Below are 55172 nucleotides of genomic sequence, written 5' to 3'. Positions count from 1 at the left end.
TGGAACTCGAACATCCCGGCCGGGTCGACCTTCTCGGCGACCAGCAGGGTGTTGCGGCAGCCCTCCTGCCACAGCTCGGACGAGTCCACCGCGCGCATCTGGTCGGCGCTCTTGATGAAGTAGCCGCCGCCCTCGAACCGGAACCGGTTGGGGTCGTCGATGTTGCTGCCGGTCTGCACACAGAGCAGCACGTCGTGGGCGGTGGCCTGCGCCTCGTGGGTGTAGTGGGAGTCGTTCGTGACCACCGGCGGGATGTCCAGCTTGCGGGCGATCTCGGTGAGCCCCTCGCGGACCCGGCTCTCGATGGAGAGGCCGTGATCCATGATCTCCAGGAAGTAGTTGTCCTTGCCGAAGATGTCCTGGTAGCTGGCGGCGACCTTGAGTGCCTCGTCGAACTGGCCCAGCCGCAGCCGGGTCTGCACCGCGCCGGACGGGCAGCCGGTGGTGGCCATGATCCCCTCGGCGTGCTCGGCGATCAGCTCCATGTCCATCCGGGGCCACTTGACGTAGTGCCCCTCCATGGAGGCGCGCGAGTTGAGGGTGAAGAGGTTCTTCAGGCCCTGCGCGTTCTTCGCCCACATGGTCTTGTGGGTGATCGCGCCGTTACCGGAGATGTCGTCGCTCTTCTGCTCCGGGCGACCCCACTTGACCCGCGCCTTGTGATAGCGCGACTCCGGCGCCACGTACGCCTCGACGCCCAGGATCGGGGTGATCCCGGCGGCCATCGCCTGGTTGTAGAAGTCGTTCGCGCCGTGCATGTTGCCGTGGTCGGTGATCGCCACAGCGGACATGCCCAGCCGCTTGGCCTCGGCGAACAGGTCCTTCAGTCGGGCCGCTCCGTCGAGCATCGAGTACTCGGTGTGCACGTGCAGATGCGCGAACGAATCAGCCATGCGTGGCGCCCCCCGGCGGTGTGGATCTTGTTGGTCGGAGCCGACCGGCACCTACCCTACCGAGGTGATCTCGGCGGCTCCACCGTCCGCGCCGAGGGTGGCCCTCGTCTCCTGATCGCCCCCGGGTGCGCCTAGTCTCGGAGGATGGCGAGGTACTACGACGTACACCCGGAGAACCCACAGGCCCGGGTCATCGGGCAGGTCGCCGACCTGATCCGCAGCGGTGGGCTGGTCGCCTACCCGACGGACTCCTGCTACGCGCTCGGCACCCAACTGGGCAACCAGGACGGGCTGGACCGGATCCGACAGATCCGACACCTCGATGATCGCCACCACTTCACGCTGGTCTGCCACGACTTCGCCCAGCTCGGTCAGTTCGTGCAGATCAGCAACTCGGTCTTTCGCCTGGTGAAGGCGTCCACCCCGGGCAGCTACACGTTCATCCTGCCGGCCACCCGCGAGGTGCCCCGCCGGATGCTGCACCCGAAGAAACGGACCGTCGGCGTGCGGGTGCCCCGGCACACCGTCACCCAGGCGCTGCTGGCCGAACTGGCCGAACCGTTGGTGTCCAGCACGCTGGTCCTGCCCGGCGACGAGGAGCCGATGACCCAGGGCTGGGAGATCAAGGAACGGCTCGACCACCAGCTCGACGCGGTGCTCGACGCCGGCGACTGCGGTAAGGAGCCGACGACCGTGATCGACCTGTCCGGGCCCGAGCCGGAGATCCTGCGCCGGGGCGCCGGGGACGTGTCCCGCTTCGAGTAGCGCGTCGGTCTCGGGTCGGGTGCCGGACGGTACGGGGCCGCTGCGGCGGCCCCGGTCGTACCCTCAGGGATCGGCACCGGCGAGCATTGGACAACCGGCATGCCCGAAGCGGACGACATCGACGCCCTGGCCCGGTCCGCCGCGCACGGCGACCCGGCCGCGCTGAACGCCCTGCTGGTCGCGGTGCGCCCCGAGGTGCTGCGGCTGTGCGCCCGATTCCTGCCCAGCCGGGAGGACGCCGAAGAGGCCTGCCAGGACACGTTGCTGGCGCTGGCCGGCGGCATCACCCGGTTCGAGGGGCGTTCCTCGTTCCGCACCTGGCTGCACCGGCTGACCGCCAACCGGGCCCGCTCCACGTACCGCACGCTGCGCCGCCGCTGCCGGCTCGAGGCCGGCGGGATGCCGGTGCCCGACCAGGCCGATCCCCGACGGACCAGCGTGGTCGCCGGCACCCGCCTCGACCTGCTCGACGCCTTCGACTCGGTCCACCCCGACCTCGCCGAGGTGGTCGCCCTGCGCGATGTCCTCGGACTGAGCTACCCGGAGATCGCCGCCCTGCTCGACGTACCGCTGGGCACTGTGAAGTCCCGGTTGCACCTGGCCCGGCGGCAGGTCCGGCAACGGCTCGGCGCGGAATGAGCCGCGCCTCGTTCCGCCGGTTCGTCGTCGTCCTCACGGCCACCGTGGCGGTCGCCGGCTGCGGCGGCGCCGACGCCGTCTCGCCCCTGCCCGTCCAACCGCCCGGGCCGACCCGTTCGACGCCGGCCACCACCGCGATCCCCAGAATCTCCGCGATCCCCGCGCCCACCGGGTCGCCGTTCCGACCGCCGCCGACCAGCGCGCGCCCGGCCGCGCCACCGCCCGCGCCCACCAGACCCAGGGGTACGCCCCGAACGACTCCCCCGCCGACCGACGCGACGCCGGCCTGTCAGGGCGCGGTCCGCTACGACCTGCCGCTCGCCGAGACCGAGATCGAGCTGCTGAAATCGCTCTGCTTCGCCACCGGCGCGGTGCTGCGCATCCAGGGCATCGGCCCGGGGCTCGTCACCGTGGACCGCCCGGAGTTGGTCTCCCAGCAGTACGAGGCGGGCGTGGTGGACATCCGCTTCGTCCGCGCCGGCACGGTCGCCGTGACGATCCCCAAGGACGGCCGGGAGCACACCATCACCGTTGTGGTCCGCTAGCCGGTGGATCGATGCCGGGCCCGGAGGAACTCGACGGTGGCGACCCCCAGCAGCACCAGACCGGCGGCGACGCTCACCGCCAGACCGGGCAGGTGCGGCGCCACCGGGGCGAGAGCGATCGTCACGACGACGCCGACGACGTGGGACAGCGGCAACCGCTCGTAGACCTCGTACTCGAGCAACGCGCGACCGCACAGCACCAGCCCGGCACCGCCCAGGATGAGCGCGACCATCGGGGCGTCCGGCCGCTCGCCGGGCTGCTCGATGATCCGTTCGACACCGGCGGCCGTGCCGACCACCCCGGCGATCATCAGCCAGTGGGCGTACGGGTTGGTCTGCACGAGCCGGGCCGGGTGGGGCGACGACTCGATGGCGGCGCGCAGGGTCGCGCCGGCCCCCCGGGCGTAGCTCCACCAGAGCACCGCGGCCGTGAGGAACGCGGTGCCGAAGGCGGCCACCCGATCCGCGGTGAAGGGTTGGTGGCCCAGGCTGAGGACGCTGACCAGGACCAGCTCACCCAGGGACAGAATGTAGATCTGCTGGTAGCGCTCGGCGAGGTGCTCGGGCACCACCTGGTAGCGCGGCAGCGGCGCCCGACCGGGGAGCGGAAAGCGCAGACCATACGCGGTGTAGTCGACCGTCAGCGCGGCCAGCCACAGCCCGAGCCGCCAGCCGGGATCGGCCACCAGACCGCCGACCACCCAGAGGGTCCCCGTGCCGACGTCCCAGATCAGGGCACGTACCGGGCGCTCCTGCTCCGGCCGCCCCCGCAGGAACCAGGCGAGCACCAGCCCTCGGACCAGGAAGATCGCGACCCAGGTACCGCTGAAGATCAACCCGTGGTCACCGAACGCCGTGGGCAGCGCGGCGGCCATCAGCATCAGGCCGAACATGGTGCCCAGGATCAGCAGTGGGAGCGGCTGCTTCCGGGGGCTGTAGCTGTCGGTGATCAACGTGGTGGTCACCCACACCGCGAACAGCGTCGACAGCAGGAGCAGCGCCTGGGCGATGCCGATCCAGCTCTGGTCGGCGGCCATCTTCCGCGAGGTCATCGCCAGACCGGCGACCAGGGCGAGGTCGAAGAACAGCTCCAGCAGATCCGTACGCGGTGACCCGTTCGGCGTGCGGATCTGCGCCCGACGCGTGCCGCCGCTCACCGGCTCGCGCTTCTGGGCCACGGTGACAGCTTCACACCCCGAGGGCCGCCGCCGGGCGCGTTCCGCCGCACCTACCGCAGGCGCACGCCGGCGAGCAGGGTGTCCACGAAGTCGGGTCCGCTGGCCGCGGGCGGGGCGATCTGCACGTACACCAGGGCGGGTCGGCCGGGGTGCAGGGCGGCCGACTCGATGATCTGCGGCCGGCCCTGGTCGCAGCGGTACGCCACCACGGTCCACTCGAGGCCCTCCTGCCGGGTGACGCGGGCCGGCCCGGGCGTGCAGTCGCCGTGCGTGCGCTCGGCCAGGAACCCGGCGGGCGTGGCGCGGGCCGCCGTGCTGGCGGAGAGGCCCACGAACGCGCCGGGCAGGCGAGGGTCGGCGGCCCAGCGGCGGGGTTGCGGCGACATCACCAGCGCCGGTTCGGGTTCGCCGTCGGCGCCGTACTGACCGGCCCAGGTGGCACCCGTGGCGGACCAGCCGGGCGGCAACGTCACGGTCAGCGGCCCGGTCGTGTACGTGCCGCCGACCGGCCGAGCCGACCCGGCACCACACGGCTCGGCACCCACCGCACCCACCGCGGCGAATGCCACCACCGCGGCCCCGGCCCGCCGCAACCGGTACCCGCGGCGCACCCCCGCCCGGGGTGACGGCTGTCGTCGCACGGGACCGGCCGCCGCAGCCGGCCGCCCCGCCGGAGCGCTCGCGCGGATCAACGCGGCGTGCAGGGTCGCGGCGTCGGGGTAACGGTCGGCCGGGAGGTGGGCGGTGGCCTGGGCGAGCACCGCCGCGACGGCCGCAGGCACGTCGTCCCGAAGTCGGATCTCCGGGGGGTGCCGACGCGAATCGGGCCTGGTCGGGTTCGCGCTCGACAGGTCGGCGGCCAGCAGTCGGATGCCGAGCCGCCCGAGCCCGTACACGTCGGCGCGGGTGTCGACCACAGCGCCCGGATCGTCCTGCTCGGGGGCCATGTAACCCGGGGTGCCGGCCCGGGCGGTCAGCCCGGAGGCGGCGGCGAGCGCCTTGGCGAGGCCGAGGTCGGCGATCAACACCTGTTCCGGCCCGTCGGGGCCGGCGGAGCGGAACAGGATGTTGCCCGGGGTGAGATCGCGGTGCACGACGCCGTGCCGGTGCAGCACGGCGACCCCGGCGCAGACCTCGCCGAGCAGCCACAACGCCATCGGCGCGGGAATCTCGTCAGCGGCCAACCGGTCCCGCAGGCTGCCCCCGTCCGCCCAGGCCAGGACCGCGTACGGGCGGCCGTCGGGCAGCTCACCGACGGCGTGCACCCGGATCAGCCGCTCGTGCTCCAACCGGCGCAGCAACCGGGCCTCGTCGAGGAAGCGTTCCCGCACCCGCAGGTCGTGGCTCCAATTCTCGGCCAGCACCTTGATCGCCACGTGCGCGTCGAGCGCCCGGTCGTAGCCCAGCCAGACCGTCGCGAACGAACCGACGCCGAGCAGTCGCTCGATCGCGTAGGGCCCGATCCGCAGTGGAGCCGTCACCCGCGTCACCCCCGGCCAGCACGGTCGGTCGGCGTTTCTCTGCACAGTAGACCCGGCCGGTCGGAATCCCGACGAACCGTTGGCCCTGGCGCGGTGACTAACAGGGCAGGAGACCCATCACCGAAGGAGCCACCATGAACCGTCCCGCGATCCTTCTCACCACCGCCGCGTTGGCGCTCGGCACGCTCGTCCCGGCGACCGTCGCCGGCCCGGCGGCGGCAGCACCCCTGGCCGGCGGCGCCGCGCCCGCCTCGGCGCACGGCCCGCTCGCCGCCGCCGTCGGGCACACCCACCCGCAGGTGCTCAGCGTTCGTGGCGTCGGTGTGTACCGCATCGGCGCCAGCCTGGCGTCGCTCACCACCAACGGGCACATCGACTGGACCGTGCCGACCTGCGACGGGGTGGTGCACGCCGGCGCGACCGGATCCTGGGCGGGCGTGATCCTGCTGGCCTTCCGCGACGGGCGACTGGTGGAGGTCGGTACGGCCACCGCGCCGCCGAAGTCCCCCGCCGGCGCCACGGTCGGCATGTCCTTCGACGACCTGGAGGCGATCTACGGGCGGCGGGGTTCGCTGATCCGCAACGACGCGGGGGACGCCGAGGCGTACCTGGTCCGGGCGGGGTCGCGGGTGGAGCTGTTCACCGGGCACCCGATCCGGCCGGGGGTGGGCTATTTCCAGGTCGGTCCGGCCAGCTTCGTCGAGCGGAACTTCCGGCAGGGCCCGACCTGCTGACTTTTCCCAGGTGCGGGGCGTCCGGTGTCGACCGGGCGCCCCGTACGTCGTATCGGCCCGAACGGAGGTTGGGCGGACACGATGATGTCAGCGTAGACAACACTGTGTGGCACACAGTATGGTGTGACACATGGTTAGCGAGGACGTTCTACGGACGCACCTACAGGAGTTGCGTCGAGGCACCGTCGTGGTGGCCAGCCTGGTCGCGCTACGCCGACCGAACTACGGCTACGCACTGCTGCAACGGCTCAGCGACCACGGCTTCCCGGTCGACGCCAACACCCTCTACCCGCTGCTGCGCCGCCTGGAGGACCAGGGGCTGCTGACCAGCGAGTGGAACACCGAAGAGAGCCGACCGCGCAAGTTCTACCGGACCAGCGACGAGGGCGAGTCGATGCTGAACCGGCTCCTCGACGACCTCGCCGCCGTGCAGACCTCCATCACCGGGCTGATCCAAGGAGTGGACCGATGAACACCCTGACCGACCGCTACCTCGCCGCCACCCTGCGATCGGTGCCCACCCAGCGCCGCGACGAGATCGCCACCGAGCTGCGGGCCTCCATCGAGGACATGATCGACGACCGCACCGGCGGCGCCGCGGACCCGTCCGTGGCCGAGCGGGAGGTGCTCACCGAGCTGGGCAACCCGGACGTGCTGGCCGCCCGGTACGCCGACCGCCGGTTGCAGCTCATCGGTCCGACCTACTACCTACTCTGGCTGCGACTGCTGAAGCTGCTGCTCAGCTTCATCCCAGCGCTCGTCGGCACGATCGTCGCCATCGTCAAGGTCGCCGAGGGCAGCGGTTTCGGGGCCATCGGGCCCGGCATCGTCGTCGCCCTGCACGTAGCCGTGCACATCGGGTTCTGGCTCACCCTGACCTTTGCGATCATCGAGCGCTCCCAACCGACAATGGACGTGCCAGATTGGACGGTCGACCAGCTGCCCGACGTCCCAGCCCACCGCGACGTGTCCCTCGCCGACACCATCGCATCGGTAGTCATTCTGGTGGCCACGATTGGCTACCTACCGTTCCAGCAGTACCGGTCCTGGGTACGCGGCACCGACGGCGACAACATCCCGGTCCTCGACCCGGCGCTGTGGTCCTTCTGGCTGCCGGCACTGATCGTCGTCCTGCTCGGCACCATGGTGTTCGAGATCGTCAAGTACCGGATCGGGCATTGGAATTGGGCGCTGTTCGGGACCAAAGCGCTGCTCAACCTCGCGTTCTCGGTGCCGCTGGTGTGGCTGGCGCTGTCCGACCGGCTGGTCAACCCCGCCCTGGGCGAGCGGCTGAGCTGGCTGGCGGACGCGGACAACCGCAACACCATCGGGGTCGCCATCGCGGTCGGCGCGGCAGCGATCCTGGTCTGGGACCTGATCGACACGGCCCTGAAGACCCGCCGGCAGACCGCGTGAGTAATCCCCGACCCGACGGCCCGGCGCGTACCTCGCGCCGGGCCGTCGCCCGTCGTGGTGACCACGGCGGCCCGCCCGGTCGGAGGGCCGGGCGGGCGGCGTGGCATCGTTCCTGGATGACCGTGGCATCGCGACCGGAATGGCGTCGTCCGGGTCCAACGGCGGAACAGCGCCGGTTCGACCTGTGGATCGGGCTGGCGGTGACCGGGCTGGCGGTGGTCAGCCTCACCCTGGCCCGCAGCGCCGGGGCGTTCCTGCTGGGCCCACCACCATCCGGGCCGGAGCAGTTGTTCTGGACCGTCGCGGTGACGCTGCCGCTGGTCTGGCGACGACGCTGGCCGCTGGCGACCCTGCTGATCGTCTCGGTGGTGTTCATCTGCGCCCAGGCACGATCAGCCCCGGAGACTCAGTTCTCCGCCTGGGCTCTGTTCTGCGTCATCTACACCGCCGGCGCCTGGGGGCAGGACCATCGGCTGGCCCGCCGGCTGCGGATCGGCGTGATCGCCACCATGTTCGCCTGGCTGGGCGTCTACTACGCCGTGACCATCGACCACATCCCCCCTGATGCCTTCGATGACGCGGTCGGACCGGTGCCACCAGTCCTCGCGGCGATGGTCACCGGTGTGCTGGTCAACGTGCTGACTCTCGGGTTCGCCTACTTCTTTGGTGAGACCGCCTGGGTGGCCGCGCGCCGTGAGCACGAGCTGCGCGCCCAGGCCGAGGACCTGCGTCGGTCGCAGGCCGAGGGGCGGGAACGGGCGGTGCTCGGCGAACGGGTCCGGATCGCCCGGGAGCTGCACGACGTGGTGGCCCACCACGTGTCGGTGATGGGCGTGCAGGCATCCGCCTGCCGCCGGGTGTTCGACCGCGACCCGGGTAAGGCCCGCACGGCGCTGACCGCCATCGAGCAGAGCGCCCGCACCGCCGTCGACGAGCTACGCCGGATGCTCGGCGTGCTGCGGACCTCCGCCGGCACCGACGCCGCACCGCCGGCGGCCGGCGGCGTCGAGCGGATCGACGAGTTGGTCGAGCGGGCTCGGGCCGCCGGGCTGACGGCCACCCTCGGGGTGTACGGCGACCCGGTCGCGTTGCCCGAATCGGTCTCCCAGACGGCCTACCGGGTGACGCAGGAGGCGGTGACCAACACCCTGAAGCACGCCGAGGCGGCCCTGCTGGACGTGCGGGTCCGGTACCTGGCCCGGGAGGTGGAGGTCGACGTGACCGACGACGGGCGGGGCGGCGGCCCGACCGACACCGTCGGATTGGGCCTGATCGGCATGCGCGAACGGGTCACCGCCCACGACGGCGACCTGGAGGCCGGGCCGCGGGCCGGCGGCGGCTGGCGGGTACGCGCCCGCTTCCCCCTCGCGACGTCAACGGACCGGCCGGTGGGCCCACAGCGGGAGCCGAACGACAGGCAGCAGGCGGCAGCCGGAGCGGAGCCGTCGGCATGAGCACGGCAGCCCAGCACACACCCGACACCGGGCCGACGGTCCGGGTGCTGCTCGCCGACGACCAGCACCTCGTCCGTACCGGCTTCCGGGTCATCCTGGAGGTGGAGGACGACATCGAGGTGGTCGGTGAGGCCGCCGACGGCGAACGGGCCGTCACCATGACCCGAGCCACCCGCCCCGACGTCGTACTCATGGATGTGGAGATGCCCGGGATGGACGGCCTGGAGGCCACCCGGCAGATCGTCGCCGACGGCCCCGGGGCGCCCGCGGTGCTGATCCTCACCACCTTCGACCGCGACGACTACCTGTTCGCCGCGCTGCGGGCCGGGGCCAGCGGCTTCCTGCTCAAGAACGGCACCCCGGAGGAGCTGATCGAGGCGATCCGGGTGCTGGCCAGGGGCGACGGTCTGCTCGCCCCGGAGATCACCCGGCGGGTGATCTCCACCTTCGCCCGACCCGGCGACCCGGCGGGCACCGCCCACCGGGGCCCGGACGCCGAGGCCACGCTGGCCGAGCTGACCCCGCGCGAACGGGAGGTGCTGATGCTGCTCGCCGCCGGATCGAGCAACGCGGAGATCGCCACGGCCATCCACCTGGGCGAGGCGACGGTGAAGACGCACGTGAGTCGCGTACTGGCCAAGCTCGGCCTGCGCGACCGGGTGCAGGCCGTGGTGTTCGCGTACGAGAACGGGGTGGTCCGGCCCGGCGGGTGACGGCGTCCGCCGCGAGGTGGACCCGCCCGCTCACCCGCCGGGCGGACGGCGCAGCGGCGTGATCGATCTAGCGTGAGTGCGTGACCAGAACGCTTCGCCTCGACGGCGTCGACCGCAGCTTCGGCGACCGTCAGGTGCTCAGGAACGTGTCCTTCGAGGTGTCCGCCGGCCGGATGACCGGTTTCGTGGGCGCCAACGGCGCCGGCAAGACCACCACCATGCGGATCATCCTGGGTGTCCTCGCCCCCGACGCCGGCGAGGTGACCTGGGGCGGCACCGCGCTGACCCGGCAGGACCGTCGGCGCTTCGGCTACATGCCGGAGGAGCGGGGCCTCTACCCCAAGATGACCACCCGCGAGCAGGTGACCTACCTGGGCCGGCTGCACGGGCTGGACGCCGCCGCGGCACGACGTTCCACCGACGCGCTGCTCGACCGGGTCGGGCTCGGTGAACGCGGCGACGACCTGCTGGAGACGCTGTCGCTGGGCAACCAGCAGCGCGCCCAGATCGCCGCCGCGCTGGTGCACGACCCCGAGGTGCTGGTGCTCGACGAGCCGTTCTCCGGCCTCGACCCGCTGGCCGTGGAGACCGTCGTGGCCGTGCTGCGGGAACGGGCCTCGGCCGGCGCGCCGGTGCTCTTCTCCAGTCACCAGCTCGACGTCGTGGAGCGCCTCTGCGACGACCTGGTGATCATTGGGGACGGGGTGATCCGGGCCGCCGGCAGCCGGCAGCAGCTGCGCGACTCGTACACCGTGCCCCGCTTCGAGCTGGTCGTGGAGCACGACGCCGGCTGGGTACGCGACCACCCCGGCGTGACAGTGGTCGAGTTGGACGGCGCGCGGGTGGTCTTCGACCTGCCGGCCGGCACCGACGAACAGCCCGTGCTGCGGGCGGCCCTGGCCCGCGGCCCGGTCCGCGCCTTCCGCCCGGTCAGCCCCTCGCTCACCGAGATCTTCCGAGAGGTCACCCAGTGAACGTCACCCAGGCCACCCGCCTGATCGCCGAACGCGAGATCCGGGTCAAGCTGCGCGACCGCACCTTCCTGTTCGGCACGCTGTTCTTCCTGTTGATCGCCGCGGCCGGCACCATCCTGCCGCCGCTGTTCTCCGGCGGGCCGTCCACAGTGGCCGTGACCGAGAGCTTGGCCGCGCCGCTGCGCGCCGCCGGGCTGGAGGTCCGGGTCGTCCCCGACGACCGGGCCGCCGAGCAGGCCGTCCGCGACGACGACGTGGACGCGGCGGTGGTCACCGGACCGGCCGTCCTGGCCATGGACGACGCCCCGGACGACGTGGTGAAGGCCCTGAGCACCCAGCCGACCGTCCGCCTGCTCGACCCGGACGCTGTCGATCCGGTGGTGGCGTTCCTGGTGCCGTTCGTCTTCGCGTTCGTCTTCTTCATCACCTCACAGACGTTCGGTGTGCAGATCGCGCAGAGCGTCATCGAGGAGAAGCAGACCCGGATCGTGGAGATCCTGGTCGCCGCCGTGCCGGTCCGGGCCCTGCTGGCCGGGAAGGTGGTGGCCGGGGCCATCCTGGCGTTCGCGCAGATCGCCCTGATCGCGGTGGTGGCGGTGATCGGGTTGCAGATCGGCGACAGCGGAGGTCTGCTCAGCCTGCTCGCCCCGGCGATCGGCTGGTTCGTGCCGTTCTTCCTGATCGGTTTCGTGCTGCTCGCCGCCATGTGGGCGGCGGCCGGCGCCCTGGCCAACCGGCAGGAGGACATCGCCGCCGTGTCGACGCCGGTGCAGCTCGCCGTCATGCTGCCGTTCTTCGCGGTGATCTTCCTGAACGACAACGCCACCGCGATGCGGGTGCTGTCCTACCTGCCGTTCTCGTCGCCCACGGCCATGCCGCTGCGGCTGTTCACCGGCGACGCGGCCGGCTGGGAGCCGATCGTCTCGTTGGTCCTCCTGGTGCTCGCCGCCGGCGCGTTCCTCCTCGCCGGTGCCCGGGTGTACGAGGGGTCGCTCCTGCGCACCAACGGCCGGACCTCGCTGCGTACCGCCTGGCGGGAGCGGGAGACGATCGGCTGAGCCGACAGGGCCGCCCCCGCGGGCGTCGGTGTCCTGATCGGATACCGGCGCCCGCGGCCGTACGGCACCGTTCCGAGCGCTGTTCGGAGGCTGCGAACAGCGCGGGTACTCCTACGGTGAGTCCATCGCACGGCAACGGCCTGGCTGTCGCCGGTTCCGGACCGAGGGGCTCTCGATGACCGCACCGAACAGCTGTCACATCGACGGTGACGGTGCGCACTGCCAGTGGCCGAACCCGCCGGTGAGCGACCAGACGTTGCGTGCCGTCCGAATGTTCCAGTACGGGTCCAGCGCCGTGCGGGGGTCGACACCGAACCGGGACAATTCCGTGTCGGTGAACTGGAACAGCCCCCAGCGCCGCGACCCGTCCGCGACGACCACCACCCGATACGGGTCCAACTCGGAAAGGCATCGGGCCATCTCCACCGCCCCGCTCGGGTCCTCCGGGAAGGACCGCCGCAGGTACTTGCCGATCCGGTCCTCCGGCCAGGGTGCCGGCACCGTCGGCTGGCTCGCCAACGCGTCGAGCACCTGCCCGTCCGCGGTGCCGCTGACCGGCAGGCTTCCCAGGGCCTGGAAGGCGATCAACCCGCTGGTGGTGCCGGGGCCGAACCAGCCGTCCACCGGCACGTCCAGCCCACGGGCCACCAACCGCTCCTGGAGGTCCAGCACACACGGGCCGTACATGCCCTGGCGCAGGACCAGCGGGCAACCTTCGGTCGGCGAGCTGTTCGCCGCGGCGGTGAGGTTCGGCAGCAGCGTGCCGGCGCCGCCGATCGTCAGCGCGCCGAGCACCGCGAGCACCGCCAGCCGGAGGCGGCGACGGGCCGACCGGGGCGCCGCGGGTCGCGACCACTCCAGCAGGACCGGCCGGACCGACGGTGTCGATTCGTCCGAGGGACCGGGGCCGGCGGACGGCACCGCGTCGGCCGACAGGGTGGAGCCAGCAGGCAGGGCCGGGCCAGCGACCGGGTCAACGGGCGAGTGCGGCTCAGCCGACGGGATCGGGTCAACGGGCGGGACCGGCTCAGCCGGCGGGGGCTGGCTGGCGGCGGGCGCCACTGTGTTCTGCGGCGCCGGCGTCTCCCATCGGTCCCGCTCGCTGAGGCGGGCCTCGATGTCCCGCCGCATCTCCACCCACCGCTCAGTGTCGGGCACTCCGCAGGCCGCCAACATCGCCACCACGGTGCGCTCCCGGGGCAGGGTGATCCGCCCCAGCATCGTGGCGAGCGTGCTGGCCGGCAGCCAGTGCCCGGCCGCCGAGGCCCGCCGGGAGATCTCCCGGTAGGTCAGGCCAGAGCAGCGCCGCACGTCCCGCAGCAACGCGACGTACTCCCCCGCCGTGGCCGCCTGCGGCACCGCATCCCGGGCACCGTCATCCATTGATTTTCCCCGTTTCGTCGATCTGGTCGGGCCCGGACCGTTGCCGGCACGAGCCCGTCGGCCGTACCCCGGTCAACGGCGCGACCATCGAGCATCGACGCTAGATAAGCCGGCGGACGAGGACAATGCCCTGGTCGCCGGGGAGCGTTGTCCGCGCAGCTCACGGCGGCATGTCCGGATCTTGTCCGACCATCTCGGACAGTCACTGGGACCCGACTTGCCCCCGCGTCGGCGGTGTCTGGAGAATCGGGCGATGACCACGGGGGAGCTACGCCCGGACGACGCGTCCGACCCGGCCGAGTTCGTCGAGATGCTGCGCCAGCTCAAGGACCGGTCGGGGCTCACCTACCGGCAGCTGGAGCAGCGTGCCGCGTCGACGGGTGACGTGCTGGCCCGTAGCACGGCGGCCGACATCCTGCGCCGGTCCACACTGCCGCGACCCGAGGTGGTGGCGGCGTTCGTTCGGGCCTGCGGCGCCGAGGACCAGGTCGAGACGTGGCTACGGGCGCGACACCATCTCGCGGTGAACGCGTACGCGCCGAGGTCGCCCGTGTCGGACCAGCCGACCGACGGCAGCACAGCGGACCGTTCGCCTGCCGACGCGGCACCGGCCGTGGTGCAACGCCCGGCGCGGGCGTGGTGGTTCGCTCGGCGCACACCGCTGACGATCCTCGCCGTCGTGGTGCTGCTGGCGGTGATCGGCGTGGTCGCCTGGATCCAACGACCCGACGACACACAGCAGACGGGTCAGCGTGGCGGCCCGACCCCGGGGGTTTCCGACGTCCCCTCGGCGGACAGCGCCAGCCCGGACGGCGAGGCCAGCCCCGAGGCCGACGCCCGCCCGACGATCGCACCGGACGCGCGCCTGAGCCGGATCCACCCCGTCCGCAGCCCGCAGCTGTGCCTCAGCGAGGGGCACGACCGCACCGGGCAGTACAAGAGTGAGGTGTTGGTCCAGCGTCCCTGCGTGGACGCCACCCCGCCGGACACCTACCTGGAGCCGGCGGCCGACGGGCTGTACTTCATCAAGTGGAACCACCCGGTGCACGGGCCGGGCTGCCTCACAGTCCGCGCCGAGGACCCCGGTCGGAACATGCTCGAACCCTGGCAGAAATGCAGCGACACCAATTTGTCGCAGCACTTCCGCTTCGAGCCGACCGCATCCGCGCCGACCTCGTACCGCATCAGGCCCAGCGGCACGAATCTGTGCGTCGGGCTCCGCGACGACGACACCGAGGTGTCGGCCGAGGCGCTGGTCGAGCCGTGCACCAACGGCGCGGACCAGGTGTTCCTGGTCGATCCCCGACCGGAAGGCTGACGGGCCGGTTCGGGCGGCCGGGTGGAGCGCCGCCGGTCAGCGCGCGGGCGGCACCTGGTCCCAGCCGGCGGGCAGCGGGGGCACCGTCCAGGCGGGGTCGGGCTGCCAGGCGGCCCACGCCGGGTCCCACCAGCGCTCACCCCCGTCGAGCAGGGCGGCGATCCGGTCACCCTCGGCCTGGATGGCGTCCGCCATGCCCGGGTAGCGCCCCTCGACGAGGCGCTGGGCGAACATCTCCACGTCCTTCCAGACGTACCGGTCGGCGTCCGCCGCCCACCACAGGTCCAGTTCGTGGTCCAGGGTGTCCACCCCGATCGGGGTACGCCGCACCGGGTCCTGGAGGTTGAAGTACCAGCCGGCGAAGTCGCGCCCCGGCCCGGCCCAGAACACGTCGATCGAGTGCGCCTCACCGGGGCGTTGCAGCATCAGCTTGCCGTGCCCGGACCAGGAGCGGTGCCCGGCGGCCTCCCACGGGTGCCGCCCGCAGGGGAAGACGCCGGTGTCCGGGAAGCCGAACTCGGCCCCCGGTGGGAGGTAGAGCGCGAGCAGGTCGGGCGAATCCTCGACGCAGATCGTCGGGCAGCCGAACCAGACCTCACCCCGCAGCACCTCACGCCGCACCACGGTGTCCCCAAACGAGAACCGCTCCACAACCCCTCCTCGCCCGCCGCGCCAACCTGACCAACGCCGCGATCTTGCAGTTTCTGTTGACGATATGCCGTGAGTAGCCCGGTCTGTCGGGTCAGAAAGTGCAAGATCGCGGCGGGGTGAGGCGGGGGCGTAGCGGGGTCAGGCGTCGACCGCCGCCATCACGTCGTCGCTGACGTCGAAGTTGGCGTAGACGTTCTGCACGTCGTCGCAGTCTTCCAGGACGTCGATCAGCTTGAAGATCTTGCGTGCGCCCTCTTCGTCCAGCGGCACGTTGACGCTGGGGATCAGCGAGGACTCGGCCGACTCGTACTCGATGCCGGCGTCCTGCAACGCCGTGCGCACCGGGATCAGGTCGGTCGGCTCGGAGACCACCTCGTACGCCTCGCCGAGGTCGTTGACCTCTTCGGCGCCGGCGTCGAGGACGGCCAGCATCACGTCGTCCTCGCTGGTGCCCTCCTTGGGGACGATCACCACGCCCTTGCGGGAGAACATGTACGACACCGAGCCGGCGTCGGCGAGCGAGCCGCCGTTGCGGGTCAGCGCGGTCCGCACCTCGGTCGCCGCGCGGTTGCGGTTGTCGGTGAGGCACTCGATGAGCATGGCCACGCCGCTCGGGCCGTACCCCTCGTACATGATCGTCTGCCAGTCGGCGCCGCCGGCCTCCAGGCCGGAGCCGCGCTTGACGGCGCGATCGATGTTGTCGTTCGGCACCGAGCTCTTCTTCGCCTTCTGAATGGCGTCGAAGAGCGTCGGGTTACCGGTCGGGTCACCGCCGCCGATCCGCGCGGCCACCTCGACGTTCTTGATCAGCTTGGCGAACATCTTGCCGCGCTTGGCGTCGATGACGGCCTTCTTGTGCTTGGTCGTCGCCCACTTTGAGTGGCCGGACATCTTCTACCTCCGTTGCTACCCGCCGTCTGCATCGACCGCACCGCTCACGCCCCGCTCCCGCCGGCGCACGCGGAGGTGCCGGTCAGCTCTGGTGGAAGCCGTGGCGGGCAGATGGCCCTGCCGAATCTCCGCAATCCTACCGACGTCCCCCGGGTCCCTGTCATGCACCGCGCGCGGCAGGGCCGCCCGGCCCCCACCGACCAGGGCAGACGGGACAAAAAACCCGGATCTGGGCCACGACCGCAGGGAGCATCATGGACAGCCCGGCGCGGCCGCCCGCCGTTCAGCGGGCGGCGCGGACCAGGTCCACGAAGTACGCGTGCACCCGCAGGTCACCGGTGAGCTCCGGGTGGAACGAGGTGGCCACCAGGTTGCCCTGTCGGACCGCCACGATCCGGTCGGCGGCCGGGCCGTCGGACACCACCCCGATGACCTGCACGCCGGCACCGACCCGCTCGACCCACGGCGCGCGGATGAACACCGCGTGGAACGGCTCGCCCGGCACCCCGACGACGGTCACCGGCGCCTCGAACGAGTCGACCTGCCGGCCGAACGCGTTGCGCCGGACGGTCATGTCGATGCCGGAGAAACCGCGCTGATCGGGTCGGCCGTCGAGCACCTCGGTCGCCAACATGATCATTCCGGCGCAGGAGCCGTAGACCGGCATGCCGTCGGCGATCCGCTTGTCGATCGGCTCGCGCATCTCGAAGATGTCGGCGAGCTTGCTCATGGTGGTCGACTCGCCGCCGGGGATGACCAGGCCGTCGACCGCGTCCAGCTCCGCCGGACGGCGGACCGGGCGGGCGTCGGCGCCCGCCGCGGCCAGCGCCGCCACGTGCTCGCGGACGTCGCCCTGGAGCGCGAGCACACCGATCACGGGTGCCGTCATGTTCGCACCGTTCCTCTCCGCGTCACGCCGCCCCGGCGGGGCGCGTCGACCGTCCTCAGCCCTGGCGGACGCCGACCGTCACCAACCGCGCTCGGCCAGGCGGTGCGGCTGCGGGATCTCGTCGACGTTGATGCCGACCATCGCCTCGCCGAGACCCCGGGAGACCTTGGCCAGCACGTCCGGGTCGTCGTGGAAGGTGGTCGCCTTGACGATCGCGGCGGCCCGCTGCGCCGGGTTGCCCGCCTTGAAGATGCCGGAACCGACGAAGACACCCTCCGCGCCGAGCTGCATCATCATCGCCGCGTCGGCCGGAGTGGCGATCCCGCCCGCGGTGAACAACACCACCGGCAGCTTGCCGCTCTCGGCGACCTCCTTGACCAGCTCGTACGGGGCCTGCAACTCCTTGGCCGCGACGTACAGCTCGTCGGCCGGCAGCGAGGCCAGCCGGCGGATCTCGTGGCGGATCTTCCGCATGTGGGTGGTGGCGTTGGAGACGTCACCGGTACCCGCCTCGCCCTTGGAGCGGATCATCGCCGCGCCCTCGGTGATCCGGCGCAGCGCCTCGCCCAGGTTGGTCGCGCCACAGACGAAAGGCACGGTGAACGCCCACTTGTCGATGTGGTTCGCGTAGTCGGCCGGGGTCAGCACCTCGGACTCGTCGACGTAGTCCACGCCGAGCGACTGGAGGATCTGCGCCTCCACGAAGTGGCCGATGCGGGCCTTGGCCATCACCGGGATGGAGACCGCCTCGATGATCCCGTCGATCATGTCGGGGTCGCTCATCCGGGACACCCCACCCTGCGCGCGGATGTCGGCGGGCACCCGCTCCAGGGCCATCACCGCGACAGCGCCGGCGTCCTCAGCGATCTTGGCCTGCTCGGCGTTGACGACATCCATGATCACGCCGCCCTTGAGCATCTCGGCCATGCCACGCTTCACGCGGGCGGTGCCGACGACGGGGGCGGTACCGGTGTTCGAGGCGGTGTTTTCGGGCACGGGTCATCGCTCCTTGGACATGCTCTGGGGGTGGCAGCGAAAATGCTACGCGCGGTTCAACGCCGTACCGACAGCCAATCAGACCCCCGGTGGCCTGCACTGTGGCCCTGGTCACCAGCCCGCCCGCGCCCATCTGGGAGGAGGGGGTCAGGCGGCGGGGACGTCCGCCGGCACGACGAGGGTCGGGTCGTCGATGTCGAAGTAGCGCGGCCACTGCCGGCCCCGCCCCATCCGCAACAGGCGCACCAGCGGCCGGCTGCGCGCCGAGCGGGCGTCCCGGACCAGGTCGGTGTGTACCTGCCGGGACAACGCGAGCCGACGACTCGCGGCGATGACCGCCGCGCAGTCCGGGTCGCCCGGGTCCAACTGGACGCCGCGTAGCTGCCGGGTGAGGTCGTTCTCCGCCGCTTCCCGCTCGTCCGGGCTGGCGTCCAGGGCGATCCGGGCCGCCGCGTACAGCTCGACGCCGAAACGCCGCTCAGCCAGGACCGCGGCTGCCGCCGCGCGGCGCAGCAGGTGGGCGTCGAGGGCCCGGGCCGCCAGCTCCGCGCGGCCCTGTAGCCGCTCGACCCGGCCGGCGGTCCAGACGAGGTACGCCGCGACCAGCCCCACGACCACGCTCGCGGCCACCACCCACCACATGTGCGGCATCGTAGTGCTGCTCCGTTTCGTCCGATTGGGCGCGGCCGGACCGGTCCCGCCGGTCACCACCGCACCACCCGTCACACCGGCTCAGCTCAGCCCCACCCATTCCTGGTCGATGACCCGCCCGTCGGTTGCCTCGATCGCCGCTGCGTATACCTCCAGAACGCGGCGAGCAACCACCGGCCAGTCGAAATTCGCGACCACCTGATCGCCGCAGGCACTCAGGGTGGCCCGCGCGGCCGGGTCGTCCAGCAGCTCGCCCAGCACGTCACGCAGCCCCACCGGGTCGCCCGTCGGGAAGAGCCGACCGGCCCGCCCACCGTCGAGCACCCGCCGGAACGCGTCCAGGTCACTGGCGATGACCGTCGTACCCGCGGCGAGGGCCTCGGTGAGGATCATGCCGAACGACTCACCGCCGGTGTTCGGTGCGACGTAGAGGTGCACACTGCGCAGCATGCGCGCCTTGTCCGCTTCGCTGACCAGGCCGAGGAACGTGATCTGCTCGTGCAGCTCGGCCGGGAACTGGTCGTACAGGTCGTCGGGGTCACCCGGGCCGGCGACGAGCAACCGCAGACCGGGCCGGGTGGCGGCCAGCGCCACGAACGCGTCGCGCAGCACCGGGAAGCCCTTGCGTGCCTCAGTGAACCGGCCCAGGAAGCCGAGCGTGCCACCGGTGCCAGCCGCGCACTCCCCCGGCCAGCCCGGCAACGGCTCGACGTCGGTGAACTTGGCCACGGCCACCCCGTTGGGGATCTCCACCGCACCGCCGTCCATGTGCTCGACCTGCACCTTGCGGGCCAGCGCGCTCACCGCGATCCGAGCCGTGATCCGCTCCAACACGATCTGGAGCACACCCTGCGCGGCGGCGAGGACCCGCGAACGGGTCATCGCGGTGTGGAACGTGGCCACCACCGGGCCACGGGCGGAGAGCACTGCCAGCAGCGACAGACTCAGCGTGAGCGGCTCGTGCACGTGCAGCACGTCGAAGTCACCGTTGGTGATCCACCGCCGCACCCGGGCCGTCGACACCGGGCCGAACGCGATCCGGGCCACCGACCCGTTGTACGGCAGCGGAACGGCCCGGCCGGCGGACACCACGTACCCCGGCAGCGGCGAATCCTCGTCGGCCGGCGCGAGCACGCTGACCTCGTGGCCCAGCGTGATCAGCGCCTCGGCGAGGTCCATGACGTGGTTCTGCACCCCACCGGGGACGTCGAAGGAGTACGGGCACACGATGCCGATCCGCATCCGTCAGCCCACCTCCTCAGGCCTGGCCGGTGGCCGATGAGGGCAGCGTCGCGCCCTCCCCCGACCTCGCCTGGTCCAGCCACATCCGCTGCAACATGTGCCAGTCTTCCGGATGCCGGGCGATACCCGCCGCCAGACGGTCGGCGATCAGCTGGGTCAGCGACCGGACCCGCTGGTCCAGCGGCCCCACCTCGGGCCCCGGCACCGGCAACGGACCAGCCAGCGACGCGCAGGCGGCGTCCGGTTCGTACCACAGCGAGGCCACGTAGAGCGGCGCACCGGTGTGCAGCGCGAGCAACGCCGGCCCGGCGGGCATCCGGGTCTTCCCACCGAAGAAGTCCACCTCCACCCCTCGGGCGGAGAGATCACGGTCGGCCAGCAACGGCACCACCGCACCGGCCCGCAGCCGGTCCAGCAACACGTCGAACGCCGGACGCGGCCCCCCGTGGGTCGGCAGGATCTCCATCCCCAGACTCGCCCGGAAGGCCAGGAAACGCTTGTACACGCCCTCCGGCTTGAGCCGCTCCATGACCGTGGTGATCGGCCAACCGGTGGCCGCCACCCAGGCGCCCGCGGCATCCCAGTTACCGGCGTGCGGCAGGGCCACCACCGCGCCCCGACCGGCGGCCACGTCGGCGGCGAGCAGCTCGGCGCCGTCGAGCCGGAAACCGGACAGGATCTGCGACCGGCTCAGGGCGGGCAGCCGGAACGCCTCCATCCAGTACCGGGCGTACGAGCGCAACCCGCGCTTGACGAGATCGTCCAACTCGGCGTCGGGCAGCTCCGGGCCGACCACCCGGCGCAGGTTCGCGCGCAGTCGGGCCGTACCCCCGCCGCCGGCGCGGTGGGCGCGGTCCGCGCCCGCCTGGAACGCCGCCGCCACCAACGGCCGGGGTAGCGCGCGGACCACCCGCCACCCGGCGATGTAGCCCAGCTCGGTGAGGTTCACGCGACTCGGCCGCCGGTCGTCCGACGCCGGGTCGCCGGCACCCCACTCACGCTTGGCCGTCCGGCTGGAGCTGCTGGGCCTGGCGGTAGACGTGCGTCATCCGCTGCCCCACCGTGAAGATCGACACGGCGGCGAGCAGCCAGAGCGCGATCTCCAGGGCCGGATCGACACCGACACCGGTGAGGATCCCGCCGACCCCGACGATGAGCAGTCGCTCGGTGCGTTCGGCGATGCCCACGTTGCAGGTCATGCCGAGCCCTTCGGCGCGGGCCTTGACGTAGGAGACGAGGCTGCCGGCGGCCAGGCAGACCAACGCGGCGGCCACTCCGGAGTGGTCGCCCTCGGTGGCCAGCCAGTACGCGACCGCGCCGAAGACGGCGCTGTCGGCGACCCGGTCCATGCTTGAGTCGAGGAACGCGCCGAACCTGGTGGAGCCGCCGCTCATCCGGGCCATCGTCCCGTCGAGCAGGTCGGTGAGCGCGAACAGAGTGACGATCAACGCGCCCGCGACCAGATGGCCGCGGGCACCGAAGCCGAGCGCGCCGACGAGCACACCAACGGTGCCCGCGACGGTGACGGCATTGGGGGTGACGCCCGCGCGCAGCAGGGCGCGGGCAATCGGCTCGACGACGCGGGTCATCCCCGCGCGGGCCGACACTTGGAAGATCTTCGCCATGGCGGTCCCCACGATAACGGTCCGCCCAGCTCCGGCGATACGGACGGTACCGCCGACCCGCCCGGGGGAGGCTTGTGCCTACCCGGCAACGGGTGTGAGATCGAGCCGGGAGGTGAGCCAGCTCACCCGTCCGCCCGTCCCGTTCCCGCTGTGCAGCAGACCACCGGAGGATATCGCCGCGCACTCGCCCCGGGCCGCTTCCCGTCGCGCGGCGGTCGCCACCACCACCGGCTGAGGGAGGTGCGCCCCATGGCGCAGAAGAGTCAAGAGAAGGGTTCCACCGGCGGCACGCCGGTGGTGACCGAGCCCGAGCGGGTTCGCAACGTGGTGCTCGTCGGGCACTCCGGGGCAGGCAAGACCACCCTGGTCGAGGCCCTGCTCGCGGCGACCGGCACGATCGGCCGCGCCGGCAGCGTGGTCGACGGCACCACGGTCGGCGACCACGACCCCGCCGCCGTACGTCAGCAGCGCTCGGTCAGCCTGTCCTGCGCGCCGCTGCTGCACAACGGCATCAAGGTCAACCTGCTGGACACCCCCGGGTACGCCGACTTCGTCGGTGAGCTGCGCGCCGGGCTGCGAGCCGCCGACGCCGCGCTCTTCGTGGTCTCCGCCGCGGGCGGCATGGACGCGGCCACCGTCGCTCTGTGGGAGGAGTGCGCCGCGGTCGACATGCCCCGCGCGGTCGCGGTGGCCCGACTGGACCAGCCCCGCGCCGACGTCGACGAGACGGTGGCGCTCTGCCAGCGCCTCTTCGGTGACAACGTGATGCCCCTCTACCTGCCGATGCTCGGCGACGACGGGGTGTCCACCGAAGGTCTGCTCGGCCTGATCACCCGTCGGGTCTTCGACTACAGCGCCGGGCTGCCCGCCGACGTCCGCGACCCGGACCCGGAGCACCAGCGGGCCATCGACGAGTCCCGCGACGAGCTGATCGAGGGGATCATCGCCGAGAGCGAGGACGAGACCCTCATGGACCGCTACCTCGACGGCGAGGAGATCGGCGACGAGGTGCTGATCGACGACCTGGAGAAGGCCGTCGCCCGGGGCCACTTCTACCCGGTGGTGCCGGTCTGCGCCCAGACCGGTGTCGGGCTGGACGTGCTGCTGGAGGTGCTGACCGCCGCGTTTCCGTCGCCGCTGGAGCACGAGCTGCCGGCGGTGACCGGCGTGGACGGCTCGCCGCGTCCGCCGCTGAGCTGCGACCCGGCCGGGCCGCTGGTCGCCGAGGTCGTCAAGACCACCGTCGACCGCCACGTCGGGCGGGTCTCGCTGGTCCGGGTCTTCTCCGGCACGCTGCGCCCCGACCAGACCGTGCACGTCTCCGGGCACGGCATGGCCGACCGCGGGCACCCCGACCACGACGCCGACGAGCGGGTCGGGCACATCTACACCCCGCTGGGCGCCACCCTGCGGGAAGTGTCGCTCTGCGTGGCCGGCGACATCTGCGCGATCACCAAGTCGGGCAGCGCCGAGACCGGCGACACCATCTCGACCAGGGACGACCCGCTGCTGATCGCCCCCTGGGAGATGCCGGAGCCGCTGCTGCCGGTGGCGATCGCCGCCCGCAGCCGCGCCGACGAGGACGCCCTGGCCCGCAACCTCGCCCGCCTGGTCGCCGGCGATCCCACGCTGCGGCTGGAGCGCAACTCGGAGACCCACCAGCTGGTGCTCTGGTGCATGGGCGAGGCACACGCGGACGTGGTGCTCGACCGGCTACGCGCCGGCGGCGTCGAGCTGGACACCGAGCCGGTCAAGGTGTCGCTGCGCGAGACGCTGACCGTGCCCGCGAAGGGGCACGGCCGCCACGTCAAGCAGTCCGGCGGCCACGGCCAGTACGCGGTCTGCGACATCGAGGTCGAGCCGCTGCCCCGCGGCGGTGGCTTCGAGTTCGTCGACCGGGTGGTCGGCGGCGCCGTGCCGCACAACTACATCCCGTCAGTGGAGAAGGGCGTCCGCGCCCAACTGGAGCGCGGGCTGGTCGCCGGGCACCCAGTGGTGGACCTGCGGGTGACCCTGGTCGACGGCAAGTCGCACAGCGTCGACTCCTCCGACGCGGCCTTCCAGACCGCCGGCGCACTGGCGCTGCGCGACGCCGCCGAGCGTGGCCAGCCGGCCCTGCTGGAGCCGATCGACGAGGTCACCATCCGGGTTCCGGACGGCTCGGTGGGCACGGTGATGGGCGACCTGTCCGGCCGGCGCGGCCGGGTGCTCGGCACCGAACCGGACCCGGACACCGAGGGCCGCACCCTCGTCCGCGCCGAAGTGCCGGCCACCGAACTGCTTCGGTACGCCGTCGAGCTGCGCTCGATGACGGCCGGCACCGGCACCTTCCGCCGCCACTTCGTTCGCCACGACCCCATGCCCGCCCACCTGGCCGACCAGGCCCGCAAGGAACAACTCCCCTAACCCCGCCCCGCCCCCGCCCGGCCCGCCCCGGCGATCTTGCGCTTCCTGTCGTCCTTATGTCGCTGTCGCGGCATCAGTCCCCGCAGAAAGTGCAAGATCGGCGAGGGCTGGGGTGAGTCGCGGGTCGATCATGGAGTTGTGGTGGGCAGAAGATTGGTCTATGCCCGATTTGCGAGGCACCACAACTCCATGATCGACGCGGTCGGGGCGGGGCGGGCGGGGGCGGCGCGGCGCAGGGTGTGGGAGCTGGTTACGGGTGGACTGTGGGGTGGGTGGGGCGGGGCCAGTGGGGGCGGTCGGCGTCACGCAGGGCCGCGGTGCGGACGGCGGCGAGCTGACGCTCCACCTCGACGAACTGGTCCGCCGGCAGCGGGCCCCGGTGCAGCGCTGCGGCGTTCTCCTCGACCTGGGCGACCGTACGGCAGCCCGGGATCGGGATGGTGCGACCGCTGCGCGCCCAGATCCAGCCCAACGCGCCCTGGGCGAGGGTGCGTCCGTCGGCGGTGAGCGCGGCACGGACCGCGCCGACCCGGCGCAGCCACTCCGGTGCCGGCCGGCCACCCCGGAACCACTCCAACCAGCCCGGGGCCAGCCCGCGTACGTCGTCGCGGGGCAGCGTCGACCCGGCCGTGTACTTGCCGGTGAGCAGCCCCATCCCGAGTGGACCCCGGTTGACGCTGGCCAGGTCGTACTTGTCGCAGACGGCGAGCAGCTCGGGGGCGTCGCGCAGCACCGACAGGGCATGTTGCACGGCGGTAGCGCCGGCGGCGGCGTGCCCGAACGCGGCGGCCCGGTCGGGGCGGTCGGTGCTCCACCCGTACGCGCGGATCAGGCCCTCGGCCACCAGGTCCTCGCAGGTCCCGATCAGCGCCTGCGCCCTCGGCACCGACAGGTCGGCCAGGTGCAGCTGATAGAGGTCGATCCGGTCGGTGCGCAACCGGCGCAGCGAGGCGGTCACGGCACTACGCAGGTAAGCGGGCGACGCGTCCTCGCCGGTGGCCTGCCGGCCGGCCTCGTCAAAGGTGTAACCCCACTTGGTGGCGATCACGGCGTCGTCGCGGCGACCGGCGAGCGCGCGACCGAGCACCCGCTCACCGTGCCCGGCCCCGTACGTGTCGGCGGTGTCGAAGAGGGTGATGCCCAGATCGAGCGCCCGGCGTACCGCCCGGACCGACTCGTCGTCGTCGACCGCGCCCCAGCCCAGCGGCTGGGTGCCGTCCGCCCAGGGCCCGCCGATCGCCCAGCACCCCATGCCGAGGGCGCTGACCTCGATGCCGCTGCGCCCCAACAACCGTGTCGTGACTGCCATCGGCCGATCGTGCCACCTTCGGCGGGCCCTGGCGTAGCAGATCTGCGGGCGGACACGCGGGTGCACGGAGACGGTCACGGTGCGGCATGATCAACGCCATGCGACGGCTCGGGGTGGACATCGGCGGAGTGATCATCGAGCCGGCCGACGACGACGCGGACACGTCGTTCTTCGGCGCGCACTACCTGCGAACCCCGGCCGTCGTCGGGGCGTTCAACGCGCTGGCGGCGCTCGGTCCGGCGTTCGACGAGGTGCACCTGGTGTCCAAGTGCGGGGAGGCCACCGAGCGGCGTACCCGGGAGTGGCTGGCCCACCACGACTTTCCGGCGCGCACCGGCATCCCGGTCGAGCGGGTGCACTTCTGCCGCACCCGACCGGACAAGGCGCCGATCGCCAGACGCCTCGGCCTGACCCACTTCGTGGACGACAAGCTGGAGGTGCTCGGCTATCTCGACTGGGTGCCGCGCCGCTTCCTGTTCCGGCCCCGCAGGGCCGAGGTCGCCGCACACGCCGCGCTGCTGCCCCGCGTACACCGGGTGGAGAGCTGGTCGGAGCTGACCCCGCTGCTGCGCGCCGAGTAGCCGGACCGGCGAGGAGGCCGCGCGACCGGCGCGGCGCGGCCGGCGGCGGTCAGGACGGCCAGGCGCGGGCGAGCAGGTCGCGGGTGTCGCCGAGCAGCTGCGGCAGGACCTTGGTGCGGCCGATCACCGGCATGAAGTTCGCGTCGCCACCCCAACGCGGCACCACGTGCTGGTGCAGGTGCGCGGCGATGCCGGCGCCGGCCACCCCGCCCTGGTTCATGCCCAGGTTGAAGCCGTGGGCGTTGCTGACCTTGCGGATCACCCGCATGGCGGTCTGGGTGTACGACGCCAGCTCGGTGGTCTCCGGCACGTCCAGGTCGGTGTAGTCGGCGACGTGCCGGTAGGGGCAGACCAGCAGGTGCCCCGGGTTGTACGGGTAGAGGTTGAGCACCACGAAGACGTGCTCGCCCCGGGCCACCACCAGGCTCTCCTCCGGGGGCAGCTTCGGCCCTCGGCAGAAGGGGCAGCCGGTTGGCTTCTCGTAGCCCTCGGCCGGGCGGTCCTCGCCGGAGATGTAGGTCATCCGGTGCGGGGTCCAGAGCCGCTCCAGGCCGTCCGCCATGCCGTCACTGTCCGTGTGCCGTTCCGCCCCTGTCACGAGCCGATCCTACGGAGCCCCACGGGCACGCCGCGACACCCTCCGTCGGGAAACCCGGCACTGCAAGTTCTTGACGGATCAAAGTGGAAGCATGAAACTTCCATGCATCCACGTACTTCCATGCATTGATGGAGGGCTACATGTTCCGACGGCTCGGCAGGTTCCTCGCGGCACTGGCGTTGACCGCCGCCACCACAGTGGCCGGCGTCACCCTCACTGCCGGCGCGGCCCAGGCGGACGGCTGCTACACCTGGGGACGCACCCTGTCCCAGGGGGCGTCCGGCGAGGACGTCCGGCAACTCCAGATCCGGGTCGCCGGCTACCCCGGCTACGGCGCGGTGCTCACCCTCGACGGCGCGTACGGCCCGGCCACCCGATCGGCGGTGATCCGCTTCCAGCAGGCGTACGGGCTGCCCGCGGACGGCATCGCCGGCCCACAGACGTTCAACCGGCTCTACGCCCTCCAGGACAACGACTGCACCCCGGCCAACTTCAGCTACCCCGAGCTGAACAAGTGCAACAGCGACTGGTCCGGCGGCGCGGTCTCGGCGAGCACCGCCCGGTTCAACGCGCTCGTCTCGATGTGGAAGCTCCAGGCCATGCGGCACGCCCTCGGTGACGTGGCCATCGCGATCAGCAGCAGTTTCCGCAGCTACGCCTGCAACAGCGCGGTCGGCGGAGCGTCGAACAGCCGACACCTGTACGGCGACGGGGTGGACCTCGTCGGCTCCCCGTCGTTCTGCCGGCTGGCGCAGCAGGCCCGCAACCACGGCTTCGGGCAGATCCTCGGCCCCGGCTACCCCGACCACAACGACCACACCCACGTGGCGGCGGTCGGAGGCTGGTCGGCGCCGAACTGCGGCATCTGACACCCGGCACCGCCTCCTGCACCGATCTCCCGGCGCCGGTCGCTCCCGCACCGGCCTCCCGGCGAAGACCGCGCTCGAACATGGAAGTAGTGGCCTCCAGCACCGGGGAGGCCACTACTTCCTGAACGAGCACGATCACGCGGGCCTTGCGGTGGGCCCGTTACTCGGCGGCGGCGGAGGGGCCGATGTTGGTCCGGGAGCTGACCACGTCCAGCACGTGGGTCACCGCCTCGGCGACCGGCACCCCGTTGCGCTGGGAGCCGTCGCGGTAGCGGAAGGAGACCGTGCCGGCGGCCACGTCGTCGTCACCGGCGATCACCATGAACGGGATCTTCTGCTGCTGCGCCGTCCGGATCTTCTTCTGCATCCGGTCGTCACCCGCATCCACCTGGGCCCGGATGCCCTCGGCGCGCAGCGCCGCGACGAAGCCGTGCAGGTAATCGGTGTGGTCCTCGCGGATCGGGATGCCCACCACCTGCACCGGCGCCAACCAGGCCGGGAAGGCACCGGCGTAGTGCTCGGTGAGCACCCCGAAGAACCGCTCGATCGACCCGAACAGCGCACGGTGGATCATCACAGGCCGCTGCCGGCTGCCGTCGGCGGCCTGGTACTCCAGCTCGAACCGCTCCGGCTGGTTGAAGTCGACCTGGATGGTGGACATCTGCCAGGTCCGACCGATGGCGTCGCGGGCCTGCACGGAGATCTTCGGCCCGTAGAACGCCGCGCCGCCCGGGTCGGGCACCAGGTCCAGGCCGGAGGTCGCGGCGGCGGTCCGCAGCGCCTCGGTCGCCTCGGCCCAGTCCTCCTCGGCCCCGATGAACTTGGGCGAGTCGTCCCGGGTCGACAGCTCCAGGTAGAAGTCGTCCAGACCGTAGTCGCGCAGCAGGTCCAGCACGAAGCTGAGCAGCGTGGACAGCTCGCCGGCCATCTGCTCGCGGGTGCAGTAGATGTGCGAGTCGTCCTGGGTCAGGCCACGGACCCGGGTCAGGCCGTGCACGACGCCGGACTTCTCGTACCGGTAGACCGTGCCGAACTCGAACATCCGCAGCGGCAGCTCCCGGTACGACCGCCCGCGCGACCTGAAGATCAGGTTGTGCATCGGGCAGTTCATCGCCTTGAGGTAGTAGTCCGCGCCCTCCAACTGCATGGGCGGGAACATGGTGTCCGCGTAGTACGGCAGGTGACCGGAGGTCTGGAACAGCTGCGCCTTGGTGATGTGCGGGGTGTTGACGAACTCGTACCCCGCCGCCTCGTGCCGCTGGCGCGAGTAGTGCTCCATCTCGCGGCGGATGATGCCGCCCTTGGGGTGGAAGACCGCCAGGCCGGAACCGATCTCATCGGGGAAGCTGAACAGGTCGAGGTCCGCGCCGAGCTTGCGGTGGTCGCGCCGGGCGGCCTCCTCCAACAGCTTTAGGTACGCCTTGAGCTCGTCACGGGTCGGCCACGCGGTGCCGTACACCCGCTGTAGTTGGGGGTTCTTCTCCGACCCACGCCAGTACGCGGCGGCCGAGCGCATCAGCTTGAACGCGCCGATCAGGCGGGTCGTCGGCAGGTGCGGGCCCCGGCACAGGTCCGACCAGCAGACCTTGTCCTCCTTGGCGTCGAGGTTGTCGTAGATGGTCAGCTCGCCGCCGCCCACCTCCATCACCTCGTCGGTGTCCAGGCCCTCGCCCTTGACCTCGATCAACTCCAGCTTGAACGGCTCGTCGGCCAGCTCGGAGCGCGCCTCGTCCAGGCTGCCGAAGCGACGGCGACGGAACCGCTGCCCGGACTTGATGATCTCCTGCATGCGCTTCTCGAGCTTGCTGAGGTCATCGGGCTGGAACGGCTTGTCGACGTCGAAGTCGTAGTAGAAGCCGTTCTCGATGGGCGGGCCGATGCCCAGCTTGGCCTCGGGGAAGATGTCCTGCACGGCCTGGGCGAGGACGTGCGCGGTGGAGTGGCGCAGCACGTTGAGCCCGTCGGGCGAGTCCAGGCTGACCGGCTCGACGACGGTCTCCTCGGCCGGCGTCCAGTCCAGGTCGCGCAGCTGGCCCTGCGGGTCGCGGACCACGACGATCGCCTTGGGGCCGTTCGCGGGCAGTCCGGCCGCGGCCACCGCGTCGGCCGCCGTGGTCCCGGCGGCGACGACGACGGGGTCGGCCACGGCGGGGGTACGGGGTGCGGACACGGTGACTCCTCCAAGTGGTACGAAACGGTGCCGATCCTCGGCTCCTGCCGATGCTATCGGTCGCCCCGCCCCCGACCGGGAACGGCACCTCCTTACCGCCGACGTTGAACCTTTCGCGCCTCGCAGCCGAACTAAAAGGTGTGGCCGGAAACCGGTGCCGGCCGCGTCGACACGGATGGGGGCACGAGATGGCGAGCACGTACGGCGGTGGCCGTCGGCGGCGGATCGTGGCGGCGACCGCGGTGACCGCCGCTGGGCTGCTGCTCTGGCCGGGTGCGGCGTACGCGGCGGACGTGACGACCACCCCGACCGAGGCCCGGCAGGGCGACGCGGTACGGCTGGAGTTCAGCGTTCCGGAGGAGCGGGCCGGCACGAAGACCAACCAGATCGAGGTCCGGCTACCGGCCGACGCGCCGATCGCCGAGGTCTACCCCATGTCGGTGAACGGCTGGGCGCCCCGGATCAGCTCCCGCACCCTGGACAAGCCGGTGGCCGGTATCCACTCCTCCGGGGTGACCACGGTGACGACCGCGGTGACCTGGGTCCGGGTCGGTGCGAGTGACCCCGGGCCGGCTCGGCTGGCGCTCTCCATGGGGCCGATGCCGCAGGCCGAGCGGCTCACCTTCGAGGTCGTCCAGACGTACGCCGACGGCACTGTGGTCCGGTGGGCGGACGCCACCGGCCCGCACCGGGCCCCGGCGCTCACCCTGCTGCCGGCGGCGCCCGGCGCGGCGGGCCCGGCCGCACACGGCGGGCACGCCGGCCCGGCGGCCGGGGCACCGCCCGCTGCGGACAACGGTGTGGACGCCGCACCTCCGGCCCGATCGGGCGGTGCCGACGAGGGCAGTGCCGACGGGATGCTGGCCGCCGGCCTGCTGGCCGGGCTGGGCGGCGGCGCGGCGATCGGCTGGCTGGTCAGCCGGTGGCGCCGACGCGACCCGGGCGAGGCGGCCGCGCTCGCCGAGGTGACCGGCGACCCGGACGAGGCCGCGACGCTGGCCGAGATAACCGGCCGCGGAGACGACGCCGCAACGCCAGACCCGACGCCCGCCAACCCGCAGCCGGCTGTTCCCGCAGCATCGCGGTGATCCACTCGGCTTTCAGGAAACCGCGGCATCCCCACCGCCCGGACAGCCCGATTTGCAGGAAGCCGAGTTGATCGTGGGCCGGTGGTCAGGGCAGCCAGGTAGGTAGCGGCTCGCGGGCGGCCAGCCACTGCTCGGGCACCCCGCCCGGAGTGCCGACGCCGGTGTGCGCCGCCACCACCGCTCCGGCGATGGCGGCCGTGGTGTCCACGTCCCCACCGGCCCGTACGCACGTCTCGATGGCCGCCGGATAGTCGTCGAGGTGGGTGGCGGCCACCCAGAGGGTGAACCCGACGGTGTCCTGGGCGGTCACCCGGGATCCGTTGCCGAGCGCCGCGACCACCTGGGGCAGCGGCCGGCCGAGCAGCCCGGCGGCCCGGTGTACGCCCCGGTGCACCTCGGTGCCCGGGTCGAGCGCGGCGCCGATCCCGGCGAGCAGCCGTCCCGGGGCCGGCCGGTGCCCGTCGAGGCGGGCCCGGGCGGCCAGCGCGGCGGCGACGGCGACGGCGACCGCCCCGGCGATCCCCTCCGGGTGCGCGTGCGTCACCTCGGCGGACGCCCGGGCCTGCGCCGCGGCGCGCGCCGTCGAGTCGGCGAAGTACGCGCCCAGCGGGCCGACCCGCATCGCCGCGCCGTTGCCGCAGGAGCCCTGCCCGTCGAAGGCGGAGGCGGCGGCCAGCGGCCACGGGGTGCCGGTGCGGATCAGCCCCAGGATCAGCATCGCGCCCGCGCCGTAGCCTCGGCGCTCAGTGCGTCGCTCGGCGAAGGAGAGGGCCAGCCGGTCCCGGTCGATGCCGCCCGAGTCGGCCAACTGGGCGAGGACCGAGCAGGCCATCTCGGTGTCGTCGGTCCACTCCCAGGGCGCTGGCGGCAGCGCGTCGGCGGCGAGATCCACGGGCACGGGCCCCGGCAGGAAGTACTGCGCGCCGAGCGCGTCGCCGGTGGAGAGACCGGCGAGGCTGTCCCGGGCGAGCGCCAGGCGGGCATCGGCGAACAGGGTGAACGACATCGTCGTACCAGCTTGCCCGGTCGCCAGGCACGCCGCAACGCGATCAACTTGCCAGGCCAAGTACGGTCTTGTCGTGGCCTCCGTGCTCCTGGTCGAAGACGATCACGTCGTACGCGGCGCGATGCTGCGGTCCCTCACCGACCGGGGGCATGCCGTGCACGCCGTGGGTACGGCGTTGGACGCCCTGCGTCGGGTCGCCGCGGAGACACCCGACCTGGTGGTGCTCGACCTCGGCCTACCCGACCTGGACGGCTCGGATGCGCTACGGATGCTGCGCGGCATCACCGACGTTCCGATCATCATCGCCACCGCCCGCGACGACGAGCAGTCGGTGGTGAAGCTGCTACGCGCCGGCGCCGACGACTACATGGTCAAGCCGTTCACCGGCGCGCACCTCGACGCCCGGATCACCACAGTGTTGCGCCGGGCCGGCCGGGCCAGTCGGTCCGTGCAGCCCGCGGTGCACAGCGTCGGCGGGCTGCGGGTGGACGTGGGCGAACGCAGCGCCCAGCTCGACGGGGAGCCACTGGCGCTGACCCGTAAGGAATTCGACCTGTTGGCGTATCTCGCCGCACGACCGGGGCGGGTAGTGTCCCGCCGGGAACTCTTGGAGGAGGTATGGCGGCAGCCATCGGTCGGCGAGGATCAGACCATCGACGTTCACCTGTACTGGCTCCGCAGAAAGATGGGCGAGTCCGCGGCGAAGCCGCGCTACCTGCGCACCGTGCGGGGGGTCGGATTCCGGCTGGTGGCACCGGACTGAGGACGGCGCTGGCCCTACTCACGGCCGGCATGTGCAGTCTCGTGGCGCTCGCGTTCCTGATCCCGCTCGGGCTCAGCCTGCGGGAGCAGAGCCGGAACGAGGCGATCGCCGACGCGGCGCGGCGCAGCGCGCTGGTGACCGGCGCGCTGGCGGTGAGCACCGACCCGGCGGTCGTCGAGCGCGCCGTGGTGGCCAGCGCCGAGGGCGCGCCCACCCGGCCCGTGGTGCACGGGTTGGGGTTGGACGAGTCCGCTGGTCGGGCCAGCGGCAGCGACCTGGACCGGGCCCGCTCCGAGCGCCAGTCGTTGGTCGTCGACGTCGACGGGGGTGTGGCCCGGCTCGACCCGGTCGTCCTCGGTGACCGGACGGCCGTGGTCGAGGTGTTCCTTCCGGAGTCGACGCTGGGCGAGGGCGCCGGCGGCACCTGGCTGCTGCTCTTCGCGGTCGGTGCGGCGATGGCCGGCGCGGCGGTGCTGGTGGTCGACCGGGTCGCTGCCCGCGCGGTGGACTCGACCCGGGGTCTGGTCAAGGCCGCGCTCTCCGTCGGCGACGGCGACCTCGGCGTACGCGTCGAGCCGACCGGTCCGCGCGAGTTGGCCGAGGCCGGGTACGCCTTCAACCGGATGGCGGACCGGCTGGACGCCGCCCGCACCGACGAGCGGGAGTTGGTGGCCGACCTGTCGCATCGTCTGCGTACCCCGTTGACGGTGCTGCGCCTGGACGCGGAGGCGTTGGAGTCCGACGACACCAGCGTTGGTTCGTTCAGCCCGGCGGAGTTGGACCGGCTGCGCGGGATCCGGCGGATCCGGCAGGCGATCGTCACCCTGGAGGGTGAGATCGACGTGCTGATCAAGACCACCCGTAAGACGGTGGCGCTCGAGGCCGGGCCGGCGATGTGCGACGTCAGCGAGGTGGTCCGCGACCGGATGGTGTTCTGGGCGGCGTTGGCCGGCGACCAGAACCGCCCGCACCGGGTCAACGGCGCCCAGCTGCGCATCCCGGCGCCGGTGCCGCGGGCCGAACTGGCCGCCGCACTGGACGCGGTGATCGGCAACGTCTTCCGCTACACCCCGCAGGGCACCGCGTTCGAGGTGGCGGTGTCCCGACGCGACGGTTACGTGGCGATCCGGATCGACGACGCCGGCCCCGGCATCGCCAACCCGGACCGGGCACTGCGCCGGGGCACCAGTGACCAGGGCTCGACCGGGCTCGGGCTGGACATTGCCAAGCGGGTCGCGTTGCAGGCCAACGGCTCGGTGAGCATCGACCGCGCCCGGCTGGGCGGGGCCAGCGTGGTGATGCTGCTCGCCGACCCGGAGGCGACGCCCCGGCAGGTCAGCCGCTTCGGTCTGGTCGGTCGGATGGCCCGCGACGCCCGGGACACGAAGGCCACCGGACGTCGGTGGCCCCGCCAGCGCCCCACCGACGACTGACCCCCGGCCGAACCCCGGGCTGTGCGCCGGCGCAAGTCTTCCTTAGATCGCGGTTAACGACCGCGTTGGATCGGCTCCGGGCTGACAGGATCACAGCACGAACCCACCAGTTCCACCGGCCGAGCGCACCACGCACCCCCGGCCGGTGGAGCCGCGCGCGCGGCGGGAGTCACAGGTCCCCCCACACCCACGCTCCCGCCGCGCGCCCTGCTCAACCGACCGGCCCAGGCCGACCGACCAGCTCAGCCGGCGGTGGCGAGGTACGCGTCGATCTCGGCGAGGATCCGCTGCTGACCGGCAGCGTCCAGGAAGGACGCGGTCACCGCGTTGCGGGCCAGCCCGGCCAGACCCTCGGCGCCGACGCCGAGCAGGCGGGCGGCCACCGCGTACTCGTCGTTGAGGGTGGTGCCGAACATCGGCGGGTCGTCGGAGTTGATGGTGACCAGCAGCCCGGCCTCGACCAGCCGGGGCAACGGGTGCTCGTCGAGGGTGGCCACCGCCCGGGTGCGCACGTTGGAGGTCGGGCAGATCTCCATCCCGATCTGCCGCTCGGCCAGGTACGCGAGCAGCTGCGGGTCCTGCGCGGCGGAGATGCCGTGCCCGATCCGCTCGGCGCCCAACTCGTTCAGCGCGTCCCAGACGGTCTGCGGGCCGGTGGTCTCCCCGGCGTGCGGCACCGAGCGCAGCCCGGCGGCGCGGGCCTGGTCGAAGTAGGGCCGGAACTGCGGTCGAGGTACGCCGATCTCCGGGCCACCAAGACCGAAACTGACCAGCCCATCCGGGCGCTCGTCCAGCGCGATGCGCAGCGTCTCCTCGGCTGCCGGCAGGCCGGCCTCGCCGGGGATGTCGAAGCACCAGCGCAGCTCGATGCCGAAGTCGGCCAGGGCGCGCTTGCGGGCGTCCTCGATGGCCTCGCAGAACGCCGGCGCGGCAATGCCCCGTCGGACGTGCGAGTACGGGGTGATGGTCAGCTCCGCGTACCGGACCTGTTGGCGGGCCAGCTCGCGGGCCACCTCGTGGGTGAGGATCCAGACGTCCTCCGGGTCACGGATGAGATCCACGACGCTCAGGTAGACCTCGATGAAGTGCGCGAAGTCGCGGAACTCGAAGTAGCTGGCGAGCGCGTCCGGGTCGGCCGGTACGGGCGTGCGCCCCTCGTGGCGGGCGGCCAACTCGGCGACGATCCGGGGCGAGGCGGAGCCGACGTGGTGCACGTGCAGCTCCACCTTGGGCAGGCCGGCGATGAAGGTGGAAAGGTCGGTCACTGGTTCTCCTGGGCATGGCCGCCGGTGCGGGCGACGACGAAGACGCGGCGGAACGGGAAGTACACCTGACCCTGCCGCACCGGGTACGCCGCGGTGAGCCGTACTCCCAGCTCGGCCCGGAAGGCGGACCAGCTGGCGGCGTCCAGTGCGGCCCGGACCGGGCGCAGCGCGGTGCCCTCCATCCAGGCCAGCACCGGGTGCTCGGCGACGGGTCGAGCCGGCAGCAGGTGCACGTAGGTAGTCTCCCAGGCGTCCACCGCGCAGCCGGCGGCGGTCAGCAGCGCCGCGTAGTCGGCCGGGTCATCGACCGGGTCCGCGCGCAGCAGCGGGGCGACCTCGGCCCGCCAGGTCGGCCGGTTGGCGACCTCCCGCAGGGCGCGGTGCGAGTCGGCGGCGAAGTTGCCGGGGACCTGCATGGCGAGCCAGGCGCCGGCGGGCAGCTCGGCGGCCCAGCGCCGCAGCAGCTCCTGGTGGCCGGGGACCCACTGCAACGCCGCGTTGCTGACCACCACGTCCTCGTCGCCGGCCGGGTGCCAGTCGCGCAGGTCGGCGACCGCGAAGTCGACCGGCGCGCCGAGGGCCTCGGCCCGCTCGATCATGTCGGGTGAGGAGTCGAGGCCGCGCACCCGGCTGGTCGGCCAGCGCTCGGCGAGGACGGCGGTGAGCTGGCCGGGGCCGCAGCCGAGATCGGTCACCGCCCGTGGTCGCTCGGCGGGGATCCGGGCGAGAAGGTCGTGAAACGGCCGGGATCGTTCGTCGCCGAAGCGCAGGTAGGTCGTCGGGTCCCACATGGTCGCCTCCCAAACCGTACGTCCGTACTGCTAAAGATACGGCTCGCGTGGCAGGGTGGCAACCCGATCACTAGGCTCGGGGCATGGAACAGCGCAGCTTCAACCGGCTCGGCCGGACCGTTGGCGCGGTCGGCCTGGGCGCGTGGCAACTCGGCGCCGACTGGGGCACCGTCAGCGAGGACGACGCGATGGCGGTGCTCGCCGCCGCCGTGGACGCCGGGGTCACCTTCCTCGACACCGCCGACGTGTACGGCGACGGCCGCAGCGAGCAGTTGATCGGCCGCTTCCTGCGCACCCGACCCGACGCCGGGCTGACCGTCGCCACCAAGATGGGCCGCCGCGTCGAGCAGCGGCCGGAGGCGTACACCCTGGCCAACTTCCGGCAGTGGACCGACCGTTCCCGGGCCAACCTGGGCATGGACACCCTGGACCTGGTCCAGCTGCACTGCCCGCCCACCGAGGTCTTCTCCTCCGACGAGGTCTTCGACGGCCTGGACACCCTCGTCGCCGAGAAGGCCATCGCCGGGTACGGAGTCAGCGTCGAGACCTGCGACCAGGCCCTCACCGCGATCGCCCGACCGGGGGTGGCGAGCGTCCAGATCATCCTCAACGCGGTCCGCCACAAGCCCCTCGAGCGGGTGCTGCCGGCCGCGGCGGCAGCCGGTGTCGGCATCATCGCCCGCGTGCCGCTCGCCAGCGGCCTGCTCTCCGGCCGCTACGACGAGCACACCGAGTTCCCCGCCGACGACCACCGCAACTACAACCGGCACGGCGCGGCCTTCGACGTCGGCGAGACGTTCTCCGGAGTAGACTTCGACCGAGGTCTGGCCGCCGTACGCCGGCTGGCCCCGCTGGTCGACGCGGACCGCACGATGGCGCAGTTCGCCCTGCGCTGGGTGTTGGACCAGGCGGGCGTCACAGTGGTCATCCCCGGCGCCCGCGACGCTGGCCAGGCCCGACGCAACGCCGCCGCGGCGGCCCTGTCCCCGCTCACCGACGAGCAGTTGGCAGCCGTCCGCGAGACCTACGACGAGCTGATCCGCCCGCAGGTGCACGACCGGTGGTGACCCGCGCGCCCGGGGTGCTCGCGTCGCGCCGCCCGGCCGACGATGCTGGAAGGCGGTGCGCCGCCCCGGGCGGCGGAGGGGGGACGCGATGAGGGGCTGGCTTTCGCTCACCCTCGGCCTGCTGGCCGTGGTGATCGGTGCGGTGTGGACGGTCCAGGGCCTCGGCTACGTCAGCGGCAGCGTGATGACCGACGAGAAGATCTGGGCGGTGATCGGCCCGCTCGTGACGGCGGCCGGGCTGGTGGTGCTCTGGCTCGGCCTGCGCTCGCGTCGACGCTGACCGGTCACTGCACCGGGAAGCCCGAGCAGGCGAAAGCCCCGCATCCCAACCGGGATGCGGGGCTTTACCGCGACCCTTGAGCCGGATCGTCCCACTGGCCGGCGGGGGCCGGCCGTCCTACTCAGATGGGACGGACCTGCTCAGCCTGCGGGCCCTTCTGACCCTGAGCAATCTCGAACTCCACCCGCTGGTTCTCCTCCAGCGAGCGGTAGCCGCTGGTCTGGATGGCCGAGAAGTGGACGAACACGTCAGCACCCCCACCATCGACGGTGATGAAGCCGAAGCCCTTGTCAGCGTTGAACCACTTCACGGTTCCCTGAGCCATGTGTATCTCCCTCTAAAAACTGGCGGCCGTGCACGCCGTCCGGCCGATTGGCCGTTTTTGAGCAGCGGCGCCTGAGGCGGCCCCACGAAGGAGACTTCTCTCAACCCACGCCATCTCGCAACAGCGGGGACCAGCAAATCACGGAGGTAAAAAGTCTGTCACGACCTCTCCGACGAATTTCTCCGACATGTGACCTGACGGATGCCTCGGGTGCGCTGGGCGGCGTCCGATGCCATGCGAAAGCCCCCTTCCCATCAATGCGGGAAGGGGGCTGAAGTCGCTGCCTGTCAGTCCGGCCAGCTGCCGGTCATCCGGCGGACGCCGACCGCGCCGCCCCGGTCCACGGCGGCCCGGACGACCGCGAAGATGGCGCCCTGCAACGCCGCGGCGGCCAGGACCTCGCCCCAGCCGCGATCCTCGTCGGTCGCGTTGGGTGCCTCACCGTCGCCCGCGGTGACCTTCCAGACCTGCCGGAAGATCGCCCCGGCCACTGTGCCTGCGGCGATACCCAGCAACACGCCGACCGGCCGGTACGCGACCCTGCCGATGCTCTTACTCACCTACGCCTCCCCCGCACGATCATCAGCACCACCACGGTGACCACCGCACCGGCCGCGATGGCCGCCCACGGCACCGGGTTGCGGCGCACCAACTCGCCCTTGTCGTACGCCTGTGCGCGTACCATCTCGCCCTTTTCGTACGCCTGCGCCCGCGCGATCCCGGCGCCACGCGCGGCCTGCCCGCGCACCCGAGCGACGGTCTGCGCCGCCTGCTCCCGCATCCGCTCCTTGGCCTGCTCGGCGGACTCCTTGAGACGCGCCTTGACGTCGGCCTTGGCAGCCAACGCCTCCATCGTCTCGCCCAACTCGACCCGGGTGCGACGGATCTCCTCGCGGAGGGCCTCCGTGTCGCCGGTCCCGTTACCGGTCATTGCCGCCCCCTGTCCTTCACTGCGGCGGTGACGGTGTCCATGTCTGCCCGGAGGCTACGGACCGTGGCCGCCGGCACCGGCGGGACGGCACGGCTGACCTGCTTCTTGCCCACCAGGGCGAGGATGCCGGCCACCAGGAAGCAGGCCACCGCCACGATCAGCGCTGCGGCCCAGGCGGGCAACACCAGGTCGAGCAGCAGGATCGCCGTGGCGACCAGCGCACCCAGACCGAAGAACGCGAGCGCGCCACCGCCGCCGAACAGGCCGATCCCGATACCCGCGTGCTTACCCTTCTGGGTCAACTCCGCTCGGGCCAGCGTCAGTTCGTCCCGCACGAGGCGAGAGATCTGCTCGGTGGCTCGCTGCACCAACTCGGCGGTGGAGGGCTCGCTCCCGTTCTGGGATGTGCGGGCTTTCGCCACGTCAGCCATGCTGTCCTCCTTTCCTCATCACCGCGCTGTATGCCCGAAGTCGCCGCTCGTCAATCCTAAAGCGCGCCAAGCAGCTCACCGTCCCCGTTGTCCGGACGCCGCGCCGCCAATACGCGGCCAGCCGCCGCGATCACGCCAGAGACGTCCGGCAGCACATCCCCAACCCAAGCCCGACCAAACCTCCCCCCACCGCCCCCCCCCGCTGCCCGGCCCGATGCCCGGCCCCCGCAGCGGTGATCATGAGGTTGGCGGGGACAAACCGGGCGCACTGACCGGTCAAGTCCATGATCGTCGGGGTCTGCCGCGCAAGATTGCGCTCGATCCTGGTTGTAGTGGTCTGGATGAGGATGGAGGCCACTACAACCAGGAAGTTGCACGATCTTGCGGGGCGGGGCGGGGCGGGGCGCGGGCGGGGCGAGGGCGGGGCGCGGGCGGGGGCTCCTCCCTGTTAGGGGCGGGTTTCTTCGGGGCCTACGAAGGCTTCGCTGCGGGCGTCGCCGTCGTCGCTGCCGCCGAAGACCCGGGCGTCGTCGGTCGCCTCGGTGTCGGACAGGCGGCGGGCCGGCCGCCTCGGCTGCACCCACTGCCAGGACAGGTTGCTGTTGGAGTCGCCCAGCTCGGTGCGCAGCCGGGGCATCGCGGTCGGGCGGTTGTCCCGGATCCAGGCGACCAGGTGCTCCCGGACGAGGCAGCGCAGGTCCCACAGGCTGCCCGCGTCGGCGGCGCTGACCAGCGCGCGCAACCGGACCGTCCCGCCGGTGGCGTCGGTGACCTGGAGGACGCAGACCCGCCCGTCCCACAGCTCGGTGCCCTCGACGAGGCGGCGCAGCTCCTCGCGCATGGTCTGCACCGGCACCGCCCAGTCGACGTCGAATTCGGCGGTGCCGAGCACCGCCGCCTCCGTCCGGGTCCAGTTCTGGAACGGCTTGCTGGTGAAGTACGAGGTGGGCAGGATCAACCGGCGGTCGTCCCAGATCTGCACCACGACGTAGCTGAGGGTCAGCTCCTCGATGCGACCCCACTCCCCCTCGACGACGACCACGTCGTCGAGCCGGACGGCGTCGCTGAAGGCGAGTTGGACGCCGGCGAAGACGTTGCCGAGCAGGCTCTGCGCGGCGAGCGCGGCCACCACACCGACCACACCGGCCGAGGTCAGCACACCGGCGCCGATGCCCCGCACGCTGGGGAACGTCATCAGCATCACGCCGACGGTCAGGATGACGATCACCGCGATGGTCAGTCGGCGCAGCATCACCACCTGGGTCCGGACCCGTCGGGCGTGCCGGTTGTCCGGTACGTCGACCCGGAACCGGGCCAGCGCGGTGTCCTCCACGACGATCAGCAGGCAGGCGACCAGCCAGGCCAGGGTGGCGATGACGCCGAGGATGAGCAGGTGCAGCAGCAGCCGCCGCCAGCTCTCGCCGACCGCGTACCCGGTGCTGAAGCGGACGGCGAACTGCACGGCCAGGACCGTTCCGGCGACCTGGAACGGGCGGTGCGCGTGGTCGGTCAACTCGGTCAACAGCAGTGACCGGCGGCCGAACCGCCGGGTCAACCGGTGGACGACCTCGACCAGGAACAGGGCGACCGCCGCCGCGACGAGCGCGGCGACGGCCGTTTCGAGATAGTTCTGCACGGCTTCAGTGCTCCCCTTCGACCAGGCGTCGGGCACTTCGGGCAAAAGCCCAAGAGTGCCCGACATCCGTGGTATCGACCAGCTCAGACCTTGCGGTACCGGGACTGGAGGAAGCAGAAGACGCCGAAGGCGGCGATACCGAGGGCCACCAGGGTCAGCAGGAACGTGCCGTAGGACTGCTCACGCAGGGTGTGCAGCGCGGCGTCCAGACCACGGGCCTTCTCCGGGTCGTACTTCACCGCGGCCACGATGATCAGCAGACCGGCGATGCCGTACGCGACGCCCTTGGCGACGTAGCCGGCGATGCCCAGCCGCCGGGCGAGCTGGCGGGTCTTCGGGCTCATCTCGCCGGTCTTCAGGTGCTTCTCGAAGCGCTTGACGATCCCGTAGATCACCAGCCCAACACCGATCGCGGCGAGCACCAGCCCGGCCAGGCCGACCAGCCAGCGGCCACCGTTGGAGGTCATCAGCTTGCCGGTCAGCGCCTCCTGCTGGTCGGCGCTGTTCGACCCGGCGTCCTTGAAGACCTTGAAGGCGGTCCAGGCGAAGTAGAGGTAGACGATGGTCCGGCCGGCCGAGGCGAGCCGTTCGATGACCCGCTCCTTGCCGCGCTCGGCGCGGTGCCCGACCGCCGCCTCCAGCGCCTGCCAGATCGCCATCGCGAGCAGGCCGACCGCTACGGCGATGACCAGGAACTTGCCGAGGGGCTGCGCGGAGAGGGTACGCAGCGCGCCGGACTGGTCGCCGTCGTCGGACGACGTGCCGAACGCGATCTGCAACGCCAACCAGGCGAAGAGGAGGTGGACGATGCCGTAGCCGATGAAGCCGGCCCGGGCGAGGAGTTCCAGCCACCGGCTGTCCGCCGTACGGGAGGCGGTGGCTTCGGCGCTACGGGTGAGTGACATGGCGTCACAATCTCCGATTCTGAAGATTCCCAAACGTCGGCCACCGCCTCCCGCCCAGGTCAGCTGCCCGGGTTGCGCGCTACGCGAATCTTGACCTGCTGGTCGGTCACGCTGTCCAGGGTGACCGCGAAGCCCCCGGCCTCGGCGGCCTGCTGGCCGGTGGTGAGGGTGAGCTGCTCGCCGGCGACCTCGACGGTCACCTGGTCGCCTTCGGCGCCGACCAGCTTGGCCTCGACGCCCAGGATGGTGGCGCTGGCGTCGACACCCCGCTCGAAGGTGACAGTGCAGGCGTCCAGCCCGCAGTCGGTGGAGGCGCCCTGGGAGCTGCACCCGGCGAGGACGGCGAGGCCGAGCGCCAGACCGGCGAAGAGGCCGGCGGCACGGCGGACGGGGGGAATGGGCATGGTGGCGGGTCGGTTCGTCACCTCGCCAAGAGTACGAGACATCTGCGAGGTCGTCGCCGAACGGTGATCACTTGGCGGCCGGAAAGGGTACGAGGAGCACCGGCTAGGGTCCGGGACATGCCGTTCGACATCGCCCGCACCCGGGCCGCCTACCCCGCCCTGACCGAGGGCTTCGTCCACTTCGACGGTGCCGGCGGCACCCAGACCGCGGCCGGTGTGATCGACGCGGTCACCGATGCCATGCGGTCGGCGGTCGGCAACCGCAGCGCCGCCAACGTGGCGGGCCGCCGGTCGTTGGAGTTGGTGGCCGAGGCCCGCTCGGCGGTGGCCGACCTGCTCGGCGCCGACCCGGCCGGAGTGGTGCTCGGCCCGAGCGCGACCGCGCTGACGTACACCCTGGCCCGCACGCTCGGCGCGGCCTGGCGCCCGGGTGACGAGGTGGTGGTCTCCCGGCTCGACCACGACGCGAACGTACGGCCGTGGGTGCAGGCCGCCGAGGCGGCCGGCGCGACGGTGCGCTGGGCCGAGGTCGACCGGCACACAGGTGAGCTGCCCGCGGCCCAGTACGCGGACCTGGTGGGTGAGCGGACCCGGGTGGTCGCGGTGACCGCCGGCAGCAACGCCATCGGCACCATGCCGGACGTGTCGGCGATCGCCAAGACCGCGCACGCGGTCGGCGCGTTGGTCTACGTCGACGGGGTGCACTCGGTTCCGCACGGCCCGACCGACCTGGCCTCGCTCGGCGCCGACGTGCTGGTCACCAGCGCGTACAAGTGGTCTGGCCCGCACCTGGCGGCGATGGTGGCGGACCCGGCCCGGTGGGCGGCGTTGCGCCCGGCGAAGCTGGTGCCGTCCTCCGACGCGGTGCCGGACCGGTTCGAGTTCGGCACGCCGAGCTTCCCGCTGCTGGCCGGCGTGGCCGCCGCGGTGGATCACCTGGCGGGGCTGGACCCGGACGCGGTCGGGGACCGGCGGGCCCGGCTGCGGGCCGGGCTGGCCGCCGCCCAGGCGCACGAGGAGGCACTGCTGGACCGACTGCTCGCCGGGCTGGCGCAGCGGCCGGCGATCACCGTCTACGGCTCGCCGGCGCGGCGTTGCCCGACGGTCTCGTTCCGGGTCGCCGGGATGTCCCCGACCGCCACCCAGGAGGCGTTGGGCGCCGCCGGGTTCTGCCTCTCCGTCGGCGACTACTACGCCTACGAGTACTTCCAACTGATGGGTCTGCGCGACAGCGGCGGCGCGGTGCGGGCAAGCATCTACCACTACAACACGGTCGACGAGGTGGACCGGTTGCTCGGCGAACTCGACGCGCTGGCCGACCCGGCGGGGAGAATGGCCGGATGAGCACCCTGGTCGAGGACAACCCGGCGAAGCACCGCTTCGAGATCCTGGTCGACGACGCGCTGGCCGGCTTCACCGCCTACCTGCCGCGCGGTGAGGTCCTGGTCTTCACCCACACCGAGGTGGACCGGGGCTTTCAGGGCAAGGGGGTGGGCGGCGCGCTGATCCGCGGCACCCTGGACCAGCTTCGGGCACGCGGCACGACTGTGGTGCCGCAGTGCCCGTTCATGGCCGCGTTCATCGACAAGCACCCCGAGTACGCCGACCTGGTGGCCGACCTCCCGTAGCGCGGGCCGGTCAGCGGGCGCCGGTGAGCACCTCGGCGGCGGCCTGCCCGCTGGCGCGGGTGGCGCCGTGGGTGGCCAGGTGCACCGCCCCGGTGACCAGCTCGGGCACGCCCAACTCGACCACGACGGCGTCCGGCCGGGCGGCCAACGCGCGGTGCACGGCGGCGCGCATCCAGTCGTGCCGGTGCTGGTCGCGGACGACCAGGACCAGGGGGCGGCTGCCCGCCCCGGCGCCCGGGTCCGCCGGCACGTCGGGTTCGGCGTAGCGGACCGTGCTGGTGCCGGGCAGCAGCTCGGTCAGTGGTCCGCCGATGCCCCACGGGGTCTCGGCGCCGATGGCGATGTTGCGCAGCGGCTCGAACTCGACGACGTGCGCCGCGCGGGTCAGGGGCAGTGCGACAGTACTACCGGGGGCGGCGGTGACCCGGACGGCCCGGCGGGCGGCGACCAGCCCGACGTCGGCGGCGGCGCGCGCGCCGGCCGAGCCGGCGCTGCGGGCAGCCACCGTCCAGGCGGCGAGTTGACCGACGCGCTTGGCGGCCTCGGCGAGACGTTCCTCGGGCAGCTCACCGGAGACGACGGCGGCCACGATGGCGTCGCGCAGCTCGCGGGCGGCCTGCTCGTCGGCCCGTTCGCCACCGATGCAGATGGCGTCGGCCCCGGCGGCGAGGGCGCGGACCGTCGCCCCGGCGAAGCCGTACCGGTCGGCGACCGCGCGCATCTCCACCGCGTCGGTGACCACCACGCCGGAGAAGCCCAGCTCGTCGCGGAGCAACCCGCCCAGGATGCGCTGACTCAGCGTCGCCGGCAGGTGCGGGTCGAGCGCGGGCACCAGCAGGTGGCCGGTCATCACCGCCTGCACCCCGGCGGCCACGGCGGCGCGGAACGGGGCCAGTTCGCAGGCGTCCAGCCGGTCCCGGTCGGCGGTGATCCGGGGCAGGTCGTGGTGTGAGTCGACCCGGGTGTCGCCGTGCCCGGGGAAGTGTTTGGCGCAGGCCGCGACGCCGCCGGCCTGGAGCCCGCGGACCCAGGCGGCGGTGTGCCGCGCGACCAGCACCGGGTCGGCGCCGAAGGAGCGGACGCCGATCACCGGGTTCGCCGGATTGGAGTTGACGTCGGCGTCCGGGGCGTAGTTGAGGGTGACCCCCGCCTTGGCCAGCTCGGCGCCGAGGTCCCGGGCGACGGCCTCGGTCAGCTCCGGGTCGTCGACCGCGCCGAGGGCGAAGTTGCCGGGCCGGGAGCTCCCGTGCACCGACTCCAGCCGGGTGACGTCGCCGGCCTCCTCGTCGATCGCCACGATGACGTCCGGCCGTTCCGCGCGCAGGGTCGCGGTGAGCGCGGCCACCTGCTCGGTGTCGACCACGTTGCGGGCGAAGAGCACCACCGAGCCGAGACCCTCGCCGAGCCAGCGGCACACCCATGGCGGTGGGGTGGTGCCGACGAAGCCGGGTTGCAGGACGGCAGCGGCGAGCGCCGGGAGGTGCCCGTTGGTAGTGGTCACTCCGCCCCCTTGCAGTGATCGATGTCGATCACCGGCGACGGTGCGCCCCCGTCGACCCGCTGGTTGCGCTCGCTCATGCGGCCCCCGTACCCCATCTCTCGCGCGCCCTCGGCGCACCGCCACCGGCAGGCGGTCCTGCCATGGTCACACTGAGCGATTCAATAGTCAATAAACCTTACAGTTGCCTGGCGGCCCGCTTCCCGGGGAGAGTGCGGGGATGGATCCAGTCCTGCTGGCCGACGCGACGAGCCCGGCCGACATCCCCGGCGTACGCCTGCTCGGCCTGGTGGTCGGCGCCCTGCTGCTCCTCGCCGCGATCCGGGCGATGTTCGGTCGACGCTGAGCGACCCGTGCCGATCCGGGTCCGACGGGCCGGGTGTGGTCGACCGCGACCGGGGTACGGCTCTCCCCATCAGCAGGTCCGCGTGCCGAAGGGGTAAGCCATGAAGATCGGATACTTTCTGTCCAGTGAGGAGTTCACGCCAGCCGAGTTGGTGGAGCAGGCGCGCGGTGCCGAACGGGCCGGCTTCGAGGCACTGTGGATCTCCGACCACTACCACCCCTGGGTGGACGCACAGGGCCAGAGCCCGTTCGTCTGGTCCATGATCGGCGCGCTCAGCCAGGTCTGTTCGCTGCCGGTGACCACGGCGGTGACCTGCCCGACCGTGCGGATCCACCCGGCCGTGATCGCGCAGGCGGCGGCGACCAGCGCGGTGCTGCACGGCGGGCGGTTCGTGCTCGGCGTCGGCACCGGCGAGGCGCTCAACGAGCACATCTTCGGCGACGCCTGGCCGCAGGCCGACGTCCGGCTGGAGATGCTGGAGGAGGCCGTCGAGGTGCTGCGCGCGCTGTGGGGCGGCGACTTCGTCAGCCACCACGGCAAGCACTACACCGTGGAGCAGGCCCGGATCTACACGCTGCCCGACGCTCCCCCGCCGATCTACGTCTCCGGCTTCGGGCCGAAGTCCATCGACCTGGCCGCGCGGATCGGTGACGGCTACGTGAGCACCATGCCCGACGGCGAGATGGTCCGGCGCTTCCGCGAGAACGGCGGCGGCGACAAGCCGTGCCAGGCCGGCTTCAAGGCGGCGTACGCGGACAGCGAGGAGGAGGGGCTGCGCATCGCGTACGAGCGCTGGCCCAACGCGGGGGTGCCGGGTGAGCTGTCCCAGGTGCTGCCCTCGCCGCGGCACTTCGAGCAGGCCGCCGAGCTGGTCAAGCCGGAAATGCTGAAGAAGGCGTTCGTCTGCGGCAACAGCGCCGACGCGCACCTGGAGATGATCGACCAGTACGCCAAGGCCGGCTTCGACGAGGTCTACGTGGCCAACACCGGCCCGCACTACCAGGGTCTGTTCGACCTCTACCAGCGCGAGGTCCTGCCCCGGCTGCGCTGAGTCGGCGATCAACGAGCCCATGATCGTCGGAACGCGTTTCGGCGGTCATGGGCTCGGGTACCTCCGGCCCTCGATGAAACTGTCCACGCACTCGATGACGTTGCGCCGCGCGGCCCGCAGCCTTTTCGGCTGGAAGGCGTTGCGGCCCAACCAGCTGGCCGCCATGCGCGCGGTGATGAAGCGACGCGACGCGCTGGTGGTGTTGCCCACCGGTGCCGGCAAGTCGGCGATCTACCAGATCCCGGCCAGCCTGATACCCGGCCCCACCGTGGTGATCTCCCCCCTGCTGGCTCTTCAGCAGGACCAGATCGCCTCCCTCAACGAGCGGCAACGCCCGGAGCTGCGGGCGGTGCGGATCAGCTCGAACGAGTCGCCCACCCAGCAGGCCGAGGCGATCACCGAGATCCGCGAGGGCCGGGCGGAGTTCCTCTTCATCACTCCGGAGCAGCTCAGCAACCCCGAGCGGATGGCCGAGGTCGCCGCGCTGAAGCCGGCGCTGGTGGCGATCGACGAGGCGCACTGCATCTCCGCGTGGGGGCACGACTTCCGCCCCGACTACCTGGCGCTCGGGCACCTCATCGACGGCATCGGCCGACCGCCGGTGGTCGCGCTGACCGCCACCGCCTCCCCTCCGGTACGCGACGACATCATCGCCCGGCTGCGGCTGCGCGAGCCGGAGGTGGTGGTCTCCGGGCTGGACCGGCCGAACCTGTTCGTCGAGGTCGCGCACTGCCCCACGGAGGACTACCGGTGGCGGCGCCTGATCGCGATGCTGCGCGACGACGAGCGGCCCGGGATCATCTACGTACCGACCCGTCGCGCCGCCGAGGAGTTGGCCACCCGGTTGACCGACGCCGGCTACCCGGCGCAGTTCTACCACGGTGGGATGGCTGCCGGCGCACGCGCCGAACTGCACGAGGCGTTCCTCGCCGACCAGGTCCCCATCATGGTGGCGACCTCGGCGTTCGGCATGGGCATCGACAAGCCGAACATCGCCTGGGTGGCGCACATGGCACTGCCCGACTCACCGGACAGCTACTTCCAGGAGATCGGCCGGGCCGGCCGCGACGGGCAACCGGCCCGGGTGCTGCTGCTCTGGCAGGCCGAGGATGTGGGCCTGCAACGGTTCTTCAGCGGCGGCCTGCCCGACGTCGACGAGCTGCGCGACCTGGCCGCGCTGCTGCGCCGCAAGCCGGCCACCAAGACCGAGCTGCGCGAGACCAGCGGTCTCGGGCCGCGCAAGCTGGGCCAGTACCTCTCCCTGCTGGAGCAGGTCGGCGCGGCCGAGCCGCGCGCCCGGCAGCGCATCGGCGCGCCCCGCTACTCCCCCACCCCGACCGACGCCGCCGCGGCGGCGCTGGCCGAGGCGGAACGCCAGCAGACCGTGACCCGGTCGCGCACCGACATGATGCGGGCCTTCGCCGAGACCCGGGCCTGCCGGGGGCAGACCCTGCTGGCCTACTTCGGCGAGCAGATGACGCACGTCTGCGGTCACTGCGACAACTGCCACAACGGCACCAGCGTGGCCGACCAGGGCGCGGTCGGGCCGTTCCCGGTGCACAGCCAGGTGCGTCACCCGGAGTGGGGGTCCGGCCTGGTGCTCTCGTACGAGGAGGACAAGATGACAGTTCTCTTCGACGAGGTCGGGTACAAGACGTTGTCGGTGCGCGTGGTGTCCGAACAGGGCCTGCTGACCCTGGACTAGCCTGACCCGGGCGCCGGTTTCGGGCCCGGTGGATCGACCAAGCAGAGCATCGATTGACCAAGCAGAGCAGGGCGGAAGGGGCGTTGCCGTGATCGAGCAGCCGGCGTACACCGGGTTCGGTTTCTCCGACGGGGAGTGGGGGTTGCTGGTCGGCCTGCCGCAGTCGGTACTGACCGCGGCGAGCGCCGCCGAGTCCGACGGCACCCGCCGGACCATGGCGGAGAACGCGGCCGGGCTGGAGACCATCGCCGCCGGCCGGGAGTCGGCCAGCCCGCTGGTCGCCGCCGTGGCCGGCGAGATCGTCACCCGGGTCGGTGACCCGGACACCGGTGAGGAGTTGCCGGCCATCGCGCCCGCCGACCCCAGGGCGTACATCGACGACGTGCTGCTGCGGGCCGGCGAGGCCGGCGCGCTGCTGGCCGCGAGGGTCGACGAGGGTGAGGCCGGCGCGTACAAGCACTGGCTCGTGAAGATCGCCGAGCAGGTGGTGGGCGCCGCGTCCAGCGGTGGGCTGCTGGGCATCGGCGGCGAGTCGGTCAGCGACTCCGAGCGGCGTTTCCGCGACCGGCTCGCGCACGTGCTCATCGACTGACCGACGACAACGACGTGTCGGCCGGACCGGTCGGCTCGACGGCCAGCGCCGTGGAGTCGGCCGGTCGGACGCCGCGCAGTGTGACCAGCGCGGTGACCGCGCCCAGCAGCATCACCGCCATGGCGGCGTACGCGGCCAGGTGCAGCCCGTTGGTGAACGCGACAGCGGCGGCGTGCCGCACCGCGTCGGCCAGATCCGCCGGCAGCCCCTGGGCGACCGCGAGCGCACCGCCCAGGGTCTCCTGGGCCGCGGCGCCGGCGTCGGCGGGCAGCCCGGCCGGCAGGCCGTCGACGATCTCGCGGCGGTAGACCGCCGCGCCCACGCTACCCAGGATCGCCATTCCCAGCGCACCGCCCAGCTCGCTGCTGGACTCGGTGAGCGCCGACGCGACACCGGCCTGCTCGGGCGGCGCCGCGCCGAGGACCAGCTCGGTGACGAGGGACATCACCATCACCAGGCCACCCGCGTAGACACTGGCGCCGACGAGCAGCAGCCACAGCGGCGTCTCCGGCGTGACCTGGGTCAGGACCACGAAGCCGACCACGGCGATTCCGAACCCCGCACCGATCAGGTACGCCCGTTCGACGCGCTGGGCGAGGGCGGCGGCGGCCGGCACGATTCCACCCACGGCGAGGGACGGCACGAGGCTCCACAGTGCCGCCCGCAACGGGCTCAGGCCGAGCACCAGCTGCAGGTGCTGGGTGGTGAAGATGGCGAAGCCGACGATGGCGAACATCGCCAGCAGGTTGACAGCGAGCGACCCGGCGAAGCCGCGACGGCGGAACAGCGCGAGGTCGACCATCGGGTACGCCCGGGTCCGCTGCCGGTGCAGGAAGAGCGCGCCCACCAGCAGACCGCCGACGATGGCGAGGACCCGCACCAGGCTGAGTCCGTCGCGGGCCATCTCCTTGACGCCGTAGATCACCGGTAGCAGCGCGCCGAGCGACAGTGCGGCGCTGATCAGGTCGAACCGCCCGGTCGCCGGGTTGCGGAACTCGGGCACCAGGAGCGGGGCCAGCAGGAGCAGCATCAGCATCGCCGGGATGTTGATCAAAAAGATCGAGCCCCACCAGAAGTGCTCCAGCAGGATGCCGCTGAGCACCGGGCCGATCGCGATGCCGCCGGTGAGGGTGGCGGTCCAGATGGCGATGGCGGTGCCGCGCTGCTTGGCGTCGTGGAACATGTTGCGCACCAGGGCGAGCGTCGAGGGCATCAGGGTGGCCCCGCCGACGCCGAGCACGGCGCGCGCGGCGATCAGCGTCGCGGTGCTGTCGGCGTAGGCGGCCAGCAGCGACGCCGCCCCGAACGCGATGGCGCCGATCAGCAGGAGCCGGCGTCGGCCGATCCGGTCACCCAGCGCGCCCATGGTGATGAGCAGCCCGGCCAGCACGAAGCCGTAGATGTCGAAGATCCAGAGCTGCTCGGTGGCGGTGGGGCGCAACTCCGCACTGATGAACGGGACGGCGAAGTAGAGCACCGACACGTCCATCGAGACCAGGAGCAGCGGCAGCATCAGCACCGTGAGCCCGATCCACTCCCGTCGGCCCGCCCGTGGGGCCGGTGTGGTGGTGGTCATCATGATCATCTCCCTTTCTGCGTATGTCGTACGCTGTTATGCGTAGACCATACGCAGAACTAGGATGGCGAGGCAAGGAGGAAATGTGGCGGCGAAGACAGACGACAGCGGGCCGGTACTCCCACCGGCCATCGAGAGCGCCTGGGGGCTGCGGGAACGACCACCCAAGGGCCCCCGGCCGGGAATGAGCGTGCCCGCCATCGTGGACGCCGCCGTACGGGTGGCCGACGCCGACGGCCTGGCAGCCGTCTCGATGAGCCGGGTGGCCAAGGAGTTGGGCGCCGCGACCATGGCCCTCTACCGGTACGTCGGCTCGAAGGACGAGCTGCTGATGCTCATGGTGGACACCGGGTACGGCCCATCCCCCGGGCCGCCCGCGCCGGAGGACGACTGGCGCGCCGGCCTCACCCGGTGGGCCTGGGCCGAGCACGACGTGCTGCGGCAACGGTCCTGGCTGCTGCACGTGCCGATCAGCGGCCCACCGATCACCCCACAGCAGCTCGGCTGGATGGAAGACGGGCTGCGCTGCCTCGACGGCACCACCCTCGGCGAGGGCGAAAAGATGTCGGTGCTCCTGCTGATCACCGGGTACGTCCGCAACGAGGCCACCCTCACCTCGCAGATCGCCGAGGGCAGCCAGGCGGCCGGCGTCGAGCCCAGCGAGATGATGCCGGCGTACGGCCGGCTGGTGGCCCGACTCATCGACCCGGCCCGCTTCCCCGCGCTGCACCGGGTGCTGAGCGCCGGCGTGCTCTACCAGGACGACGACCCCGACGATGAGTTCGTCTTCGGTCTGGACCGGATCCTCGACGGCGTCGAGGCGCTGATCCAACGCCGAACGGGCTGAGGGAGTTCCATGCTGCCGAGAAACACCATCGACACCACCGTCCTGCCACCGGGCGAACGGTTCGGCATGTGGCTGGACCTGGTCGCACGCACCTCCGCGCCGCTGCGCATCCAGTCCGCGCACAGCGACGACTTCGCCGCCCGCGCCGACTTCGTCGACCTCGGCCCGATCCAGCTGGTGCAGTACGAATACCCGTCGCTGGACGCCACCCGGACCCGGAAGCTGGTCCGTCAGTCCGACCCGGAGTTGTACATCCTCGCCCTCACCACCGGCGGCGTCGGCACGTCCAGCCAGGACGGTCGCCGCAGCGAGATCCTGGCCGGCGAGTTCACCTTCTACGACGGGTCGCGGCCGCACGACGTCTGTCACCACGCCACCGAGCCCGAGCGGGACCAGGCCACCTCGATCATCACGCTGATCCCACACGCCGCCCTGCCCCTACCGCCGCAGCGGATGGCGGCGCTCTACGGCGGCCGGATGTCCGGTAGCGAGGGGATCGGGGCGCTGCTGGCGCAGTTCCTGCTCCAGGTGACCGGGCACCCCGAGCAGTACCATGCCGCCGACGCCAGCCGGCTCGGCGCGGTGGGGCTCGACCTGGCCACCACCATGCTCGGCCGCCACCTCGTCGCCGAGGACGCCGTGCCCACCGAGGTCCGCCGCCGGGCGCTGCTCACCCAGGTGCAGTCGTACATCCACCGCCACCTCGGCGACGCGACGCTCGGCCCGCAGGTCGTCGCCGACGCCCACCACATCTCGGTGCGGTCCCTGCACCGGTTGTTCGAGACCGAGAATGCCACTGTGGCGTCGTACATCAGGGATCTGCGGCTGGCCCGCTGCCGGCGCGACCTGACCGACCCGGCGCTGCGCACCCAGCCCGTGCAAACCGTCGCGGCCCGATGGGGGTTCCCCGACAAGGCTCACTTCAGCCGGGCATTCCGGGCTGCCTACGGCACCACCCCGCAGGAGCACCGCGACAGTGGCTCGGATTTGGCGCGGATCGTCAACCGCCGGGCGTCCACGGTCAACTCGCTGCCGGCAGACTGACACCAACGCGGCCGGCCATCGCCTGGTGGGCCGCCAACGGGGGCCGTGGCGAGGCGCCCGCCGCGCGAGCGGCGGGCGGCCGCCCGGTGGCACCCCGCGCACGCCCGAGGCTCCGGTCCCGTCGCGCTTCCCCCCAGAATCGCCGACGGGGCCGGTCAGGACTTCTCCAGCAGCTCCAGGACGACCCGCTCCGCCTCCTCGCGAGGCGCCCGTGGATCCACCGACGCCACCACCCCGTCGTGGTAGAGGTCGACCACCCGGGGGTCCACGTACGACGCACGAGCCACCGTCGGCGTGTTGCCCAGCAGCTCCGCCACCGCACGCATCACCGCGACCACCGCCCGGCGCCGGGCGGTCACCGAGCGGGCCGGGCCGGCGGTGGCCAACTCGGTGGCCGCGAGCACCGTGGCGTGCCAGGTACGGAAGTCCTTCGCGGTCATCTCCCCACCGCTGGCGTCGCGCAGGTAGCCGTTGACCTCGTCACTGCGCACGTCGCGCCAGTCCCGGCCGTCCCAGTAGCCGAACAGCCGCTCCGCCCGTCGCCGACGACGGCGCAGATTGACCAGCACCTGGCACAGCTCCGGGTCCTCGATCCGGCGGACCTGCTCGATGCCCCCCTTCGCGGGAAACACGAGCACCACGCAGCCGCGCCGGGACCGGGCATGCTCGGGGCGCAGGGTGGCCACCCCGTACGTCGGGTCGTCGCCGGCCGCGTACTGGTCGCTGCCGACCCGGAACATCCCCATGTCCAGCAGTCGGGCCACCGTGGCGAGCACCCGATCCCGGCCCAGTCCGCGCCCGTCCAGGTCCCGCCCCACCCGTTCGCGCAGCGCCGGCAGCCGCCGGGCCACCTCCAGCACGCGGTCGAACTTCGCCTCGTCCTGCTTCTCCCGCCACCGCGGGTGGTAGACGTACTGCTTGCGTCCGGCCGCGTCGATCCCGATCGCCTGAATGTGCCCGTTCGGGTGCGGCGCGATCCAGACGTCCTGCCAGGCCGGCGGGATGACCAGCTCCCGCAGCCGGGCCAGCACATCCGGATCCCGCACCGGAGCGCCGGACGGGTCGACGAAGAGCCAACCCCGTCCGCGCCGACGCCGTCCGTACCCCGGTCGACCCGGGTCGCTACGCCGCAACCGCACCGGAGACCCGCACCACCCTCTCCACCTCGGCCACGGCGGCCAGCACCTCGTCGAGGCGCAGAGCCGCCATCGTCGGGTGGCTTCCTACCCCATCCCACCTGGGCCAATCCGCCTCGCCGGCCCAGAGCACCCGGTGCCGTGGCCGGTCCGGCGGTGGCCCCCAGTGCGCCGGTGGCACCGGTCCGAAGAGGACGACCGACGGGGTGCCGTACGCGGTGGCCAGGTGGGCGATGCCGGTGTCCCCGCTGACCACCAGCCGGGCGTCGGCCACCAGCGCGGCGAGCGCGCCCAGGTCGGTCCGGCCGGCCAGCACCGCGTCCGAGCTCAGGCCCGCCGCGTCGGCCACCCGGGCCGCCAACGCCCGTTCGTCGGCCGAGCCGGTGAGCAGCACCCGGTGCCCCTGGTCGGTCAGCGCCCGGGCCAGCGCGGCGAACCGCTCGGCCGGCCACCGCTTGGCCGGGATCTTGCTTCCTGGGTGCAGCAGAGTGACACCGCTGGGCAGCCCCGTCGGCCCGGGCCGACGCAAACCGAGGTCGGCGCGGTCGGCCGGGATGTCGTACCAGGACAGCAGCCGGCACCATCGGTCCACCTCGTGCTCGTCGACGGCCCAGCGCGGGCCGTCGGCGCAGCCGGCGTCCGGGCTGGCGAAGGCGAGCAGCCGGCCGGGTCGGGTGGCCGCGAGCAGCCGGTGCGACTGCGGGCCGCGCCCGTGCAGGTTGACAGCGACCCGCGGGGCCGACCCGACCCGAAGGGGTCGCTCCAGCCCGGCGGTGTCCACCAGCCGGTCGACGCCACCGACCAGGTCGACCAGCGGCGCCAGCCAGCCGGGCGCGGCGAGCGCCAGCTCCCGCGACGGGTACGCGGCCCGCAGCGCCCGCAGCGCGGGCACCGCGGTCACCAGATCGCCGACGCCGAGGGCGCGCAGCACGAGGATCACGGGTACGAGGTCTCCTGCTCGGCGCAGACCACCATCTCGCGCACCGCGCAACCGGGCGGCTGGCTGAGCGCGAACATGATCGCGGCGGCGGTGTCGGCGGGCTCGTTGAGGATCGCGTCCGGCCCCGGCTTGTACTGCGGGTCACGTTCGTCGAAGAACGCGGTGCGCATCCCTCCCGGAATGAGCAGGGTGACGCCAACCTGACCGGCCAGCTCGGCGGCGAGGGCTCGGGTGAACCCCACCACGCCGAACTTCGCCGCGCAGTACGCGGTGGCGTCGCTGACCGCCTTGACGCCCAGGGTCGAGGCGACCGTGACGATGCGGCCCCGGGACGTCAGCAGGAACGGCAGCGCGGCCCGAATCACCGCCGCGGTGGCCAGCAGGTCGACGGCGACGATCCGGTCCCAGGTCTCCCCCGGCAGGTCGGCGAGTCGGCCCGGCACGTCCGTGCCGGCGGCGGTGACCACCGCGTCCAGGCCACCGGCTTGCTCGGCGAGGTGCTGGGTGGCCACCTCGGCGGCTCGTGTGTCGGCCAGGTCGCACTCGGTCCAGGACACCCCGTCGACCGGCGGCTGCCGGTCCAGGACGAGCGGCCGACCACCGGAGGCGGCCACCGCGGCGACCACAGCGGCGCCGAGGCCGCTGGCGCCGCCGGTGACCAGGACGGTGGGCCCGGCACCGGGCCGTGTGGCCGTCATCGGGTCCGCTCCGCAAGTGTGCGGACGATCAGGTCGGTGGTGGACCGGCCGTCCAGATAGGGCACCACCACGGTGTTCCCACCCCAGCGGCGCAGGACCTCCGCCTCCGGCAGGGTGGCGCTCGCGTCCCCACCGCCGGTGGCGTAGTCGCCGCCCTTGACCCAGACGTCGGGGCGTACCCAGGACAGCGCCGTCTCCGGGGTCGGCTCGTCGAAGATGAGGACCGCGTCGACGCAGCTCAGGGCGGCCAGCAGCCGGCTGCGGTCAACTTCGGACTGCACCGGCCGGTCCGGCCCCTTCAACCCGGCCACGCTGGCGTCGGAGTTCAGGCAGACGATCAGGCAGTCGCCGAGCTGC

At 72.3% G+C, this 55172-nt stretch carries 58 protein-coding genes (2 of these 58 running past the window's edge); 27 read left to right on the top strand and 31 right to left on the bottom strand.

Annotated features, from left to right (window positions below):
- A protein-coding gene (dnaE, locus tag ACQRWP_RS05755; RefSeq protein ID WP_430501139.1) for a DNA polymerase III subunit alpha crosses the window boundary here: on the bottom strand, positions 1–893 show its 5' portion. The gene continues 2638 nt to the left of window position 1, outside the view; only the first 893 of its 3531 coding nucleotides appear in the window; the start codon lies at positions 891–893; its stop codon lies beyond the left edge, outside the window.
- Positions 894–1037: 144 nt separating this feature from the next.
- Between dnaE and ACQRWP_RS05750 the strand changes: the two genes are divergently transcribed.
- The 3 genes from ACQRWP_RS05750 to ACQRWP_RS05740 all read left to right on the top strand — a co-directional run bounded on the left by ACQRWP_RS05750 (position 1038) and on the right by ACQRWP_RS05740 (position 2842).
- Positions 1038–1658, top strand: coding sequence for an L-threonylcarbamoyladenylate synthase (locus tag ACQRWP_RS05750; protein WP_430501138.1), 621 nt, complete (start codon positions 1038–1040; stop codon positions 1656–1658).
- 99 nt (positions 1659–1757) lie between these two features.
- Complete coding sequence (locus tag ACQRWP_RS05745) at positions 1758–2297, top strand: RNA polymerase sigma factor (RefSeq protein ID WP_430501137.1); 540 nt, start codon at positions 1758–1760, stop codon at positions 2295–2297.
- Positions 2294–2842 (top strand): hypothetical protein, encoded by a 549-nt coding sequence (locus tag ACQRWP_RS05740; RefSeq protein WP_430501136.1) that lies wholly within the window; start codon positions 2294–2296, stop codon positions 2840–2842. The genes ACQRWP_RS05745 and ACQRWP_RS05740 overlap by 4 nt, the downstream gene beginning before the upstream one ends.
- Here ACQRWP_RS05740 and ACQRWP_RS05735 read toward each other — a convergent pair.
- Both ACQRWP_RS05735 and ACQRWP_RS05730 read right to left on the bottom strand, forming a co-directional pair.
- Positions 2839–4020, bottom strand: a complete 1182-nt coding sequence (locus tag ACQRWP_RS05735) for a low temperature requirement protein A (RefSeq protein WP_430501135.1) — start codon at positions 4018–4020, stop codon at positions 2839–2841. The genes ACQRWP_RS05740 and ACQRWP_RS05735 overlap by 4 nt on opposite strands.
- Before the next feature lie 50 nt (positions 4021–4070).
- Positions 4071–5501: a serine/threonine-protein kinase gene (locus ACQRWP_RS05730; RefSeq protein ID WP_430501134.1), complete on the bottom strand. Its 1431-nt coding sequence runs from the start codon at positions 5499–5501 to the stop codon at positions 4071–4073.
- Positions 5502–5635: 134 nt separating this feature from the next.
- Between ACQRWP_RS05730 and ACQRWP_RS05725 the strand changes: the two genes are divergently transcribed.
- The 7 genes from ACQRWP_RS05725 to ACQRWP_RS05695 all read left to right on the top strand — a co-directional run bounded on the left by ACQRWP_RS05725 (position 5636) and on the right by ACQRWP_RS05695 (position 11850).
- Positions 5636–6235: a hypothetical protein gene (locus ACQRWP_RS05725; RefSeq protein ID WP_430501133.1), complete on the top strand. Its 600-nt coding sequence runs from the start codon at positions 5636–5638 to the stop codon at positions 6233–6235.
- Between the two features lie 130 nt (positions 6236–6365).
- Positions 6366–6707, top strand: a complete 342-nt coding sequence (locus tag ACQRWP_RS05720; RefSeq protein WP_430501132.1) for a PadR family transcriptional regulator — start codon at positions 6366–6368, stop codon at positions 6705–6707.
- Positions 6704–7651, top strand: a complete 948-nt coding sequence (locus tag ACQRWP_RS05715) for a permease prefix domain 1-containing protein (protein ID WP_430501131.1) — start codon at positions 6704–6706, stop codon at positions 7649–7651. Before ACQRWP_RS05720 ends, ACQRWP_RS05715 begins: the two co-directional genes overlap by 4 nt.
- Positions 7652–7767: 116 nt before the next feature.
- The gene (locus ACQRWP_RS05710) at positions 7768–9105 is read left to right on the top strand and encodes a sensor histidine kinase (protein WP_430501130.1); all 1338 of its coding nucleotides are present in this window, start codon (positions 7768–7770) and stop codon (positions 9103–9105) included.
- Positions 9102–9818: a response regulator gene (locus tag ACQRWP_RS05705; protein ID WP_430501129.1), complete on the top strand. Its 717-nt coding sequence runs from the start codon at positions 9102–9104 to the stop codon at positions 9816–9818. Before ACQRWP_RS05710 ends, ACQRWP_RS05705 begins: the two co-directional genes overlap by 4 nt.
- A gap of 80 nt (positions 9819–9898) precedes the next feature.
- Positions 9899–10792, top strand: coding sequence for an ABC transporter ATP-binding protein (locus ACQRWP_RS05700; protein ID WP_430501128.1), 894 nt, complete (start codon positions 9899–9901; stop codon positions 10790–10792).
- Complete coding sequence (locus ACQRWP_RS05695; protein WP_430501127.1) at positions 10789–11850, top strand: ABC transporter permease; 1062 nt, start codon at positions 10789–10791, stop codon at positions 11848–11850. The genes ACQRWP_RS05700 and ACQRWP_RS05695 overlap by 4 nt, the downstream gene beginning before the upstream one ends.
- 195 nt (positions 11851–12045) lie before the next feature.
- Here ACQRWP_RS05695 and ACQRWP_RS05690 read toward each other — a convergent pair whose 3' ends face one another.
- Positions 12046–13233, bottom strand: a complete 1188-nt coding sequence (locus ACQRWP_RS05690; protein WP_430501126.1) for a peptidoglycan-binding protein — start codon at positions 13231–13233, stop codon at positions 12046–12048.
- 253 nt (positions 13234–13486) lie between these two features.
- Between ACQRWP_RS05690 and ACQRWP_RS05685 the strand changes: the two genes are divergently transcribed.
- On the top strand, positions 13487–14551 hold the full coding sequence (locus ACQRWP_RS05685; protein ID WP_430501125.1) for a helix-turn-helix domain-containing protein: 1065 nt from the start codon (positions 13487–13489) through the stop codon (positions 14549–14551).
- 36 nt (positions 14552–14587) lie between these two features.
- Here ACQRWP_RS05685 and ACQRWP_RS05680 read toward each other — a convergent pair whose 3' ends face one another.
- From ACQRWP_RS05680 to pgsA, 8 genes are all read right to left on the bottom strand, one after another.
- Positions 14588–15202, bottom strand: a complete 615-nt coding sequence (locus ACQRWP_RS05680; RefSeq protein WP_430501124.1) for a DUF402 domain-containing protein — start codon at positions 15200–15202, stop codon at positions 14588–14590.
- A gap of 138 nt (positions 15203–15340) precedes the next feature.
- Complete coding sequence (locus ACQRWP_RS05675; RefSeq protein ID WP_112583375.1) at positions 15341–16093, bottom strand: YebC/PmpR family DNA-binding transcriptional regulator; 753 nt, start codon at positions 16091–16093, stop codon at positions 15341–15343.
- A 283-nt stretch (positions 16094–16376) separates the two neighbouring features.
- Positions 16377–16982 carry a pyridoxal 5'-phosphate synthase glutaminase subunit PdxT gene (gene pdxT / locus ACQRWP_RS05670; protein WP_430501123.1) on the bottom strand — a complete coding sequence of 202 codons (606 nt, stop codon included), beginning with the start codon at positions 16980–16982 and terminating at the stop codon, positions 16377–16379.
- Positions 16983–17060: 78 nt separating this feature from the next.
- Positions 17061–17978: a pyridoxal 5'-phosphate synthase lyase subunit PdxS gene (pdxS, locus tag ACQRWP_RS05665; protein ID WP_430501122.1), complete on the bottom strand. Its 918-nt coding sequence runs from the start codon at positions 17976–17978 to the stop codon at positions 17061–17063.
- Positions 17979–18125: 147 nt separating this feature from the next.
- A complete protein-coding gene (locus ACQRWP_RS05660; RefSeq protein WP_430501121.1) occupies positions 18126–18629 on the bottom strand; it encodes a hypothetical protein in 504 nt (167 codons plus the stop codon).
- Positions 18630–18710: 81 nt separating this feature from the next.
- Complete coding sequence (locus ACQRWP_RS05655; protein ID WP_430501120.1) at positions 18711–19871, bottom strand: glycosyltransferase family 4 protein; 1161 nt, start codon at positions 19869–19871, stop codon at positions 18711–18713.
- A 16-nt stretch (positions 19872–19887) separates the two neighbouring features.
- Positions 19888–20820 carry a phosphatidylinositol mannoside acyltransferase gene (locus ACQRWP_RS05650; protein ID WP_430501119.1) on the bottom strand — a complete coding sequence of 311 codons (933 nt, stop codon included), beginning with the start codon at positions 20818–20820 and terminating at the stop codon, positions 19888–19890.
- A gap of 46 nt (positions 20821–20866) precedes the next feature.
- The gene (gene pgsA / locus ACQRWP_RS05645) at positions 20867–21496 is read right to left on the bottom strand and encodes a phosphatidylinositol phosphate synthase (RefSeq protein ID WP_357204363.1); all 630 of its coding nucleotides are present in this window, start codon (positions 21494–21496) and stop codon (positions 20867–20869) included.
- 249 nt (positions 21497–21745) lie between these two features.
- Here pgsA and ACQRWP_RS05640 point away from each other — a divergent pair, with 249 nt between their 5' ends.
- Positions 21746–23902: an elongation factor G-like protein EF-G2 gene (locus ACQRWP_RS05640; RefSeq protein WP_430501118.1), complete on the top strand. Its 2157-nt coding sequence runs from the start codon at positions 21746–21748 to the stop codon at positions 23900–23902.
- Between the two features lie 250 nt (positions 23903–24152).
- Here ACQRWP_RS05640 and ACQRWP_RS05635 read toward each other — a convergent pair whose 3' ends face one another.
- A complete protein-coding gene (locus tag ACQRWP_RS05635) occupies positions 24153–25211 on the bottom strand; it encodes an aldo/keto reductase (protein ID WP_430501117.1) in 1059 nt (352 codons plus the stop codon).
- A gap of 86 nt (positions 25212–25297) precedes the next feature.
- Here ACQRWP_RS05635 and ACQRWP_RS05630 point away from each other — a divergent pair, with 86 nt between their 5' ends.
- Positions 25298–25792, top strand: a complete 495-nt coding sequence (locus ACQRWP_RS05630) for a hypothetical protein (RefSeq protein WP_430501116.1) — start codon at positions 25298–25300, stop codon at positions 25790–25792.
- Between the two features lie 49 nt (positions 25793–25841).
- On the opposite strand, the gene ACQRWP_RS05625 is transcribed toward ACQRWP_RS05630, so the two are convergent.
- Positions 25842–26354: an HIT family protein gene (locus ACQRWP_RS05625; RefSeq protein ID WP_196930193.1), complete on the bottom strand. Its 513-nt coding sequence runs from the start codon at positions 26352–26354 to the stop codon at positions 25842–25844.
- A 176-nt stretch (positions 26355–26530) separates the two neighbouring features.
- On the opposite strand from ACQRWP_RS05625, the gene ACQRWP_RS05620 reads away from it, so the two are divergent.
- Positions 26531–27259 carry a D-Ala-D-Ala carboxypeptidase family metallohydrolase gene (locus tag ACQRWP_RS05620; protein WP_430501115.1) on the top strand — a complete coding sequence of 243 codons (729 nt, stop codon included), beginning with the start codon at positions 26531–26533 and terminating at the stop codon, positions 27257–27259.
- A gap of 160 nt (positions 27260–27419) precedes the next feature.
- On the opposite strand, the gene thrS is transcribed toward ACQRWP_RS05620, so the two are convergent.
- Positions 27420–29429, bottom strand: coding sequence for a threonine--tRNA ligase (gene thrS, locus ACQRWP_RS05615; protein ID WP_430501114.1), 2010 nt, complete (start codon positions 29427–29429; stop codon positions 27420–27422).
- A gap of 188 nt (positions 29430–29617) precedes the next feature.
- Here thrS and ACQRWP_RS05610 point away from each other — a divergent pair, with 188 nt between their 5' ends.
- Positions 29618–30517 (top strand): DUF1775 domain-containing protein, encoded by a 900-nt coding sequence (locus tag ACQRWP_RS05610; RefSeq protein WP_430501113.1) that lies wholly within the window; start codon positions 29618–29620, stop codon positions 30515–30517.
- An 85-nt stretch (positions 30518–30602) separates the two neighbouring features.
- Here the strand turns inward: ACQRWP_RS05610 and ACQRWP_RS05605 are convergent, their stop codons facing one another.
- Positions 30603–31523 carry an ADP-ribosylglycohydrolase family protein gene (locus ACQRWP_RS05605; protein WP_430501112.1) on the bottom strand — a complete coding sequence of 307 codons (921 nt, stop codon included), beginning with the start codon at positions 31521–31523 and terminating at the stop codon, positions 30603–30605.
- A gap of 73 nt (positions 31524–31596) precedes the next feature.
- On the opposite strand from ACQRWP_RS05605, the gene ACQRWP_RS05600 reads away from it, so the two are divergent.
- Both ACQRWP_RS05600 and ACQRWP_RS05595 read left to right on the top strand, forming a co-directional pair.
- Positions 31597–32286: a response regulator transcription factor gene (locus tag ACQRWP_RS05600; RefSeq protein ID WP_091401712.1), complete on the top strand. Its 690-nt coding sequence runs from the start codon at positions 31597–31599 to the stop codon at positions 32284–32286.
- A 29-nt stretch (positions 32287–32315) separates the two neighbouring features.
- Positions 32316–33719 (top strand): HAMP domain-containing sensor histidine kinase, encoded by a 1404-nt coding sequence (locus ACQRWP_RS05595; protein ID WP_430501111.1) that lies wholly within the window; start codon positions 32316–32318, stop codon positions 33717–33719.
- A 242-nt stretch (positions 33720–33961) separates the two neighbouring features.
- Here ACQRWP_RS05595 and ACQRWP_RS05590 read toward each other — a convergent pair whose 3' ends face one another.
- Entirely contained in the window at positions 33962–34984 is a 1023-nt protein-coding gene (locus tag ACQRWP_RS05590; RefSeq protein ID WP_430501110.1) for an adenosine deaminase, read from the bottom strand.
- Positions 34981–35775, bottom strand: coding sequence for a trans-aconitate 2-methyltransferase (locus ACQRWP_RS05585; protein ID WP_430501109.1), 795 nt, complete (start codon positions 35773–35775; stop codon positions 34981–34983). The genes ACQRWP_RS05590 and ACQRWP_RS05585 overlap by 4 nt, the downstream gene beginning before the upstream one ends.
- Positions 35776–35858: 83 nt before the next feature.
- Between ACQRWP_RS05585 and ACQRWP_RS05580 the strand changes: the two genes are divergently transcribed.
- On the top strand, positions 35859–36842 hold the full coding sequence (locus ACQRWP_RS05580) for an aldo/keto reductase (protein WP_430501108.1): 984 nt from the start codon (positions 35859–35861) through the stop codon (positions 36840–36842).
- 88 nt (positions 36843–36930) lie between these two features.
- Positions 36931–37122: a hypothetical protein gene (locus tag ACQRWP_RS05575; protein ID WP_430501107.1), complete on the top strand. Its 192-nt coding sequence runs from the start codon at positions 36931–36933 to the stop codon at positions 37120–37122.
- 121 nt (positions 37123–37243) lie between these two features.
- Here the strand turns inward: ACQRWP_RS05575 and ACQRWP_RS05570 are convergent, their stop codons facing one another.
- The 7 genes from ACQRWP_RS05570 to ACQRWP_RS05540 all read right to left on the bottom strand — a co-directional run bounded on the left by ACQRWP_RS05570 (position 37244) and on the right by ACQRWP_RS05540 (position 41775).
- On the bottom strand, positions 37244–37447 hold the full coding sequence (locus ACQRWP_RS05570; RefSeq protein ID WP_030338233.1) for a cold-shock protein: 204 nt from the start codon (positions 37445–37447) through the stop codon (positions 37244–37246).
- Between the two features lie 287 nt (positions 37448–37734).
- A complete protein-coding gene (locus tag ACQRWP_RS05565; protein ID WP_091401703.1) occupies positions 37735–38007 on the bottom strand; it encodes a DUF4235 domain-containing protein in 273 nt (90 codons plus the stop codon).
- The gene (locus ACQRWP_RS05560; protein WP_430501106.1) at positions 38004–38378 is read right to left on the bottom strand and encodes a DUF3618 domain-containing protein; all 375 of its coding nucleotides are present in this window, start codon (positions 38376–38378) and stop codon (positions 38004–38006) included. Before ACQRWP_RS05560 ends, ACQRWP_RS05565 begins: the two co-directional genes overlap by 4 nt.
- Positions 38375–38809, bottom strand: a complete 435-nt coding sequence (locus tag ACQRWP_RS05555) for a phage holin family protein (protein ID WP_030338239.1) — start codon at positions 38807–38809, stop codon at positions 38375–38377. The genes ACQRWP_RS05560 and ACQRWP_RS05555 overlap by 4 nt, the downstream gene beginning before the upstream one ends.
- 448 nt (positions 38810–39257) lie before the next feature.
- Positions 39258–40445, bottom strand: a complete 1188-nt coding sequence (locus tag ACQRWP_RS05550; RefSeq protein ID WP_430501105.1) for a mechanosensitive ion channel family protein — start codon at positions 40443–40445, stop codon at positions 39258–39260.
- Between the two features lie 83 nt (positions 40446–40528).
- On the bottom strand, positions 40529–41350 hold the full coding sequence (locus ACQRWP_RS05545) for a DUF1206 domain-containing protein (RefSeq protein ID WP_430501104.1): 822 nt from the start codon (positions 41348–41350) through the stop codon (positions 40529–40531).
- Positions 41351–41409: 59 nt separating this feature from the next.
- Complete coding sequence (locus tag ACQRWP_RS05540; protein ID WP_393311180.1) at positions 41410–41775, bottom strand: hypothetical protein; 366 nt, start codon at positions 41773–41775, stop codon at positions 41410–41412.
- Positions 41776–41871: 96 nt separating this feature from the next.
- On the opposite strand from ACQRWP_RS05540, the gene ACQRWP_RS05535 reads away from it, so the two are divergent.
- The gene (locus ACQRWP_RS05535; RefSeq protein ID WP_430501103.1) at positions 41872–43098 is read left to right on the top strand and encodes a cysteine desulfurase-like protein; all 1227 of its coding nucleotides are present in this window, start codon (positions 41872–41874) and stop codon (positions 43096–43098) included.
- Positions 43095–43382, top strand: a complete 288-nt coding sequence (locus tag ACQRWP_RS05530) for a GNAT family N-acetyltransferase (protein ID WP_357202622.1) — start codon at positions 43095–43097, stop codon at positions 43380–43382. The genes ACQRWP_RS05535 and ACQRWP_RS05530 overlap by 4 nt, the downstream gene beginning before the upstream one ends.
- Before the next feature lie 10 nt (positions 43383–43392).
- Here ACQRWP_RS05530 and ACQRWP_RS05525 read toward each other — a convergent pair whose 3' ends face one another.
- Positions 43393–44883, bottom strand: a complete 1491-nt coding sequence (locus ACQRWP_RS05525) for a glycoside hydrolase family 3 protein (RefSeq protein WP_430501102.1) — start codon at positions 44881–44883, stop codon at positions 43393–43395.
- 217 nt (positions 44884–45100) lie between these two features.
- Between ACQRWP_RS05525 and ACQRWP_RS05520 the strand changes: the two genes are divergently transcribed.
- The 4 genes from ACQRWP_RS05520 (at position 45101) to ACQRWP_RS05505 (ending at position 48574) form a co-directional block, all read left to right on the top strand.
- Positions 45101–45226, top strand: coding sequence for a hypothetical protein (locus tag ACQRWP_RS05520; RefSeq protein WP_255750123.1), 126 nt, complete (start codon positions 45101–45103; stop codon positions 45224–45226).
- 100 nt (positions 45227–45326) lie between these two features.
- Positions 45327–46277, top strand: coding sequence for a TIGR03557 family F420-dependent LLM class oxidoreductase (locus tag ACQRWP_RS05515; protein ID WP_430501101.1), 951 nt, complete (start codon positions 45327–45329; stop codon positions 46275–46277).
- 73 nt (positions 46278–46350) lie between these two features.
- Complete coding sequence (locus ACQRWP_RS05510; RefSeq protein ID WP_430501100.1) at positions 46351–47982, top strand: RecQ family ATP-dependent DNA helicase; 1632 nt, start codon at positions 46351–46353, stop codon at positions 47980–47982.
- A gap of 88 nt (positions 47983–48070) precedes the next feature.
- Positions 48071–48574 (top strand): hypothetical protein, encoded by a 504-nt coding sequence (locus ACQRWP_RS05505; RefSeq protein ID WP_350855881.1) that lies wholly within the window; start codon positions 48071–48073, stop codon positions 48572–48574.
- Here the strand turns inward: ACQRWP_RS05505 and ACQRWP_RS05500 are convergent.
- Positions 48564–50153: an MFS transporter gene (locus ACQRWP_RS05500; protein WP_430501099.1), complete on the bottom strand. Its 1590-nt coding sequence runs from the start codon at positions 50151–50153 to the stop codon at positions 48564–48566. The genes ACQRWP_RS05505 and ACQRWP_RS05500 overlap by 11 nt on opposite strands.
- 82 nt (positions 50154–50235) lie before the next feature.
- On the opposite strand from ACQRWP_RS05500, the gene ACQRWP_RS05495 reads away from it, so the two are divergent.
- Positions 50236–50997 carry a TetR/AcrR family transcriptional regulator gene (locus tag ACQRWP_RS05495; protein WP_430501098.1) on the top strand — a complete coding sequence of 254 codons (762 nt, stop codon included), beginning with the start codon at positions 50236–50238 and terminating at the stop codon, positions 50995–50997.
- A gap of 9 nt (positions 50998–51006) precedes the next feature.
- On the top strand, positions 51007–52041 hold the full coding sequence (locus ACQRWP_RS05490; protein WP_430501097.1) for a helix-turn-helix domain-containing protein: 1035 nt from the start codon (positions 51007–51009) through the stop codon (positions 52039–52041).
- A gap of 155 nt (positions 52042–52196) precedes the next feature.
- Here the strand turns inward: ACQRWP_RS05490 and ACQRWP_RS05485 are convergent, their stop codons facing one another.
- The 4 genes in view from ACQRWP_RS05485 to ACQRWP_RS05470 are tightly spaced (each overlapping or abutting the next) and all read right to left on the bottom strand, a layout consistent with a single transcriptional unit that may run on beyond the window.
- Entirely contained in the window at positions 52197–53180 is a 984-nt protein-coding gene (locus ACQRWP_RS05485; RefSeq protein WP_430501096.1) for a DNA topoisomerase IB, read from the bottom strand.
- A complete protein-coding gene (locus ACQRWP_RS05480) occupies positions 53164–54117 on the bottom strand; it encodes a glycosyltransferase family 9 protein (protein WP_430501095.1) in 954 nt (317 codons plus the stop codon). The genes ACQRWP_RS05485 and ACQRWP_RS05480 overlap by 17 nt, the downstream gene beginning before the upstream one ends.
- Positions 54114–54815: an SDR family oxidoreductase gene (locus tag ACQRWP_RS05475; RefSeq protein WP_430501094.1), complete on the bottom strand. Its 702-nt coding sequence runs from the start codon at positions 54813–54815 to the stop codon at positions 54114–54116. The genes ACQRWP_RS05480 and ACQRWP_RS05475 overlap by 4 nt, the downstream gene beginning before the upstream one ends.
- Positions 54812–55172, bottom strand: partial view of a PfkB family carbohydrate kinase gene (locus ACQRWP_RS05470; protein WP_430501093.1) — the final stretch only. It continues 1100 nt past the right edge of the window; 361 of the gene's 1461 nt are visible here — the last part of the coding sequence; its start codon lies off the right edge, out of view; it ends in the stop codon at positions 54812–54814. Before ACQRWP_RS05470 ends, ACQRWP_RS05475 begins: the two co-directional genes overlap by 4 nt.

Origin of the sequence: Micromonospora trifolii (assembly GCF_050516465.1) — a bacterium.
Classification (GTDB): Bacteria; Actinomycetota; Actinomycetes; order Mycobacteriales; family Micromonosporaceae; genus Micromonospora; species Micromonospora trifolii.
The sequence above is the reverse complement of the archived record's forward strand: the minus strand, read 5'-3'. Positions and strand labels throughout refer to the sequence as shown.

Coding starts and splice junctions, on each gene's coding strand:
- ACQRWP_RS05580 (WP_430501108.1), top strand. CDS start 35,859: ATGGAACAGCGCAGCTTCAACCGGCTCGGCCGGACCGTTGGCGCGGTC.
- ACQRWP_RS05725 (WP_430501133.1), top strand. CDS start 5,636: ATGAACCGTCCCGCGATCCTTCTCACCACCGCCGCGTTGGCGCTCGGC.
- ACQRWP_RS05630 (WP_430501116.1), top strand. CDS start 25,298: ATGATCAACGCCATGCGACGGCTCGGGGTGGACATCGGCGGAGTGATC.
- ACQRWP_RS05595 (WP_430501111.1), top strand. CDS start 32,316: ATGTGCAGTCTCGTGGCGCTCGCGTTCCTGATCCCGCTCGGGCTCAGC.
- ACQRWP_RS05740 (WP_430501136.1), top strand. CDS start 2,294: ATGAGCCGCGCCTCGTTCCGCCGGTTCGTCGTCGTCCTCACGGCCACC.
- pgsA (WP_357204363.1), bottom strand. CDS start 21,496: ATGGCGAAGATCTTCCAAGTGTCGGCCCGCGCGGGGATGACCCGCGTC.
- ACQRWP_RS05710 (WP_430501130.1), top strand. CDS start 7,768: ATGACCGTGGCATCGCGACCGGAATGGCGTCGTCCGGGTCCAACGGCG.
- ACQRWP_RS05570 (WP_030338233.1), bottom strand. CDS start 37,447: ATGGCTCAGGGAACCGTGAAGTGGTTCAACGCTGACAAGGGCTTCGGC.
- ACQRWP_RS05575 (WP_430501107.1), top strand. CDS start 36,931: ATGAGGGGCTGGCTTTCGCTCACCCTCGGCCTGCTGGCCGTGGTGATC.
- ACQRWP_RS05500 (WP_430501099.1), bottom strand. CDS start 50,153: ATGATGACCACCACCACACCGGCCCCACGGGCGGGCCGACGGGAGTGG.
- ACQRWP_RS05560 (WP_430501106.1), bottom strand. CDS start 38,378: ATGACCGGTAACGGGACCGGCGACACGGAGGCCCTCCGCGAGGAGATC.
- ACQRWP_RS05675 (WP_112583375.1), bottom strand. CDS start 16,093: ATGTCCGGCCACTCAAAGTGGGCGACGACCAAGCACAAGAAGGCCGTC.
- ACQRWP_RS05660 (WP_430501121.1), bottom strand. CDS start 18,629: ATGCCGCACATGTGGTGGGTGGTGGCCGCGAGCGTGGTCGTGGGGCTG.
- ACQRWP_RS05635 (WP_430501117.1), bottom strand. CDS start 25,211: ATGGCAGTCACGACACGGTTGTTGGGGCGCAGCGGCATCGAGGTCAGC.
- ACQRWP_RS05515 (WP_430501101.1), top strand. CDS start 45,327: ATGAAGATCGGATACTTTCTGTCCAGTGAGGAGTTCACGCCAGCCGAG.
- ACQRWP_RS05720 (WP_430501132.1), top strand. CDS start 6,366: ATGGTTAGCGAGGACGTTCTACGGACGCACCTACAGGAGTTGCGTCGA.
- ACQRWP_RS05655 (WP_430501120.1), bottom strand. CDS start 19,871: ATGCGGATCGGCATCGTGTGCCCGTACTCCTTCGACGTCCCCGGTGGG.
- ACQRWP_RS05750 (WP_430501138.1), top strand. CDS start 1,038: ATGGCGAGGTACTACGACGTACACCCGGAGAACCCACAGGCCCGGGTC.
- ACQRWP_RS05585 (WP_430501109.1), bottom strand. CDS start 35,775: ATGTGGGACCCGACGACCTACCTGCGCTTCGGCGACGAACGATCCCGG.
- ACQRWP_RS05490 (WP_430501097.1), top strand. CDS start 51,007: ATGCTGCCGAGAAACACCATCGACACCACCGTCCTGCCACCGGGCGAA.
- ACQRWP_RS05610 (WP_430501113.1), top strand. CDS start 29,618: ATGGCGAGCACGTACGGCGGTGGCCGTCGGCGGCGGATCGTGGCGGCG.
- ACQRWP_RS05555 (WP_030338239.1), bottom strand. CDS start 38,809: ATGGCTGACGTGGCGAAAGCCCGCACATCCCAGAACGGGAGCGAGCCC.
- ACQRWP_RS05745 (WP_430501137.1), top strand. CDS start 1,758: ATGCCCGAAGCGGACGACATCGACGCCCTGGCCCGGTCCGCCGCGCAC.
- ACQRWP_RS05475 (WP_430501094.1), bottom strand. CDS start 54,815: ATGACGGCCACACGGCCCGGTGCCGGGCCCACCGTCCTGGTCACCGGC.
- ACQRWP_RS05690 (WP_430501126.1), bottom strand. CDS start 13,233: ATGGATGACGGTGCCCGGGATGCGGTGCCGCAGGCGGCCACGGCGGGG.
- ACQRWP_RS05605 (WP_430501112.1), bottom strand. CDS start 31,523: ATGTCGTTCACCCTGTTCGCCGATGCCCGCCTGGCGCTCGCCCGGGAC.
- pdxT (WP_430501123.1), bottom strand. CDS start 16,982: ATGACGGCACCCGTGATCGGTGTGCTCGCGCTCCAGGGCGACGTCCGC.
- ACQRWP_RS05545 (WP_430501104.1), bottom strand. CDS start 41,350: ATGTCACTCACCCGTAGCGCCGAAGCCACCGCCTCCCGTACGGCGGAC.
- ACQRWP_RS05705 (WP_430501129.1), top strand. CDS start 9,102: ATGAGCACGGCAGCCCAGCACACACCCGACACCGGGCCGACGGTCCGG.
- ACQRWP_RS05620 (WP_430501115.1), top strand. CDS start 26,531: ATGTTCCGACGGCTCGGCAGGTTCCTCGCGGCACTGGCGTTGACCGCC.
- ACQRWP_RS05685 (WP_430501125.1), top strand. CDS start 13,487: ATGACCACGGGGGAGCTACGCCCGGACGACGCGTCCGACCCGGCCGAG.
- ACQRWP_RS05535 (WP_430501103.1), top strand. CDS start 41,872: ATGCCGTTCGACATCGCCCGCACCCGGGCCGCCTACCCCGCCCTGACC.
- ACQRWP_RS05625 (WP_196930193.1), bottom strand. CDS start 26,354: ATGGCGGACGGCCTGGAGCGGCTCTGGACCCCGCACCGGATGACCTAC.
- ACQRWP_RS05520 (WP_255750123.1), top strand. CDS start 45,101: ATGGATCCAGTCCTGCTGGCCGACGCGACGAGCCCGGCCGACATCCCC.
- ACQRWP_RS05510 (WP_430501100.1), top strand. CDS start 46,351: ATGAAACTGTCCACGCACTCGATGACGTTGCGCCGCGCGGCCCGCAGC.
- ACQRWP_RS05640 (WP_430501118.1), top strand. CDS start 21,746: ATGGCGCAGAAGAGTCAAGAGAAGGGTTCCACCGGCGGCACGCCGGTG.
- ACQRWP_RS05530 (WP_357202622.1), top strand. CDS start 43,095: ATGAGCACCCTGGTCGAGGACAACCCGGCGAAGCACCGCTTCGAGATC.
- ACQRWP_RS05715 (WP_430501131.1), top strand. CDS start 6,704: ATGAACACCCTGACCGACCGCTACCTCGCCGCCACCCTGCGATCGGTG.